The organism is Acidimicrobiales bacterium (genome assembly GCA_036399815.1).
Lineage (GTDB): Bacteria > Actinomycetota > Acidimicrobiia > Acidimicrobiales > DASWMK01 > DASWMK01.
This window is the reverse complement of the sequence record DASWMK010000202.1, coordinates 1-52,360: the sequence shown is the minus strand read 5'-3', so window position 1 is coordinate 52,360 and position 52,360 is coordinate 1. Positions and strand designations below refer to the sequence as shown.

At 75.1% G+C, this 52,360-nt stretch carries 56 protein-coding genes and 1 tRNA gene; 19 read left to right on the top strand and 38 right to left on the bottom strand.

Annotation, left to right across the window (positions count from 1 at the left end):
* Positions 1–200: 200 nt before the first annotated feature.
* From VGB14_15285 to VGB14_15275, 3 genes are read right to left on the bottom strand one after another with little or no spacing between them, the layout of a single operon-like run.
* Positions 201–623 (bottom strand): GNAT family N-acetyltransferase, encoded by a 423-nt coding sequence (locus VGB14_15285; GenBank protein ID HEX9994291.1) that lies wholly within the window; start codon positions 621–623, stop codon positions 201–203.
* Between the two features lie 20 nt (positions 624–643).
* Positions 644–2,170 carry a citrate synthase gene (locus VGB14_15280; GenBank protein HEX9994290.1) on the bottom strand — a complete coding sequence of 509 codons (1,527 nt, stop codon included), beginning with the start codon at positions 2,168–2,170 and terminating at the stop codon, positions 644–646.
* A 10-nt stretch (positions 2,171–2,180) separates the two neighbouring features.
* The gene (locus VGB14_15275) at positions 2,181–3,143 is read right to left on the bottom strand and encodes a hypothetical protein (protein HEX9994289.1); all 963 of its coding nucleotides are present in this window, start codon (positions 3,141–3,143) and stop codon (positions 2,181–2,183) included.
* A 57-nt stretch (positions 3,144–3,200) separates the two neighbouring features.
* Here VGB14_15275 and VGB14_15270 point away from each other — a divergent pair, with 57 nt between their 5' ends.
* Genes VGB14_15270 through VGB14_15260 form a run of 3 tightly spaced genes read left to right on the top strand, consistent with a single transcriptional unit; the run spans position 3,201 to position 5,096 of the window.
* Complete coding sequence (locus VGB14_15270) at positions 3,201–3,395, top strand: hypothetical protein (protein HEX9994288.1); 195 nt, start codon at positions 3,201–3,203, stop codon at positions 3,393–3,395.
* Positions 3,355–4,206, top strand: a complete 852-nt coding sequence (locus VGB14_15265) for a hypothetical protein (GenBank protein HEX9994287.1) — start codon at positions 3,355–3,357, stop codon at positions 4,204–4,206. Before VGB14_15270 ends, VGB14_15265 begins: the two co-directional genes overlap by 41 nt.
* 44 nt (positions 4,207–4,250) lie before the next feature.
* Positions 4,251–5,096: a PAC2 family protein gene (locus VGB14_15260; GenBank protein ID HEX9994286.1), complete on the top strand. Its 846-nt coding sequence runs from the start codon at positions 4,251–4,253 to the stop codon at positions 5,094–5,096.
* Between the two features lie 3 nt (positions 5,097–5,099).
* On the opposite strand, the gene VGB14_15255 is transcribed toward VGB14_15260, so the two are convergent.
* From VGB14_15255 to VGB14_15235, 5 genes are read right to left on the bottom strand one after another with little or no spacing between them, the layout of a single operon-like run.
* Positions 5,100–5,699, bottom strand: a complete 600-nt coding sequence (locus VGB14_15255; protein ID HEX9994285.1) for a TIGR00730 family Rossman fold protein — start codon at positions 5,697–5,699, stop codon at positions 5,100–5,102.
* Positions 5,696–7,105 carry an amidase family protein gene (locus tag VGB14_15250; GenBank protein ID HEX9994284.1) on the bottom strand — a complete coding sequence of 470 codons (1,410 nt, stop codon included), beginning with the start codon at positions 7,103–7,105 and terminating at the stop codon, positions 5,696–5,698. Before VGB14_15250 ends, VGB14_15255 begins: the two co-directional genes overlap by 4 nt.
* The gene (locus VGB14_15245) at positions 7,102–8,520 is read right to left on the bottom strand and encodes a wax ester/triacylglycerol synthase family O-acyltransferase (protein HEX9994283.1); all 1,419 of its coding nucleotides are present in this window, start codon (positions 8,518–8,520) and stop codon (positions 7,102–7,104) included. Before VGB14_15245 ends, VGB14_15250 begins: the two co-directional genes overlap by 4 nt.
* A 19-nt stretch (positions 8,521–8,539) precedes the next feature.
* Positions 8,540–9,973 (bottom strand): M1 family aminopeptidase, encoded by a 1,434-nt coding sequence (locus tag VGB14_15240; GenBank protein HEX9994282.1) that lies wholly within the window; start codon positions 9,971–9,973, stop codon positions 8,540–8,542.
* Entirely contained in the window at positions 9,973–11,199 is a 1,227-nt protein-coding gene (locus VGB14_15235) for a PQQ-dependent sugar dehydrogenase (protein HEX9994281.1), read from the bottom strand. Before VGB14_15235 ends, VGB14_15240 begins: the two co-directional genes overlap by 1 nt.
* Before the next feature lie 91 nt (positions 11,200–11,290).
* On the opposite strand from VGB14_15235, the gene VGB14_15230 reads away from it, so the two are divergent.
* Positions 11,291–11,770: a hypothetical protein gene (locus tag VGB14_15230; protein ID HEX9994280.1), complete on the top strand. Its 480-nt coding sequence runs from the start codon at positions 11,291–11,293 to the stop codon at positions 11,768–11,770.
* On the opposite strand, the gene VGB14_15225 is transcribed toward VGB14_15230, so the two are convergent.
* Positions 11,767–12,450, bottom strand: coding sequence for an NUDIX hydrolase N-terminal domain-containing protein (locus VGB14_15225; GenBank protein HEX9994279.1), 684 nt, complete (start codon positions 12,448–12,450; stop codon positions 11,767–11,769). The two genes, VGB14_15230 and VGB14_15225, sit on opposite strands and share 4 nt — an antisense overlap.
* A 10-nt stretch (positions 12,451–12,460) precedes the next feature.
* Positions 12,461–13,813 (bottom strand): FAD-dependent oxidoreductase, encoded by a 1,353-nt coding sequence (locus VGB14_15220; protein ID HEX9994278.1) that lies wholly within the window; start codon positions 13,811–13,813, stop codon positions 12,461–12,463.
* A 42-nt stretch (positions 13,814–13,855) separates the two neighbouring features.
* On the opposite strand from VGB14_15220, the gene VGB14_15215 reads away from it, so the two are divergent.
* Both VGB14_15215 and VGB14_15210 read left to right on the top strand, forming a co-directional pair.
* The gene (locus VGB14_15215; protein ID HEX9994277.1) at positions 13,856–14,032 is read left to right on the top strand and encodes a hypothetical protein; all 177 of its coding nucleotides are present in this window, start codon (positions 13,856–13,858) and stop codon (positions 14,030–14,032) included.
* The gene (locus VGB14_15210; GenBank protein ID HEX9994276.1) at positions 14,019–14,792 is read left to right on the top strand and encodes an HAD family hydrolase; all 774 of its coding nucleotides are present in this window, start codon (positions 14,019–14,021) and stop codon (positions 14,790–14,792) included. Before VGB14_15215 ends, VGB14_15210 begins: the two co-directional genes overlap by 14 nt.
* Here the strand turns inward: VGB14_15210 and VGB14_15205 are convergent.
* Entirely contained in the window at positions 14,713–15,054 is a 342-nt protein-coding gene (locus tag VGB14_15205) for a hypothetical protein (protein HEX9994275.1), read from the bottom strand. The two genes, VGB14_15210 and VGB14_15205, sit on opposite strands and share 80 nt — an antisense overlap.
* Positions 15,051–15,527: a hypothetical protein gene (locus VGB14_15200; protein ID HEX9994274.1), complete on the bottom strand. Its 477-nt coding sequence runs from the start codon at positions 15,525–15,527 to the stop codon at positions 15,051–15,053. Before VGB14_15200 ends, VGB14_15205 begins: the two co-directional genes overlap by 4 nt.
* A gap of 26 nt (positions 15,528–15,553) precedes the next feature.
* On the opposite strand from VGB14_15200, the gene VGB14_15195 reads away from it, so the two are divergent.
* The gene (locus VGB14_15195) at positions 15,554–16,048 is read left to right on the top strand and encodes a DUF427 domain-containing protein (GenBank protein ID HEX9994273.1); all 495 of its coding nucleotides are present in this window, start codon (positions 15,554–15,556) and stop codon (positions 16,046–16,048) included.
* Between the two features lie 21 nt (positions 16,049–16,069).
* Here VGB14_15195 and VGB14_15190 read toward each other — a convergent pair whose 3' ends face one another.
* Positions 16,070–16,999 (bottom strand): sulfurtransferase, encoded by a 930-nt coding sequence (locus tag VGB14_15190; protein HEX9994272.1) that lies wholly within the window; start codon positions 16,997–16,999, stop codon positions 16,070–16,072.
* Between the two features lie 55 nt (positions 17,000–17,054).
* Between VGB14_15190 and VGB14_15185 the strand changes: the two genes are divergently transcribed.
* Together VGB14_15185 and VGB14_15180 are read left to right on the top strand one after the other, a co-directional pair.
* Positions 17,055–17,489, top strand: coding sequence for a SufE family protein (locus tag VGB14_15185; GenBank protein ID HEX9994271.1), 435 nt, complete (start codon positions 17,055–17,057; stop codon positions 17,487–17,489).
* A gap of 63 nt (positions 17,490–17,552) precedes the next feature.
* A complete protein-coding gene (locus VGB14_15180; GenBank protein HEX9994270.1) occupies positions 17,553–19,250 on the top strand; it encodes a Rieske 2Fe-2S domain-containing protein in 1,698 nt (565 codons plus the stop codon).
* A gap of 9 nt (positions 19,251–19,259) precedes the next feature.
* Here VGB14_15180 and VGB14_15175 read toward each other — a convergent pair whose 3' ends face one another.
* From VGB14_15175 to VGB14_15165, 3 genes are read right to left on the bottom strand one after another with little or no spacing between them, the layout of a single operon-like run.
* Positions 19,260–19,910 carry an LmeA family phospholipid-binding protein gene (locus VGB14_15175; protein ID HEX9994269.1) on the bottom strand — a complete coding sequence of 217 codons (651 nt, stop codon included), beginning with the start codon at positions 19,908–19,910 and terminating at the stop codon, positions 19,260–19,262.
* A gap of 9 nt (positions 19,911–19,919) precedes the next feature.
* Entirely contained in the window at positions 19,920–20,714 is a 795-nt protein-coding gene (larE, locus tag VGB14_15170) for an ATP-dependent sacrificial sulfur transferase LarE (protein ID HEX9994268.1), read from the bottom strand.
* The gene (locus VGB14_15165) at positions 20,707–21,411 is read right to left on the bottom strand and encodes an alanyl-tRNA editing protein (GenBank protein ID HEX9994267.1); all 705 of its coding nucleotides are present in this window, start codon (positions 21,409–21,411) and stop codon (positions 20,707–20,709) included. The genes larE and VGB14_15165 overlap by 8 nt, the downstream gene beginning before the upstream one ends.
* An 86-nt stretch (positions 21,412–21,497) precedes the next feature.
* Here VGB14_15165 and VGB14_15160 point away from each other — a divergent pair, with 86 nt between their 5' ends.
* Both VGB14_15160 and VGB14_15155 read left to right on the top strand, forming a co-directional pair.
* Complete coding sequence (locus VGB14_15160; GenBank protein HEX9994266.1) at positions 21,498–22,847, top strand: ABC transporter substrate-binding protein; 1,350 nt, start codon at positions 21,498–21,500, stop codon at positions 22,845–22,847.
* A gap of 550 nt (positions 22,848–23,397) precedes the next feature.
* Positions 23,398–23,853, top strand: coding sequence for a hypothetical protein (locus tag VGB14_15155; protein ID HEX9994265.1), 456 nt, complete (start codon positions 23,398–23,400; stop codon positions 23,851–23,853).
* 40 nt (positions 23,854–23,893) lie between these two features.
* Here the strand turns inward: VGB14_15155 and VGB14_15150 are convergent, their stop codons facing one another.
* The 5 genes from VGB14_15150 to VGB14_15130 are packed head-to-tail and all read right to left on the bottom strand — an operon-like array spanning position 23,894 to position 28,987.
* Positions 23,894–24,772, bottom strand: a complete 879-nt coding sequence (locus VGB14_15150) for an ABC transporter ATP-binding protein (protein ID HEX9994264.1) — start codon at positions 24,770–24,772, stop codon at positions 23,894–23,896.
* Positions 24,769–25,791, bottom strand: coding sequence for an ABC transporter ATP-binding protein (locus VGB14_15145; protein ID HEX9994263.1), 1,023 nt, complete (start codon positions 25,789–25,791; stop codon positions 24,769–24,771). Before VGB14_15145 ends, VGB14_15150 begins: the two co-directional genes overlap by 4 nt.
* The gene (locus VGB14_15140; protein ID HEX9994262.1) at positions 25,781–26,773 is read right to left on the bottom strand and encodes a branched-chain amino acid ABC transporter permease; all 993 of its coding nucleotides are present in this window, start codon (positions 26,771–26,773) and stop codon (positions 25,781–25,783) included. Before VGB14_15140 ends, VGB14_15145 begins: the two co-directional genes overlap by 11 nt.
* A gap of 24 nt (positions 26,774–26,797) precedes the next feature.
* Entirely contained in the window at positions 26,798–28,126 is a 1,329-nt protein-coding gene (locus tag VGB14_15135) for a branched-chain amino acid ABC transporter permease (protein ID HEX9994261.1), read from the bottom strand.
* 60 nt (positions 28,127–28,186) lie between these two features.
* Positions 28,187–28,987 carry a dienelactone hydrolase family protein gene (locus VGB14_15130; GenBank protein ID HEX9994260.1) on the bottom strand — a complete coding sequence of 267 codons (801 nt, stop codon included), beginning with the start codon at positions 28,985–28,987 and terminating at the stop codon, positions 28,187–28,189.
* Positions 28,988–29,010: 23 nt separating this feature from the next.
* On the opposite strand from VGB14_15130, the gene VGB14_15125 reads away from it, so the two are divergent.
* Entirely contained in the window at positions 29,011–29,388 is a 378-nt protein-coding gene (locus tag VGB14_15125) for an FKBP-type peptidyl-prolyl cis-trans isomerase (GenBank protein ID HEX9994259.1), read from the top strand.
* Positions 29,389–29,392: 4 nt separating this feature from the next.
* On the opposite strand, the gene VGB14_15120 is transcribed toward VGB14_15125, so the two are convergent.
* From VGB14_15120 to fdhD, 4 genes are all read right to left on the bottom strand, one after another.
* A complete protein-coding gene (locus VGB14_15120) occupies positions 29,393–30,088 on the bottom strand; it encodes a chlorite dismutase family protein (GenBank protein ID HEX9994258.1) in 696 nt (231 codons plus the stop codon).
* 9 nt (positions 30,089–30,097) lie between these two features.
* Positions 30,098–32,572 (bottom strand): AAA family ATPase, encoded by a 2,475-nt coding sequence (locus VGB14_15115; GenBank protein HEX9994257.1) that lies wholly within the window; start codon positions 32,570–32,572, stop codon positions 30,098–30,100.
* Positions 32,573–32,582: 10 nt separating this feature from the next.
* The gene (locus tag VGB14_15110) at positions 32,583–33,182 is read right to left on the bottom strand and encodes a hypothetical protein (protein HEX9994256.1); all 600 of its coding nucleotides are present in this window, start codon (positions 33,180–33,182) and stop codon (positions 32,583–32,585) included.
* Between the two features lie 100 nt (positions 33,183–33,282).
* Entirely contained in the window at positions 33,283–34,086 is an 804-nt protein-coding gene (fdhD, locus tag VGB14_15105; protein HEX9994255.1) for a formate dehydrogenase accessory sulfurtransferase FdhD, read from the bottom strand.
* 19 nt (positions 34,087–34,105) lie between these two features.
* On the opposite strand from fdhD, the gene VGB14_15100 reads away from it, so the two are divergent.
* Complete coding sequence (locus VGB14_15100) at positions 34,106–35,344, top strand: MFS transporter (protein HEX9994254.1); 1,239 nt, start codon at positions 34,106–34,108, stop codon at positions 35,342–35,344.
* Entirely contained in the window at positions 35,341–36,438 is a 1,098-nt protein-coding gene (gene nagA / locus VGB14_15095) for an N-acetylglucosamine-6-phosphate deacetylase (GenBank protein ID HEX9994253.1), read from the top strand. Before VGB14_15100 ends, nagA begins: the two co-directional genes overlap by 4 nt.
* 73 nt (positions 36,439–36,511) lie before the next feature.
* Here nagA and groL read toward each other — a convergent pair whose 3' ends face one another.
* Positions 36,512–38,134 carry a chaperonin GroEL gene (gene groL, locus VGB14_15090; protein ID HEX9994252.1) on the bottom strand — a complete coding sequence of 541 codons (1,623 nt, stop codon included), beginning with the start codon at positions 38,132–38,134 and terminating at the stop codon, positions 36,512–36,514.
* Between the two features lie 133 nt (positions 38,135–38,267).
* Here groL and VGB14_15085 point away from each other — a divergent pair, with 133 nt between their 5' ends.
* Together VGB14_15085 and VGB14_15080 are read left to right on the top strand one after the other, a co-directional pair.
* The gene (locus VGB14_15085) at positions 38,268–39,725 is read left to right on the top strand and encodes an NAD-binding protein (protein ID HEX9994251.1); all 1,458 of its coding nucleotides are present in this window, start codon (positions 38,268–38,270) and stop codon (positions 39,723–39,725) included.
* A 30-nt stretch (positions 39,726–39,755) separates the two neighbouring features.
* Positions 39,756–40,652 carry a glucosyl-3-phosphoglycerate synthase gene (locus VGB14_15080; GenBank protein ID HEX9994250.1) on the top strand — a complete coding sequence of 299 codons (897 nt, stop codon included), beginning with the start codon at positions 39,756–39,758 and terminating at the stop codon, positions 40,650–40,652.
* Between the two features lie 137 nt (positions 40,653–40,789).
* On the opposite strand, the gene VGB14_15075 is transcribed toward VGB14_15080, so the two are convergent.
* From VGB14_15075 to VGB14_15065, 3 genes are all read right to left on the bottom strand, one after another.
* Entirely contained in the window at positions 40,790–41,698 is a 909-nt protein-coding gene (locus VGB14_15075) for a sulfite exporter TauE/SafE family protein (GenBank protein ID HEX9994249.1), read from the bottom strand.
* A gap of 57 nt (positions 41,699–41,755) precedes the next feature.
* Positions 41,756–43,039 carry an AI-2E family transporter gene (locus VGB14_15070; protein HEX9994248.1) on the bottom strand — a complete coding sequence of 428 codons (1,284 nt, stop codon included), beginning with the start codon at positions 43,037–43,039 and terminating at the stop codon, positions 41,756–41,758.
* A gap of 63 nt (positions 43,040–43,102) precedes the next feature.
* Positions 43,103–44,542 carry an amidase family protein gene (locus VGB14_15065; protein HEX9994247.1) on the bottom strand — a complete coding sequence of 480 codons (1,440 nt, stop codon included), beginning with the start codon at positions 44,540–44,542 and terminating at the stop codon, positions 43,103–43,105.
* Positions 44,543–44,572: 30 nt separating this feature from the next.
* On the opposite strand from VGB14_15065, the gene VGB14_15060 reads away from it, so the two are divergent.
* The gene (locus VGB14_15060) at positions 44,573–44,770 is read left to right on the top strand and encodes a hypothetical protein (GenBank protein HEX9994246.1); all 198 of its coding nucleotides are present in this window, start codon (positions 44,573–44,575) and stop codon (positions 44,768–44,770) included.
* Here VGB14_15060 and VGB14_15055 read toward each other — a convergent pair.
* Positions 44,767–45,759, bottom strand: a complete 993-nt coding sequence (locus tag VGB14_15055) for a glycerate kinase (protein HEX9994245.1) — start codon at positions 45,757–45,759, stop codon at positions 44,767–44,769. The genes VGB14_15060 and VGB14_15055 overlap by 4 nt on opposite strands.
* A 37-nt stretch (positions 45,760–45,796) precedes the next feature.
* Here VGB14_15055 and VGB14_15050 point away from each other — a divergent pair, with 37 nt between their 5' ends.
* Complete coding sequence (locus VGB14_15050) at positions 45,797–47,167, top strand: trehalose-6-phosphate synthase (protein HEX9994244.1); 1,371 nt, start codon at positions 45,797–45,799, stop codon at positions 47,165–47,167.
* 223 nt (positions 47,168–47,390) lie between these two features.
* On the opposite strand, the gene otsB is transcribed toward VGB14_15050, so the two are convergent.
* Together otsB and VGB14_15040 are read right to left on the bottom strand one after the other, a co-directional pair.
* The gene (gene otsB, locus VGB14_15045) at positions 47,391–48,182 is read right to left on the bottom strand and encodes a trehalose-phosphatase (protein HEX9994243.1); all 792 of its coding nucleotides are present in this window, start codon (positions 48,180–48,182) and stop codon (positions 47,391–47,393) included.
* A 62-nt stretch (positions 48,183–48,244) separates the two neighbouring features.
* Positions 48,245–48,793 (bottom strand): LytR C-terminal domain-containing protein, encoded by a 549-nt coding sequence (locus VGB14_15040; protein ID HEX9994242.1) that lies wholly within the window; start codon positions 48,791–48,793, stop codon positions 48,245–48,247.
* Between the two features lie 144 nt (positions 48,794–48,937).
* On the opposite strand from VGB14_15040, the gene VGB14_15035 reads away from it, so the two are divergent.
* A tRNA-Thr gene (locus VGB14_15035) sits at positions 48,938–49,011 on the top strand.
* Here the strand turns inward: VGB14_15035 and VGB14_15030 are convergent.
* From VGB14_15030 to VGB14_15005, 6 genes are all read right to left on the bottom strand, one after another.
* Complete coding sequence (locus VGB14_15030; GenBank protein HEX9994241.1) at positions 48,980–49,126, bottom strand: hypothetical protein; 147 nt, start codon at positions 49,124–49,126, stop codon at positions 48,980–48,982. The genes VGB14_15035 and VGB14_15030 overlap by 32 nt on opposite strands.
* Positions 49,127–49,180: 54 nt before the next feature.
* Positions 49,181–49,654, bottom strand: a complete 474-nt coding sequence (locus tag VGB14_15025; protein ID HEX9994240.1) for an SRPBCC family protein — start codon at positions 49,652–49,654, stop codon at positions 49,181–49,183.
* 42 nt (positions 49,655–49,696) lie between these two features.
* Positions 49,697–50,359 carry an RNA polymerase sporulation sigma factor SigH gene (gene sigH, locus VGB14_15020; protein HEX9994239.1) on the bottom strand — a complete coding sequence of 221 codons (663 nt, stop codon included), beginning with the start codon at positions 50,357–50,359 and terminating at the stop codon, positions 49,697–49,699.
* A gap of 124 nt (positions 50,360–50,483) precedes the next feature.
* Positions 50,484–51,260 carry a 23S rRNA (guanosine(2251)-2'-O)-methyltransferase RlmB gene (gene rlmB / locus VGB14_15015; protein ID HEX9994238.1) on the bottom strand — a complete coding sequence of 259 codons (777 nt, stop codon included), beginning with the start codon at positions 51,258–51,260 and terminating at the stop codon, positions 50,484–50,486.
* A 242-nt stretch (positions 51,261–51,502) separates the two neighbouring features.
* Positions 51,503–51,979: a 2-C-methyl-D-erythritol 2,4-cyclodiphosphate synthase gene (gene ispF, locus VGB14_15010; protein ID HEX9994237.1), complete on the bottom strand. Its 477-nt coding sequence runs from the start codon at positions 51,977–51,979 to the stop codon at positions 51,503–51,505.
* Positions 51,976–52,360: 2-C-methyl-D-erythritol 4-phosphate cytidylyltransferase (locus VGB14_15005; GenBank protein ID HEX9994236.1), on the bottom strand; the 385-nt coding region annotated here is incomplete at its 5' end. The genes ispF and VGB14_15005, both read right to left, overlap by 4 nt.

Sequence of the window (52,360 nt, the reverse complement as noted above, 5' to 3'; positions counted from 1 at the left end):
TCAGGGCCGAGCACCTCCTCCAACCGCTGGTGCAACCGGTACCTCGACGCCTCGGTGACCGCCACCGCCCCGCACCTCCGTCCACACGACCGACCGATGAGGGGCTCCCACGAGCCACCGAGCGACCCCGTTGAAGGGCGAAGTGATGCTACCCCAGACGAGCAGCAACGGATGACCAGCCCAGCTCCGGCGAGCGCGGGCTACCGGTCCTCGGGAGTCGTCAGGTCGTAGCGGTAGACGTTGGTGTCGCGCTGGTGGAAGCCGATGCGGCGGTAGAGGCGGTTGGCGGCCTCGCGGCTGGGGCGGCTCGTGAGGTCGACGGTCTTCGCCCCTGCCTCCCTCGCCCGCTCCAGGGCGGCCCGGTTGAGCGCCTCGCCGACCCCTTGCCCGCGGGCCGACTCGTCGACCACGACGTCCTCGATCCAGGCCCGCATGGCCGTCGGGATGCGGAACAGGGCGAGGGTCAGCGACCCGAGGATGGTGCCGTCGTCGTCCTCGGCGACGAACAGCACCGTCGCCGGCGAGCGGACGATCTCGTCGAGCTCGGCCTCCGTCGGGGGCGGGTTGGAGCGGGACAGCTGGGGCACCAGCCGGTCCATCGCCGCGACCAGCGCCGGCGTCACCTCCGTCGCCTCGCGCACCCTCATGCCGGCGGCACCGGCTGGGGCGGCGGCGGGCCGACGTAGCGGGCGTTCGGCCGGAAGATGCGGTTGTCGGCGGCCTGCTCGAGGATGTTGGCGCACCAGCCGATCACCCGGCTGGTGGCGAACGTCGGCGTGAACAGCTCCCTCGGCAGGCCGCACCGGGACATCACGACGCCGGCGTAGAACTCGACGTTGGCGTACAGCTGGCGGCCGGGCTTGAGCTCGGCCAGCACGTCGACGACGGTCCGCTCGACCTGCACGGCGAAGTCGGCGAGGTCGCCGCCGAGGCGCTGGGCGACGCCGCGCAGCATGACCGAGCGGGGGTCGTCGGTCTTGTACACCCGGTGCCCGAACCCCATGATGCGGTCGCCCCGCTCGACGGCGTTGCGGACCCAGGCGTCGGCGTTGGCCGGCTCGCCGATGGCGTCGAGCATGTCGAGCGCCCGGCTCGGCGCGCCGCCGTGCAGCGGGCCCGACAGCGCGGACACCGCCCCGACGACGGCGGCCCCGAGGTCGGCGCCGGTCGACGCGATCACGCGCGCCGCGAACGTCGACGCGTTGAACCCGTGGTCGACGGTGGAGATCAGGTACTGCTCGAGCGCCCTCGCCTCCTCGGCCGGCGGCACCTCGCCGGTGAGCATGTAGAGGTAGTTCGCCGCGTAGCCGAGCTCGGGGTGGGGCTCGATCGGCTCCTGGCCCCGCTGGAGCCGGTACAGGGCCATCACCAGCGTGGGGACGACGGCGCACGTGCGCAGGGCGTCGCGCCGCAGGGTGGCGGCGTCGACGTCGAGCCAGGCCCGCATGCCGGCGCCGTAGGCGAACAGCGACAGCGCCGTGCGCAGGGCGTCGAGCGGGACGAACGGGTCGGCCGCCCTGGCGATGGCGGGGAGCAGCTCGGCGACGGCCGGCGGGACGGCCCGCAGCGGGCGGACCTCGTCGAGGAACCGGGCCCGCTCGTCCGCCGTGGGCAGCTCGCCCTCGAACATCAGGTGCCAGACGTCCTCGAGCGACCGCTGCTCCGCCAGCTCCACGGCCGAGTACTGGCGGTAGTGGTAGAAGCCCTCCTGGCCCCGCACGTCGCCCACCGACGTCTCGGCGACGACCACGCCGGCGAGGCCCTTCGGCGCCTCGAAGGCGCCGGGCGAGGTCACCGGCCGGATGCTGGCGATCCGCAGCAGGTCCCTGATGGAGACCACGCCGACGGCCCGCCCGTCCTCGCACACCGGGATGTGGCGGTAGCCCTTCTCGGCCAGCCGGTCGAAGGCGGCGTCGGCCGGCTCGCCGGGGCCGACCGTGTCCGGATCGGGGGTCATCCAGTCGCCCACGACCGTCGTCCCCGGGTCGGTGCCGGCGGCGGCGACCCGGAGCAGGTCCCGCTCGGTGAGGATCCCGGTGACGGCCTCGCCGTCGACCACGATCACCGAGCCGACCGTCCGCTCGGCCATCCGGGCGGCCGCGGCGGCGACCGTGTCGGACGGCGTGGCGGTGACGACGGGCGCGCTCATCAGCTCGCCGACGGTCTGCACGCGGCGGAGCTTACGGCCGGGCGTAGGGGGCGAGGCGCGGCTCGGTCGGCGTGATGCCCGGGTCGGGCGGCGGGTTGCCGTCGAGCAGCTCGCGCAGCCCGATCGGCGCCAGCGCCACCGGGTCGGCGCCGTCGAACACCGTGCGGAGGCAGTCCGACGGGGCGAAGAACCGGGACGGGACGGCGCCGCCGGGGTGGGTGAGCGCGTCGATCACCGCGTCGTGCACGACGGCGTCGGCCACGAGGCCGAGGTGCTCGACCGGGCGGCCGGGGCACAGCGACTGCACGGAGAGGTTGGTCCCGCCGTCGAGCCTGGCGGAGCGCTGGGGCTGCACGAGCTCGTCGAACTGCGTCGAGACCGAGGTGAAGGAGACGGCGCCTGGCGTCTCGTCGCCGTCGTTCAGGGCCCGCAGGAACCTCGAGCCGTGCTGCATCTGGAGGCACGACCCGGTGCAGCCGGCGACGCCCACGACGTCGGCGGCGGCCGCCCCGTGGTTGGGCGTGCCGAGCATGACGAGGTCGTCGACGGCGGCCCGCACGTCCGGCCACCACTTCACCGCCCACCGGGGCTCCAGCCCGCCCTGGGAGTGGCCGACGACGTCGACCGGGCGCCCGGTGACGGCGGCGACGACCCGCACCGCGTGCACCACGTACTCGGCCGACACCTGGATGTCGCCGAGCGTGCGGTTCGGCATCGTCACCGTGCACGTGTCGAAGCCGGCGGCCGGCAGCGCGCGCCCGTAGTTCCAGCCCCAGTTCTCCTCGGGCGTCGCCCCCGTGCCGTGCACGAGCAGGACCGGCTCGTGGGCGCGGGCGGCGTCGGCCCAGGTGCACGAGAGCGCGGCGTCGAGCACGTCCTCCGGGGTCCGCAGCGGCGGGCCCGACGACGCGGCCGCCGGACCGGCCGGACCGGCGGCGACGAGCGCGGCCGCCGTGACCGCCACCACACCAGCCAGGCGCCAGCAACTGTTCACGCGGCCGTCATACCCCGGTCGGGCACAGGACACGGCCGCTCCCTACCGTCGCCCCCCATGGCGCTCGACGGACTCCTCCGGCGGCTCGGCCGGCTCGGCCCGGCCGGCGCCACGGCGAACGCGGTCGACGCCGTCGCCCACGCCCGGCGCGTGGAGCGGGTGGTCGACGACCTCGCCGGGCGGCTCCCGGTGCCCCCGTATGCTCCGCCCGATGGAGCCCAGGGTGCGCGACGTGAGCCGCCGGCTGCGTGACGTCGCCGAGCCGCTCGCCGCCAACGTCTACTTCGCGGCGGAGGCGCAGGACGCGTACGCCGAGCTCGGCGTCACGTCCTACGGCGCCGGCTACTTCTGCTCCCGCTCGGCGTGCATGGGCCAGCTGCCCGGTGAGGTCGTGGCCGCCACGTTCGGCGTGTTCGACCCGGCGCTCGTCACCCGCTCGGTGCGCAAGGGCTGGTCGATCACCGACGCGCCCTCGATGCTCGAGGCCCGCCGGCGGGGCGCCACCGCCGCGCTCCGGCGGATCCTCGGCGACGAGCCGGCCGGCGCGGCGTGGGCCACCGGGGCGCTGCGCTCCGCCATGGAGGCGGCCCCGCTGGCCGGGCGGCCGATCTTCTCCGGCCTGCGCAGCCTGCCGTGGCCGGGCGACCCGCTCGGCGACCTGTGGCGGGCCGCCGACCTCGTCCGCGAGCACCGGGGCGACGGGCACGTCGCCGCCTGGGTGGCGGCCGGTGTCGACGCCGTCGAGATCACCCTGCTCACCGAGCGCTGGTGGGGCCTGCCGCCCGGCAGCTTCGCCCCGACGCGGGGGTGGAAGGCGGACGCCATCGAGGCGGGCACGGCCCGGCTGGTCGAGCGGGGCCTCGCCGAGGGCGACGGGCTCTCCGCCGACGGCCGGGCGCTGCGCGACGCCATCGAGGAGGCCACCGACCGGGCCGAGGCCGAGGTGGTCACCGCGCTGGGCGACGACGCCGACCGGGTGATCGACGCGCTCGGCCCGCTGGCCAGGGCCGTCCTCGACTCGGGCGGCTACCCGGCCCCGCAGCCGTCGACGGTCCCCCGCTGAGGGGGAACCGTCGTTCGCGGCCCGCCCCCCGGTAGGGTCGTGCCATGGAGCACCTCCGCTGGTCGTCCAGACCGGAGCTCCACCAGCCCGTGGTGGTGGCGGCCTTCGAAGGCTGGAACGACGCCGGCGACGCGGCGAGCACAGCGGTCGCCTGGCTGCGCGACCGGTGGCAGGCGCGGCGCTTCGCCTCGATCGACCCGGAGGACTTCTTCGACTTCACCTCCACCCGGCCCCACGTCGAGCTGGTGGACGGCGTCACCAGGGAGATCCGGTGGCCGGCCAACGAGTTCTCGGCGGCGAGGGTGGACGACCGCCTCGACGTCGTGCTGCTCGCCGGCACCGAGCCCCAGCTGCGGTGGCGGACGTTCTGCGAGCAGGTGACCGACCTCGCCCGCACCTACGACGCCCGCATGGTCGTCACGCTCGGCGCGCTGCTGGCCGAGGTGGCCCACTCCCGGCCGGTGTCGGTGGTGTGCACGTCGTCGGACCGCGAGCTGATGCGCCGGCTCGGCGTGTCGGCGTCGACCTACGAGGGGCCGACCGGCATCGTCGGCGTGCTCCACGACGCCTGCCGCAGGGCCGGCCTCCTGTCCGCGTCGCTGTGGGCGGCGGTACCGGCCTACGTGCCCGGCGCGCCGTCGCCGAAGGCCGCGCTGGCGCTCGTCGAGCGCACCGCCCAGCTGCTCGACGTGGGCGTGACGACCACCGACCTCGAGATCGCCTCGGCCGCCTACGAGCGCCAGGTGAGCGAGGTGGTGGCCGGCGACGAGGACATGGCGGGGTACGTGGCCCGGCTCGAGGCGAGGGACGACGAGGAGGACGGGGACGTCAGCCCCGGCTCGCTCGTCGAGGAGGTCGAGCGCTTCCTCCGCAACAGCTCGGAGGACTGAGGCTCAGGCCTCGTCGAGGTCGATCCACTTCCCGACCGCCGGGACGCGGTGGGTGCGGAGCACGGGCAGCAGGTCGTCCACCCGCAGGACGTCGGCCACCAGGCCGAGGCTGTCCTCGCGCAGGAAGGCGGCGTCGGCCATCGAGCGCAGCAGCGCGTGGAGGGGGCGCCAGTAGCCGGCGACGTCGAGGGTGGCCACCGGCTTGTCGGAGATCCCGAGCTGGGCCCACGTCGCCACCTCGACCAGCTCCTCGACCGTGCCGATGCCGCCGGGGAGGGCGACGAAGGCGTCCGACCGGTCGAACATGACCTGCTTGCGCTCGTGCATCGAGCGCACCTCGACCAGCTCGGTCAGCCCCGGGTGGGCGACCTCCCGCCGGAACAGGCCCCGCGGGATCACCCCGACCACCTCGCCGCCGGCGGCCAGCGCGGCGTCGGCCACCGTGCCCATCAGGCCGACGGCGCCGCCGCCGTAGACGAGCCGGATGCCCGCGCCGGCGAGGAGCGCGCCCACCTGCCCGGCGACGGCGGCGAAGGCGGGGTCGGCGCCCGGCGACGAGCCGCAGTAGACGCAGACCGACCGCAGGTCGCGCCCGGCGCTCACGCGGCCGGCGCGTGGCGGGGCCAGGGCCTGGCCTCCTCCAGCACGCGGGCGAGGCGCAGCACGACCTCGTCGGCGTGACGGCGGACCATCACCTGGAGGCCGACCGGCAGCCCGTCGGCGGTCAGGCCGGCGGGCACCGAGACGGCCGGGTTCCAGCACAGGTTGGCGAGCATGGTGAACGGCGTCGCCATGGCCCCGCTCGGGACGGCGCGGCCGCCGATCTCGGTCGGCGGCGGGCCCTCCGCGGCGAAGGCCGGCACCGCCGTGGTCGGGGTGAGCAGCACGTCGACGTCGTCGAACACGGCGCCGACCTCCTCCTCCAGCCGCCACCGGCGCCGGGCCACCCTGGCCAGCCGGGGCACCTCCATGTGCTCGGTCTGCTCCAGCGAGCGGCGGACCCACAGGGTGACGTCGTCGGCCATGGCCGGCCACTGGCCGTCCTCGACGTCGAGCCACAGGTCGAGCGCGCCGGCCGACAGCCACAGCCGCACCGGGTCGGTGAGCACGACGGGGCGGTCGACGGCGACCAGCCCGGCGGCGTCGACGAGGGCCGCGGCCGCCGCCGCGGCGACGGCCTCGACCTCGGGGTCGACGACGGCGAAGCCGAGGTCGGGCGACCAGGCGGCCCGCAGGCCGGCGACGTCGAGGGACTCGGCGGCCTCCTCGTAGCGCACGGCCGGCGGCGGCAGCGACGTGCGGTCCCGGTCGTCGGGGCCGGCGGTGACGTCGAGGTGGCGGGCCGCGTCGCGCACGGTCGTCGCCATCACGCCGTACACCGAGGTCTGCGACGCGTTGACGCGCGGGTGGGGGATGCGCCCGAAGCTCGGCTTCATGCCGACCAGCCCGCTGAACGCGGCCGGGATCCTCGTCGACCCGCCGCCGTCGCTGGCCGTGGCCATCGGCACGAGGCCGGCCGAGACCGCGGCCGCCGACCCGCCGCTCGACCCGCCCGGCGTGCGGGCCGGGTCCCACGGGTTGCGGGTCACGCCGAAGACCTTGGTCTTCGTGAAGTTGAGCGTGCCGAACTCGGGCGCCGCCGTCTTGCCGATCGGCACGGCACCGGCGGCCCGGAGGCGGGCGACGTGCACCGAGTCCAGCCCCACCGGGCCGCGGTCGGCGTAGAGCAGCGACCCGCGGGTGGTGGGCATGCCGGCGCAGTCCTCCAGGTCCTTCACCCCGAACGGCACGCCGGCGAACGGGCCGGGGTCCTGGCCCCGGCGGACGGCGGCGTCCACGCCCCGGGCGGCGGCGATCGCCAGGTCGGCGTCGACGTGGACGAACGCGTTCAGCCGGGGGTTGCCGGCCTCGACGGCGGCCAGCGCGGCCTCGACGGCGTCGACCGCGGAGCGCTCGCCGCGACGCACGGCGTCGGCCAGGTCGGTGGCCGACGGCGCCCGCCCCGTCACCGGTTGACGGCCTCGGCCAGCTCGGTGAACGCCTTCTCGACGCCCTCGCCGAGCACGGCGAGGTCGGGGAGCAGGTCGCGGTCGCCGGTCAGCCCGAAGGACAGCTGCCCGTCGTAGGAGACGATGCCGATGGTGAGGCCCTGCCCGTCCACGATCGGGACGTAGGGGAAGGCCTCGAGCATGCGGGCCCCGGCGCAGTAGAGCGGGAACTGGGGGCCGGGCACGTTCGTGATCGTGAGGTTCACCGCCCGCGACCGCACGGTGAGGCGCGACGCCATCGACACGAGGGTGGGCGGCGCGTAGTCGAGCATCGAGATGATCGTCTGGGCCCCGAGGGCCTGGCCGGACTCGCGGGCCGACCGGATGCTGGCATGCACGCCGCGCAGGCGCTCGGCCGGGTCGGGCTCGCCCACCGGCAGGTCGGCGACCATCATCGACACCCGGTTGCCCAGCGTGCCCCGCTCCGCCTCGCTGCGCACCGACACGGGGACCATGGCCCGCAGCACGAGGCCGTCGACGGGGACCTCGCGGCTCTGGAGGTAGGTGCGCAGCGCCCCGGCGCAGGCGGCGACGACCACGTCGTTGACCGTGATCCGCTCGCCCTCGACGGCCAGGCCGGCGGCCCGGTCCTTCAGCGAGCGCACGCCGTCGAAGGGGACCCTGGCCATCTCGAAGCGCCGGTGGGGCGTGATCGGCTCGTTCCACGGGGCCCTCGGCGCCGGCGCCGCCGTGGCCGTGGTGAGCGCCCGGCCGACGGCGGCGGCCCGGTCGGCCAGCTGCTTCGGCCCCCGCAGCGCGGCGCGCAGGGAGCGGGCCGCCTCGACCGGGTCGGTCACCCGCTCGACCACGCTCTCGACCAGCAGCTGGGCCGACGACGGCGGCGGCTCGGGGTCCCACGGCTCGGCCTCGATCACGGGCGGGGTCGGCTCCAGGTCGAGGAGCACGGTGGCGACGTCGACCCCGGAGATCCCGTCGACCAGGCAGTGGTGGGTCTTCTGGATGATCGCCACCCGGTCGCCGGCCACCCCCTCCACGAACCACAGCTCCCAGAGCGGGCGGCGGCGGTCGAGCTTCTGGGCCTGCACCCGGCCCATCAGCGCCTTCAGCTGCTCCTCGCTGCCCGGCCGGGGCAGGGCGGTGAGCCGCACGTGGTAGGCGAGGTCGAAGCCGTCGTCGTCCACCCACACCGGCCGGCCCTGGTCGAAGGGCACGGTCATCAGGCGCTTGCGGAAGCGGGGGACGAGGTGGAGGCGGCCGGCGATCAGCGCCCTCGCCTCGTCCAGCCGGAAGCGGCCCGACTCGTCGAAGAACGGCGCCCCGTCGAACATGGCCAGCGAGCCGACGTGCATCGGCTGGTGGTCGTCCTCGATGTGGAGGAACATCGCGTCCTGCGCGCTCAGGCGCTCGTAGCTCACGCCCGGGATCGTACGCGGGTCAGGGCGCGAGCCCGTAGGGCGCGAGCGTCGCCTCGGCGTCCGGGAACACGAGGCGGAGGGCGTCGAACAGGTCCGACGGGCGGGCGATGCCGTAGGCCCGGTCGGCCACGTAGTGGCGCAGGGCGCAGTCGACGAGGTCGTCGTCGCCGAGCTCGTGCAGGGCGAGGGCCGACTGCACGTAGACGCCGCGGTAGTAGCTGTCGAGGTGGCCCTCCCAGAACGTCATCGGGTCGCCGGCGTGGCCGGTCGCGTCCTCCGGGACGGGCTGGGGCAGGCCGTCGATCGGCGGCACGTCGACCCTCGTCTGGGCCCAGGTGGCCAGGCCCTCGTCGAGCCACGGGTCCCGGCCCTGGTCGTTGCCGACGAGGCCGTAGAACCACTGGTGGCCGACCTCGTGGGCCACGTGGTCGACGGTCTCGGGCCCGTGGAAGATCGTCGCCGGGTACTCGATGCCGCCGGGCAGGCCGGCGGTGACGGCGATCGACAGGTCGGGCCACGGGTAGGGCGCGTAGCGGGCGCCGAAGTCCTCCAGGGCCTCGACGGCGGCGGCCGCGTACGCCTCCGGGTCGTCCGCCAGGCCGTCGGCGACCCCGACGGTGACCGTCACCGGGTCGGGCGCGGCGGCCGTCGCCGTCGCCGTCGTGAACCGGCCGACGGACAGGCCGACGTCGCGCACCGCCTCCGCCGTCCACGTGCCGCCGTCGCCGGCCCGGCCGGTGCCGAGCACCGAGTAGCCGGCCGGCACCTCGACCTGCAGCTCGAAGTCGGCGCTCGGCGCCGTCGACGCCTCCGCGTACCCGGCCGTCGGCGGGTCGGTGGCCCAGCCCACCCCCGGCTCCCAGGCGAGCAGGGGCAGGAAGGAGCCGAGGCGCAGGCTGTCGCCGTCCTTCGAGACGCGGTCGGTGGTCGGGCCGGGCACGGTGAGGTTCCAGGGGAGGCCGACCTCGACCGGCTGGCCGGCGGCCAGCTCGCCGGGGAGCCGCACGACGAGCGTGGTCGGGTCGGGCCGCTCGGAGGCCAGCGCGCCGAGGTCGGGCGAGGTCACCGGCCCGACGTCGAGGACGACCCCGGCGCCGGCCGGCCGGGGCCCGTTCGGCCACAGCCGGAACACGAGCCGGTCGGTCGGCAGGTCGGGGGTGAAGCGGGCCCGCAGGGTGCCGCCGATGGTCCCGGCCTCGGGGTCGACGGTGGCCTCGACGGCGTAGGACGGGCGCTGCTGGTCGGGCACGGCGGGGGGCGGCACGGCCGGGCAGCCGTCCTCGTCCACCGTCGTGCCCGTCGACGCCGGGTCCGAGCCGGCCGAGGACGAGCCGGTGGTGGCCGCCGACGACGAGGGCCCCGCGGCGCGGTCGCCGTCGCCCCCGCCCGACGAGCAGGCGGCGGCCAGCAGCGCGGCGACGGCGACGGCGGCCAGCGCGGCGGGCGGCCGCACTACCCCGTGTACACCAGCCGCCGCACCTCGCCGCCGTTGGCGTAGGTCGTGTAGTACATCGACCGGCCGGTGCCCGGGCCGAACAGCAGGGTGGTCGGGCCGTCGGCCAGGACCCCGAGCTCGGTGGCCCCGCCGCCGGACAGGTCGAGGGCGAACAGGCGGTTGCAGCCGAAGTCGGCGAACAGGTAGTCGCCGTCGTACTGGGACGGCCAGGCGCCGGCCGGCACGAACGCCCCGCCGGTGATCGAGTGGCAGCCGGTCGCGTGCGAGTAGTCCCACACCGGGTTGGTGAGGCCGGCCGGGGGCGGGCCGCAGTTGGTGAACGACCCGGTGACGCAGTGGCCCTCGCGGATGTTCCACCCGTAGTCGGCGCCGGGCTGGGCCTCGTCGATCTCCTCCCACGCGCTGCCGCCCACGTCGTTGACGAAGAACCGGGTGGAGCGGCTGTCGGTGTCGAAGCCCATGCGGAACGGGTTGCGCAGGCCGGTGGCGAAGATCTCCTGGCACACGGTGCCGGGGGTGGTCCGCCCGGTCACGTTGCAGCGGGCCGTGCCGGGGCCGGTGAACGGGTTGCTCGCCGGGATGCCGCCCCTGCGGGTGATGCGCAGCACCTTGCCGACCAGCGTGTGGCGGTCGCGGGCGGCGTTGTTGGCGTCCTGGCAGCCGCTGTCGCCGGCGTAGTCGCACCCGCCGTCGCCGATCGTCACGTACAGGTTCCCGTCCCGACCGACCTTGACGTCGCCGGCGTTGTGGTTGCCGCCGTACGACGGCATGCCGTCGATGAGCACCCGCTCGCTCGCCGGGTCGACGACGTCGTCGTTGCCGAGCGTGAACCGGGAGACCCGGTTGACGGGGTGGCGGGGGTCGTTGAACGGGCACGCGTCGCCGGCGCCGTACGTGTAGAAGACGTAGATCCAGTGGTTGGACGCGAACGCCGGGTCCACGGCGATGCCGAGCAGGCCCCGCTCCGACTGGTCGCAGGTCTTCGCCGTGATGTCGAGCGCCGGCTGGGACACGAGCGTGCCGTTCCTGATGACGCGGATGCGGCCGGGCTGGGTGGTGACGAGGAGGCGCCCGTCGGGCGTGAAGGCGAGGGCCGTCGGCTCGGGCACGGCGCTCACGAGCCGGTCGGCGAACCCGGGCGGGAACGCCGTCGCCGCGCCCGAGACAGGGGCCGGCGCGCCGGCCACGACCAGCATCGACGCCACGAGCGCGACCGCCGCCACCACTGCCGCTCGACGACCCATCCCCCACCTCCCGGCTCGACGGCTGAGGCCGGCATCTTCCCACGGTCGGCGGCAGGTACGGTCACGGCCCGTGCCCGACCTCGTGCCGACCTGCGTCTGGCGGGCCACGCCGGCCCTGGTCGTGGCCCTGGACGACCGGTTCGGCGAGCCGGTCGACGCCTACGTGAACGGCGCGCAGACGTGGCTGCGCGACGACGGCCCCGGCGGCATCACGATCGAGTGGCGGCTCCACCCGGTCGCCGGGTACCGCCGGCCGCCGGGGACGACGACCGAGGAGGTGTTCCCGGCGACGGCGCTCGCTCTGGCCACCGGCGGCGAGCCGCCGGCCCCGCTCGACCGGCTGTGGGACGGGCTCGAGGCGTTCCCCGCCTACGACGACGAGGTGGAGCCGGCCCCACTGGCGGCGGCGCTCGCCGAGGCCGTCGGCACCCCGCCCGACGCCACCGGCCTCGTCGACCACCAGGCCATCGGCGACGCCTGGGAGGCGGCCGGCGGCCGGCTGTCGATCGTCGACGCCCTCCTCGCCCAGCTGTCCGGGGGCGACGGCTAGTCCCGCCGCCAGGCCGGCGAGCGGGGGCTGTCGAACAGCACGTCGAGGGGCTGGCCCCGGATGGCGGCGAACGCGTGGGGGCCCCACCGCTCCGCCCCGGCGAGCGGCGACGGGAGCCGGTCCTCGGCGAACCAGCCGACGTCGGCCGTCTCGAGCGGGTGGGCGGCCAGCTCGCCGCCGAGGGCCCGGCAGTGGAACACGAGCGAGTACAGCGGGATGCTGGTGAACCCGAGGCGGAGGCCGTCGAGCACGGCGATCAGGCGGACCGGCTCGCAGTCGATCCCGGTCTCCTCCCGCACCTCCTTCACCGCCACCTCGGACGGCGAGTAGCCGACGTCCGCCCACCCCGTCGGGTACAGCCACACGCCGGAGTCGGCCCGCTGCACGAGCAGGATCTCGCCCTGGTCGTTGCCGACGACGGCGCCCACCGCCACCTTGGGGGTCACGTAGCCGGCCACCCCCCGGCCCACGCCCTTCATCCACTCGGCCACCAGGTGGCCGGCGTCGAACGGGGAGCCGGCCGCGACCCGGATGTCGGCCGCGACGGCCAGCACCTCCTCGAAGCGCTCCCGCTCGTAGAGGCTCTCGGTGAACCCCAGGCCCGTCCTCGCGATGCCGGCCAGCGCCTCGCTCCACCGCAGCAGGTCGCCGGTGGTCGGGCCCGGTCGCTCTCCTGGCACGCGGCGGAGGCTACCGGCGGTCGGCGTCCACGGCGGCGGCGGCCGAGCGGGCGGCGACCAGCACCGGGTCCCACACCGGGGCGAACGGCGGCGCGTAGGACAGGTCGAGGTCGACCAGGTCGTGCACGGTCATGCGGCCCGACAGGGCGGTCGCGAGCACGTCGATGCGCTTGGCCGCCCCCTCCTCGCCGACGATCTGGCCGCCGAGGAGCCGGCCCGTCTCCCGCTCGGCCACCAGCTTGACGGTGATCGGCGCCGCGCCGGGGAAGTAGCCGGCCCGCGTGGTGCTCTCGATCCGGGACGTGACGAACCGGAACCCGTCGACGGCCGCCTCACGCTCGGTGAGCCCCGTGCGGGCGACCTCGGTGCTGCACACCTTGGTGACGGCGGTGCCGACCACCCCGGGGAACGTGGCGTAGCCGCCGCCGATGTTGACCCCCGCCACCCGCCCCTGCTTGTTGGCCACCGTCCCGAGGGCGATGTGGAGGTTGCGCTGGGAGACGAGGTGGAACGACTCGGCGCAGTCGCCGGCGGCCCACACCCCGTCGGCCGACGCCTGCTGGCGGCGGTTGACGACGATGGCGCCCCGCACGCCGGTGGCCAGCCCGGCGTCGGCGGCGAGCTCGGAGTTGGGCCGCACGCCGAGGCCGAGGACGACGAGGTCGGCGTCGAAGCGGCCGTCCGCGGTCAGCACGGCGCCCGGCTCGAAGGCGATCACCGGGGTGCCGAGGTGGAGGTCGATGCCGTGCTTGCGGACGGCCGCGGCGACCAGGTCGGCCATGTCCTCGTCGAGGGTGCGCATCACCTGGCGCTCGCCCTCGACGACCGTGACCTCGGCGCCCCGCTCGACGAACGCCTCGGCCATCTCGAGCCCGATGTAGCCGGCGCCGACCACGACGACCCGCTCGCACCGGGACCGCCTGGCCGCCTCGAGCAGCCGCTCGCCGTCCTCCAGGGTCTGCACGCCGTGGATGGTCGGGAGGTCGATGCCGGGCAGGGCGGGCCGGATGGGCCGGGCGCCGGTGCCCACCATGAGCTGGTCGAAGCCGATCGTGATCGTGCGGTCGCGGGCGAGGTCGCGCACCTCGACGGTCCTCGCGTCGAGGTCGATGCCGACGGCCTCGTGGCGGAGGCGGACGTCGATGCGGAACCGGTCGCGGAACTCCTGGGGCGTGCGGGCGACGAGCGACTCGACGTCGTCGACGGCGCCGCTCACCAGGTACGGGATCCCGCAGGCCGAGTAGCTGGTGCGGCCGCCCTTCTCCAGGGCGACGATCTGGAGGTCGGGGCGCAGGCGGCGGGCCTGGGACGCCGCCGACATCCCGGCCGCGTCGCCCCCGATGACCACGAGCCGCTCGCCCATGGGCCGGGAGGCTACCGGGGGGCCTGTGGGAACATGGGGGCGATGGCCGTGCGCGAGGACTGCCGCCACTACGCCAGCCGGACGATGCCGGCCGGCGACCTGGTGCAGCGGTGCCGGCTGGGCGTCAACGAGGAGGCGCCGTTCGCCTGCCCCGCGGACTGCCTCTTCTTCGAGCCCCGCCACCTGTCCGACGCCGGCTGGGAGCGTGGCGACCGCTGACCCCCCGCCCGTCCGGGCGGTCCTGCTCGACTTCTACGGCACGCTCGGCGAGTCCGACTGGGTGGAGCACTGGTTCCACCAGGTCGTCGCCGAGCGGGGCTACGAGCTCGACCGCGACGCCGACCGGCGCTGGGCCATCGAGGCGTGGGACGGGCGGGAGCACGGCGAGCACTCGGCCGACGAGGCCGCCTACAACCGCTGGGAGCGGGAGCGCTGGCGGGAGGTGCTCGTGGCGTCGGACGTGGCCGAGGCCGACCTGGTCGCCCTGCTCGCCGACGTCGACGAGCGCCGGCGCCGGTTCCGCATGCGGGTCTACGACGAGGTGCCGGGCGTGCTGGCCGAGCTGCGGGCGAGGGGGCTGCGCCTCGGCATCTGCTCGAACTGGGACTGGGACCTCGACCGCCACCTCGAGGACGCCGGCATCGCCCACCTGGTCGACGCCCGGGTGTCGTCGGCCTGGGTGGGGTGCCGCAAGCCCCACCCCCGCATCTACCGGGCCGCCCTGGAGGCGCTCGGGGCGACCGCGGCCGAGACGGTGTTCGTGGGCGACAACTGGGCCTCCGACGTCCAGGGGCCGCTCGCCCACGGCATGCGGGCCGTGCACGTGTGGCGCCACGAGCGGGCGCCGTCCTGGGTCATGGAGCCGCCCCCGGCCGGCGACGTCCCGAGGATCGACGACCTCACGGGCCTGCTGGACCTGCTCCCGGCTCCCCGCCGAGGAGCCCAGGGAGGCGGCGGAAGAACTCGCTCCTCGCCATGACCTCGCCGACGCCGGCGGCCCTGGCGGCGTCGAGCGTGGCCCGGTCGACGTGGGAGCCGAACCCGATCGTCCTCGCCCCGGCGGCGGCCGCGGCGGCCAGGCCCTCGACGGCGCCGGGCCGGCTCAGGTCGGCCACCACGACGTCGCCCGGCCCCGTGCCGTCGGCCAGCGCGCCGCCGTCGCGGGCCCAGCGGGCGCCGGGCGCGGCGGCCCGCACCTTCGACCGGTCCATCAGGTCGGGGACGTAGGCGACGACCGTCACCGCTTGCCCTCCGCCCGCCGCCGGGCCAGGACGACCCACGCCTTCGCCGCGCCCCACGTCATCCCGAGGTCGTGGAGCGCGGGGTCGAGGTCGGCCCACGTGGCCGGGGACAGGTCGTACACGTCGTCGGGGAAGGAGCGCTCGGCGAACTCGTCGCGCACCACGGGCGGCACGCCGGCCCGGCGCAGCACCTCGGTCGGGTAGCGCACGGCGCCGCGGATCACCGCCAGCGGCCCGGTCGGCTGGGCGTCGACGTCGGTGGCGAGCAGGCGGCGCACGGCCCCGCCCACGTCGTCCCTCGCCCGCCGGCCGGCCTCGGCCGCCTCCTCCAGCACGGCGGGGTCGCCGTCCCGGCCGGCGGCGGCCAGCAGGCGGCGGACCGACCGGCCGACCCAGGCGGGCAGGGCGGCGTCGACGGCGTCGGCGAGGGCGGCCGCGTGCGCGGCGAGCGCGGCCTCCTCCTCGTCTCCCATCGGCCCGATGTTGGCATCCTGGCGGGATGGAGCCGCAGCGGGTCGAGCCCGGGCCCGGTCAGGAGTCGGTGTGGGACTACCCCCGCCCGCCCCGCTTGGAGCCGGTCGCCGCCCACCTCGTCGTCGTGCTGGCCGACACGGTCGTGGCCGAGACCCGGCGCGGCGCCCGCGTGCTGGAGACGAGCCAGCCGCCCGCCTACTACTTCCCGCCCGAGGACGTCCGCACCGACCTGCTCGTGGCGTCCACCGCCCGCACGTTCTGCGAGTGGAAGGGCCAGGCGACCTACGCCACCCTCGTGGTCGGCGAGCGGCGGTCGCCCGACGCGGCCTGGTGCTACCCGGCGCCGACGCCGCCCTTCGCCGCCATCCGGGGCTGGTGGTCCTTCTACCCGCAACGGGTCGACGCCTGCCTCGTCGACGGCGAGCAGGCGGCGTCCAACGAGGGCGCGTACTACGGCGGCTGGGTGACGAGCCGGGTCGTCGGACCGTTCAAGGGCGGGCCGGGCACCGCGCACTGGTAGCGCGGCGCCCGGCCCCTCCCGCTACTCGATGGGCGGCCGGACGGGCAGGCCGGGCCGCTCGATCGGGGCCCGCACGAGGTTGCCCCACTCGGTCCACGACCCGTCGTAGTTGCGCACCCGCGGGTACCCGAGCAGGTGGGTGAGCACGAACCAGGTGTGGCTGGAGCGCTCGCCGATCCGGCAGTAGGCGATCACGTCGTCGTCCCGGGACAGCCCCTGCTCGACCGTGTAGATGGCGGCCAGCTCGTCGGCCGTCTTGAACGTGCCGTCCTCGTTGGCCGCCCGCTTCCACGGCACGCTGCGGGCGCCGGGGATGTGGCCGCCGCGGAGGGCGCCCTCCTGCGGGTAGTCGGGCATGTGCAGCTTCTCGCCCGAGTACTCCTCGGGGGACCGGACGTCGACCAGCGGGGCCTTGGCCCGCACGTGGTCCTCGACGTGCATGCGGTAGGCGCGGATGCCGGTGTCGTCGCGGGGCACGACCGGGTAGTCGGTGGCCTTCACCGTCGGCGTCTCGGTGGTGAGGGGCCGGCCCTCGGCGATCCACTTGGCCCGGCCGCCGTCGACCAGGCGGGTGTCCGGGTGGTCGAACAGCGAGAACACCCAGAGCGCGTAGGCGGCCCACCAGTTGAAGTTGTCGCCGTAGAACACGACCGTCGTGCTGCGGCTGATGCCCTTGGCCCGCATGAGCGCGGCGAAGCCCTCGCCGTCCACATAGTCCCGCGTCACGGGGTCGTTCAGGTCGGTGTGCCAGTCGATCTTCACGGCGCCGGGGATGTGGCCGGTGTCGTAGAGCAGGACGTCCTCGTCGGACTCGACGACCACGACGTGGGGGTCCTGGAGGTGCTCGGCCAGCCACTCGGTGCTCACCAGGCGCTCGGGGTGGGCGTAGGCCTGGAACTTCGGGTTGTGGTCGACCTCGACGGCGGGTGCGGTCGGCTCGGCGGTGGTCATCGATGCCCTCCGGCTCGGCGGTTGAATTCCTGAGTTACTCGGTCACAATATCGGGGTGCCGACGCCCGCCAAGCTCGAACGCATCGTGACCCTCTTCGGCGGGGCGCCGAAGGACCTGCGCCTCCAGGCCCTCCTCGAGTACGCGAGGAAGGTCCCGCCCCTGCCGCCCGACCTCGCCGCCCACAAGGAGGCCATGGAGCGGGTGCCGGAGTGCCAGACGGCCTTCTTCCTCTGCGCGCAGGTCGACGGCGAGGACCGGGTCCACCTGCACTTCGACTGCCCGCCCGAGGCGCCCACCACGCGAGGCTTCGCCGGGATCCTGGCCGAGGGCCTCGACGGGGCGACCCGGGACGAGGTGCTCGGCGTGCCCGACGACTTCTACGACCGGATGGGGCTCGGGGAGGTCATCTCGCACCAGCGGCTGCGGGGCATGGGGGCGATCCTCGCCCGGCTGAAGCGCCAGGTGCGGGAGGCGCGGCCGGCCGCCTAGGGCGACGGCGGCTTTCGACAGTCGACGCTTGTTTTTCTCGGCCGTCGGCGCGACAGTGCCGCCATGGCGCTCGTCCCCGTCACGACCGTCGACCGGCTGCCCGTCGGCGGCATCCGCATGCTGAGGGCCGCCGGGCGGCGCCTGGCCCTGGTCCGCACCGCCGACGGCGTGTTCGCGCTGGACAACGCCTGCCCGCACGAGGGGTACGCGCTCACCCAGGGCGAGGTGAAGGGCGGCGAGCTCACCTGCGCCTGGCACAACTGGAAGTTCCGCCTCGCCGACGGGCGCTGCGTGCTCGGCGAGGAGGACGTGCGCAGCTACCCGGTGACGATCGCCGGCGGCGAGGTGCTGGTGGACGTCACCGACCCCGACCCGGCCGAGCTGCGCCCGAAGCTGCTCGCCAGCCTGCGCTCGGCCATCGACAACGGCTACGTGGGGCAGACGGCCCGCGACGTCGTCCGCCTGCTGCGGGCCGAGGCCGACCCCGGCGAGCTCGTGTGGGAGGCGGTGGCGTGGGGCGCCCCGAGGGCCGAGTTCGGCTGGGGCCACGCGCTCGCCTCGGCCACCGACTGCCTCGCCATCCTCGCCCGCTACGACGGCGACGCGCGCGCCCTGCCGATCGTCCAGGCCATCGCCGGGGTGGCCGAGGTCGAGCGGCGCCGGCCCCTACGCCCGGCGCCCGAACCGGCCCGGACGCTGCCGGCCGACCCGGCGAGCGAGTTCCGCCGCCTCGTGGAGGACGAGCGGGGCGACGAGGCCGAGGCGCTGCTGCGGGGCGGCATCGAGGCGGGGGCCGGGGCCGGCGAGCTGCGCCGCTGGCTGCTCGGCGCGGTGAGCGACCACCACCTCGGCTTCGGCCACGCCGCCATCTACACGCAGAAGGCGTTCGCACTGCTCGACGCGCTGGGCGAGGACCGGGCGGCCACCGTGCTGCCCCACCTCGTGCCGGCCGTGGTCGTGGCCACGAGGGAGGACAAGCTCCCGCCGATGCGCCCGTTCCTGCGGGCCCTGGCCGGCGCCGACCTGGGCGCGCTGGCCGAGGCGCCGCCGGCCGACGAGTGGGGGGACGACGGGCGCCTGCGGGGCGCCCTGCTCGGCCGGGACAAGGCCGCGCCGGCCGTCGAGGCGCTCCGGGCGCTGCGGGAGGGCGCCGGGGTGGAGCGGCTGCTCGACACCGTCGTGCTCGCCGCTTCCGAGCGGCTGCTGCGCTACGACCCGTCCGTCGACTTCGACCCGGCGACGGACTTCGGCTGGCTCGACATCACCCACTCGCTCACCTACGCCGACGCCGCCCGGTGGGCGTGGCGGGCCGAGCCCGGCCCCGACACGCTCCGCCTGGCGCTCTACACCGTCTTCCACGTGCACGACTCGGGGCGCTCCGAGTGGCGCCGCGGCGCGCCGGTCGAGACGCCCGAGGTCGAGCCGGCGACCGGCGACCTCCGGGCCGAGGTCGAGGCCGGCCGGCCCGACGCGGCGGTGGCGGTCGCCATGGGCACGCCGGTCGACGAGGCGGCGGCCGCGCTGGAGCGGGCGTCGCTCGCCGACCGGGCCGGGTCGTTCATCATCACCGCCCACCTGATCAAGACGGCGCACGCGGCGGCGAGGGAGGCGGCCCTCACCGGCTCGCCGCTCCCCGTGGCCGGGACGGCCCGGTTCATGGCCAGCCCCCGCCTCGAGCGCTTCGTGTCGTCGAGCACGTGGCGGGCCATCGACTTCCTCTCCGGCCGCGGCCCCGCCGACCTCGACGGCGAGGCCGGCTGAGGCGAGCGGTCAGCCGACCCGCTCGGACAGGTCGCCGATGGCCTGGACGAGCGCGGGCGGGAGGTCGTCGACGTCGCAGGCGAGGAGCACGGCGCCATCCACGATCTCGGCCGCCGGGTCGCAGGGCAGCAGGTCGGTGCTGGGCAGCGGGATCGAGACGGCCGGCAGGGGCTCGACGGCGAGCACGAGGGCCCGGTCCCGGATGGCCACCTGCGCCGTGATGGACACCTCGCCCGCCGTCACCGTCGCCTGGCCGGGCGTGAGGACGATCGTCGCCGCCGGCAGCAGCGCCTGGATGGCCGCCTCCTCCACCCTGGCCTCGAGCCGGGCGCCGTCGAGGTCGACCACCTCCACCCGCCGGTCGCCGAACAGCGCGCCCCGGTCGAGCACGAGGCCCGTCACCCTCGCCGTCAGGCGGGCGACCGCCACCCCCTCCTCCCGGACGTCGACCAGCTCGACGTCCATGTCGCCGACCTCGCCGGACAGCAGCAGGCGGGCGACCACCGGGAACGAGCGGAGGGTGACGTCGACCTCGCCGACGGCGTCGAGGTTTGCCTCCGCCTCCCGCTCGGCCTCGGCGTCCACCCACAGCCGCACGCCGACCTCGACGCCGACGAGCACGATGGCGAGGAGCAGCACGAGGACGACGAGCTTGCGCACGCCGGCCGCTCAGCGCCCGAGCGCGGCGTTGAGGTTGCCGGACCGCAGCCCCTCGAGGTCGAGGGTGACGTAGCGGTAGCCGGCGCTCCGGACGGCGGCGACGACCTCGTCGCGTCGGGCGAGGGCGGCCGGCAGGTCGTCGAGGGGCAGCTCGACGCGGGCCGTGTCGCCGAGGTGGCGGACCCGCAGGTCGCGGAAGCCGAGGCGGCGCAGCCCGGCCTCGGCCCGCTCGACCCGGCCGAGCAGGGCGACGGTCACCTCCGTCCCGTACGGGAGGCGGGAGGCGAGGCAGGGGGCGGCGGGCTTGTCCCAGGTGCGCAGCCCGAGTCGCCGGGAGGCCTCGCGCACGTCGGCCTTGGTGAAGCCGGCGTCGACGAGCGGGAAGGCCGCGCCCCGCCCGGCGGCGGCCCGCTGGCCGGGACGGTGGTCGCCGAGGTCGTCGACGTTCACGCCGAGCACGACCGTGCCGCCGCGCTCGGCCGCCATCGGGGCGAGCGCGTCCATCAGCGCGTCCTTGCACCAGAAGCAGCGGTCGCCGTCGTTGCGGCGGTACGCGGCGCGCTCCATCTCGGCCGTCTCGACCTCGGACCAGCGCAGCCCCCACTCGGCGGCCAGCGCCGCGCACCCCCGGCGCTCGTCGCCGGCGAGCGACGGCGACACCGCGGTGACCGCCGGCGCCGCCTCCGGGCCGAGCTCGTCGGCCGCCACCCAGGCGAGGAACGACGAGTCGGCGCCGCCCGAGAAGGCGACGACCACCCGGCCGAGGTCGCGGAGGCCCGACCGCAGCGCGGCGAGGTCACCCATCCACGACCTCGATGCGGATGCGCTTGTTGGCCTTGCCCTTGGACTCCGTCTTCACCACCCTGACCCTGCCCACCTCGCCGGTGGAGCGCACGTGGGTGCCGCCGTCGGCCTGCTTGTCGAGCCCGACGATGTCGACGACCCTGATCTCCTCGACGGTCTCGGGGATCAGGTTGACCTTCGTGCGGATGAGGTCGGGGTCGGCGAGCGCCGCCCCCCGCGGCAGGAACGACACCTCGATCGGGCGGTCGGCCGCGACCTCCTCGTTGACGAGCTCCTCGACCGTCGCGCCGAAGCCCTCGGGCAGCGGGTCGAACTCGAAGTCCATCCTGGCCGACAGCGGCTCCATGTTCCCGCCGGTGACGGCCTTGCCCCACCGGTGCCAGATCACGCCGCAGAGGACGTGGAGCGCGGTGTGGGTGCGCATCAGCGCGTGCCGGCGGTCCCAGTCGACCTCGCCGTGCACCGCGTCGCCGACGGCCGGCACGGCCCCTTCGAGGCGGTGCCAGACGTCCGGGCCGGCGGCGCGGACCTCGACGACGCGCGCCTCGCCGAGCGTCCCCGTGTCGTGCGGCTGGCCCCCGGAGGTGGCGTAGAACGCCGTCCGGTCGAGGGCGACGCGGTCGCCGTCGACGGCCGTCACGGTGGCGTCGAAGGCCCTCAGGTAGGCGTCACGGAGGAACAACCGTTCTGTCGCCATGTTGCGATTCTGCCCCCTACCGGCGCCCCCACATGATCGGCCCTACAATCCGGCGGCACGTATCGGACCAGCGGAGGGAACGAACCTTGATCCAACGGAGTCGCGCATGGCGCCTGCTGGCGCTCCTGTTCGCACTCACCCTCATCGCCGCGGCGTGCGGCGGCGATGACGATGACGACGACGGCACGGCGGCGGGCGACAGCACGAGCACCACGGCCGCCGACGACGAAGGGGGCGAGGACAGCTCCACGAGCAGCAGCACGGAGACGTCGATCGCCCCGAACGAGGGCGACGGCGTCCTGAAGTTCGGGACCCTGCTCCCGGAGACCGGCTCGCTGGCGTTCCTCGGCCCACCCGAGATCGCCGGTGTCAACCTGGCCATCCAGGAGATCAACGACGCGGGCGGCGTGCTGGGCCAGGACGTCGAGCTGGTCGAGGGTGACTCGGGCGACACCTCGACCGACATCGCCAACCAGACCGTGGACCGCGAGCTCGCCGAGGGGGTCGACGCCATCATCGGCGCCGCATCGTCCGGCGTCAGCCTGACGGTCATCGACAAGATCGTGGGCGCCGGGGTGATCCAGTTCTCGCCGGCCAACACGGCGAAGGAGCTGTCGACCTACGAGGACGACGGCCTCTACTTCCGGACCGCCCCGTCCGACATCCTCCAGGGCCAGGTGCTCGGCGAGATCATCGTCGAGGACGGCTTCAGCAACGTCGGCCTGTTCGCCCTGGACGACCCGTACGGCACGGGCCTCCTCGAGGACACCACGGCGTCGATCGAGGCCTCGGGCGGCCAGGTCGTCGAGTCCATCGTCTACGACCCGCAGGCCCAGACCTTCGACTCCGAGGTCGACGACATGGTGCGGGCCAACCCCGACGCCGTCGTCGTCATCGGCTTCGACGAGTCGGCCCGCCTGATCGCCACGATGATCGAGAAGGGCGTCGGCCCGGCCGACGTCCAGGTCTACGGCGTGGACGGCAACATGGGCAACGCCCTGGGCGAGCAGTTCACCGAGCCGGGCGCCCTCGAGGGCATGAAGGGCACCACCCCGCTCACCCAGCTCTCCGACGAGTTCAAGAACCGCCTGCTCGAGGTCGACCCCGAGCTCGTGGACTTCAACTACGCCGGCGAGTCCTACGACGCGGTGATCGTCACGGCCCTGGCGGCGGTGGTCGCCAACACCGATGTCCCGACCGACGTGGCCACCGAGATCAACGGGGTCACCAAGGACGGCGAGAAGTGCACGTCGTTCCAGGAGTGCCTGGACCTGATCAACGGCGGCACGACCGACATCGACTACGACGGCGTCACCGGCCCGCTGACGTTCACCGACGCCGGCGAGCCCGGCGAGGCGAGCTACGGCGTCCTGCAGTTCGGCCCGGAGAACGCCATCGACGACTCCCTCACGGAGTTCCGCACCGCCCAGCTGTAAGCACCACCGAGCACCAGCAAGGGGGCCCGGCCGCGAGGCCGGGCCCCTTTCGCGTCCGGGGCCTACGCCGGGCGGTGCCTCGCATCGAAGCGCGGCGGCAGGCACGGGGCAAAAGGACGCGAGCAGTACAGTCCCGCCGGCGGAAAGAGGGCCGGAACTGGTCAACGGGCTCGGCGTCCGGAGGACAGGTTGCGAAGGGCGAACCCGGAAGAGCTCGACGACGATCAGGTGTTGACGCAGTACGGCACCGCCTCGGACGGGTTCCGATGTCAGCCGCGTTGGTCCAAGGAGGACGCACTCTCGCTGATTCGCGGTCGACTGAGCGGCGAGGAGGCGTCGAGGGTCGTACGTCGAGGACGGCTCCTCGGAGAAGGGCGCGACCTCGCCCGCTACACGAGTGCCGGTACGCTGCGGCGAGCAGGCTTCGAGGTTCTGCACACTCCTACCCGACTCAACCCGGACCACGTATCCGTGAGGTTCAAGGATGACTGGGACGAGGAAGTGTGCGACGCTTTCGATGACGCCTTTTCCTCAGACGGAGACGACCCTCGTGGCTGACGCCATCCTCGTGCAACCAGGCTCGAAGCCATGGCAACCGGGCGACGGCTCGTCCACGAAGCTCGTCGAAGTTCTCCACGAGTACGATGTGCCACTTGTCGGCGTCGTGAGCCAGTGCGGCGTCGACTACGTCTTCTCGTGCCTCGCTGGAGAGGCCGAACCGTTCAGCCTGTGGTGTTACGCCTTGCTCTCGGATGACGACCGCGAGCGCCTCGACGCCGCCTCGACACAGGACGAACTGAACGAGCTCGTCGATGAGCTGATGGAGCCGCCCTGCGTGCTCGCCGCCGCCGGCGAGGGCTACGGCATCATCGCCTCACGCGCCGTGCAGGCACGGGGCGCCGTGGAGCAGTCGATCCAAGAGCTCGTCGGGGCCGTCGGCGAGTGGACGAGCCGTGTGCGGCGTGGCGCCGAGGAGTACGCGAGCAGTCACCTCTGTTCCGCCTGAACGATCACGCACCTGCTGCGAGCGACCGTCGAGCGACTAGCTAGCGGACCTTGGCGAGGGTGCCGAGGTAGAGCTCGATGACCTTCGGGTCGTTGAGGAGCTGGTCGCCCGTGTCGGTGTAGGCGTTGCGGCCCTGGTCGAGGACGTAGCCGCGGTGGCAGATCTGGAGGCAGCGGCGGGCGTTCTGCTCGACCATCACGATCGACACGCCGGCGGCGTTGATCTGGCGGCAGCGGATGAAGACCTCGTCCTGGTACGCGGGCGACAGGCCGGCCGAGGGCTCGTCGAGGAGCAGCACGGACGGGTCCATCATCAGCGCCCGGCCCATGGCGAGCATCTGGCGCTCGCCGCCCGACATCGAGCCGGCCCGCTGCTTGCGCCGGTCCTTCAGCAGGGGGAACAGCTCGGCCACGAACGCGAACCGCTGGTCGAACTGCTTGGGCCGCAGGAACAGGCCCATCTCCAGGTTCTCCTCGACGGTGAGCCGGGGGAACACGTTCTTGTTCTGCGGCACGTAGCCGATGCCCTGCCCGACGAGCTTGTGGGCCGACTGGCCGGTCACGTCGTCGCCCCGCAGGAACACGTTGCCCTCGCGGATCGGGATCAGCCCGAACAGGGCCTTCAGCAGGGTCGACTTGCCGGCCCCGTTGGGCCCGATCACGCCGACCAGCTCGCCCTCGGCCAGGGTGAGGTCGACGCCGTTCAGGATGTTCACGCCGGGCACGTACCCGGCGACCACCTGGCGGACCTCGACGAGGTGCTCGCTGCCGTTCGCCGACCGCGTGCCGGTGCCCGACCCCGTGGCGGTGGCGGTGGCGGTGGCCGACGAGGCACCGTCGTTCCCCCTCGCGCCGTCCTCCTGCACCTGCGGGGTCCCGCCGGCGTCGGCGGGCGGCCGGAAGGCCTGGTCGTCGCTCACGTTCGCTCCGGGGGCTCAGCGGTCTCGGGCGTCGTCTGGCGGCCGTGCGGGTCGGCGCCGGGCAGGTCGGCGACCGGCGTGGTCACCTCGCCGTCGGCGCTCTCGGCCACCGCCTCCTCGGCGGCGATCGCCGCCTCGGCCTGGGCGAGGATGGCCTGCTCCTCCTCGGCCGTCATCGGCGCGTCGTGATGGGCGCCGAGGTAGGCGTCGATGACGGCCTGGTTCTCGCCCATCGACTCGGGCGGGCCCTCGGCGATGATCGACCCCTGCGCCATCACGACGACCCACTGGCTGATGTCCTGCACGACGTCCATGTCGTGCTCGACGAACAGCACGGTCATCCCCTCGTTGCGCAGGTCCTTGATGTGACCGAGCAGCGACTGGGTGAGCGCGGGGTTCACGCCGGCCATGGGCTCGTCGAGCATGACGAGCTTCGGGTCGCTCATCAGCGCGCGCGCCATCTCGAGGAGCTTGCGCTGGCCTCCCGACAGGGTCCCGGCGAACTCGTCGCGCATGTGCGCGAGCTTGAACCGCTCCAGCAGCTCGTCCGCCTTGGCCTCGATCTCCCTCTCCTGCGCCCGCCAGGTGCCGGGCAGGAGGGCCCGCACGAAGTTCTCGCCCCGCTGGCCGGTGGCCCCGAGCTTCATGTTGTCGAGCACGCTCATCTTGGCCAGCGCCTTGGTCAGCTGGAACGTGCGGACCATGCCGACCCTCGCCACCTTGTGGGCCGGCATCCCGGCCATCTTCGCCCCCTGGAACACCCACTGGCCGTTGTCGGGCTTGTCGAACCCGGTGAGCAGGTTGAACAGGGTCGTCTTGCCGGCCCCGTTGGGGCCGATCAGCGCGGTGATGGCGCCGGTCTGGATCTCGAGGTGGTCGACGTCGACGGCCTTGAGCCCGCCGAAGCGGCGCTGGACGCCGTCGGCCACGAGGATCGGGTCGGGCTTGGCCGCGCCGGGCTCGGCGGCGACGCCGGCGAGCGGGTTCACCGCCAGCCGGCCGGGTGCGTCAGCGGGCATCGAGCGCGATCTCCCTCCGGTCGCCGAAGATCCCCTGCGGCCGGAACACCATCAGCACGGCGAGGCCGACCCCGACGAGCATGAAGCGGACCTGGCCGACCTGGGTGCTGTCCATCAGCCAGGTCGGGATGTAGTCGGCCGAGATGGCCTGGCGCAGGAGGTTGTCGGTCAGCGCCAGCAGGCCCCAGAACAGCATGGAGCCGAGGATGGGCCCGCCGATCCGGGCGGTGCCGCCGAGGATGAGCGCCGTGTAGGCGAAGAACGTCACCGGCGTGGAGTACGAGTCGGGCTGGACGGACTGGGTGCCGATGGCCAGCAGCAGCCCGCCGAAGGCGCCGATGATCCCGCCGAGCACGAGGCTCTGCATCTTGTACGAGTAGACGTTCTTGCCGAGGCTCCTGGCCGCGTCCTCGTCCTCCCTGATGGCCTTCAGCACCCGGCCCCACGGGCTGCGGATGAGGAGGAACACGAGGACCGACAGGAGGATGACGAGGAGCCACCCGACGGTGAGGACCCAGGCCCTGCGCTCGTCGAACTTCACGAACCACAGCCCGTAGGTGCCGTTGCCGTAGGGGTTGAGGTCGTAGAAGGCCTGGGCGAAGCGGCTGAGGCCCGACGATCCGCCGGTGATCTCCTCGAACTCCACGGACCGGGCGATGAGGCGGATGATCTCGCCGGCCGCGATCGTGACGATGGCCAGGTAGTCGGCCCGTAGCCGCAGGGTCGGCAGGCCGAGCAGCAGGGCGAGCACGAGCGCGAGGACGAGGCTCGCCACCACCCCGGCCCACAGCGACAGGTCGTAGTAGTTGACGGTGACGGCGGCGCCGTAGGCACCGACGGCCATGAACCCGACCTGGCCGAAGTTCAGCAGCCCGGTGTAGCCGAAGTGCATGTTGAGGCCGACGGCGGCGAGCGCGAACACCACCGCCTCCAGGCCGAACATGGCCGTCACCGAGTTGTCGATGATCGATCCCCAGTCCACCGGCCCTCCCCCGCGCCCGGCTCGCTACCCGATCCGCTCCGCCCGGCCCAGGATCCCCTGGGGCCGCACGAGGAGGACGAGGATCAGGATGAGCAGGGCGCCGACGTTCTTGAGCTCGTCCGCGATCCAGATGGTCGAGACGCTGATGAACACCCCGACGACGAGGCTGCCGACGAGCGCGCCGTAGGCCGTGCCGAGCCCGCCGAGCGTGACGCCGGCGAACATCAGGAGCAGGAGCTGGAACCCGACCTGCCAGCTCACCTGCTGGTTGAGGCCCTGGAGGACGCCGCCGAGGGCGGCGAGCGCGCCGCCGAAGACCCACACGAGCAGCACCACCCGCTGGGTGTCGATCCCGGAGGCGGCGGCGAGGTCGCCGTTGTCGGCCACGGCCCGCATGGCCTTGCCCAGCCGGGTGCGCTGGAGGCCGAGGCCGACGAGGAACAGCACGAGCAGCGAGACGAGGATCGAGTAGAAGGTCTTCGGGGCGATGTCGACCGGGCCCCACTGCCAGGCCCGCTGCACGGCGTACTGGGCGTAGGGCCGGGTGCGGCCGCCGAACTGGTACAGGAACACGTACCGGAACAGCAGCGACAGGCCGATCGAGATGACCAGCATGGCGATCAGGCCGGTGCCGCGGTTGCGCAGCGGCCGCCAGATGACGCGGTCCTGGAGCGCGCCGGCCAGGCCGCCGACGATCACCGCGATCACCGTCGCCGGGAAGAAGTGGATGTCGAGGTTGACGTTGACGTACCAGGCGACCAGCGCGCCGAACGTCACGATCTCGCCGTGCGCGAAGTTCGTCAGCCCGGTGGTGCCGAAGATCAGCGAGAGGCCGACGGCGGCCATGGCGATGATCAGGCCCAGCTCGATGCCGTCGACGAGGCGCTGGAGGGCGCGGTCGATCTCGCTGTTCCCGCCGCCGACCGTGCCCCGCGCCTCCTCGCTGGCCGCGAACCGGAACAGCAGGGGGCGGGCCTGGTTGGTGCGGATCGGGAAGCGCAGCGGGTTGGGCGCCCCCTCGGCCAGCTCGACCCCCTCCGGCAGGGTGTCGACGTCGAGGGTCGCCGTGTACTCGCCCGGCCCGGGGAGCTCCAGCTCGAAGGTCCCGTCGTCGGCCGTCGTGGCCGTGCCGACCTCCTGGCCGTCGGCCGTGGCGACGACGATGTCGACGCCGGCGACGGGGTCCTCGCCGCTCTTCAGCGTGCCCCTGACCCGTTCCCCCTGCGGCGCCTGCGCGGACGCGGGCGCGGCGAGGCCGGCCAGTGCGCCGAACGCGAGCATCACCGCCATCGCCCCCGCCAGCAGGGCGAGGAGCGGGTGCCGCCGCCTCCCTACCTCAGTGACCTCCGACACGATCGCCGGAGTGTAGGTCGCGTCGCGACGCCAGGTGGCACCGCTTCGGTCGCCGGATCGTCACGATCCGCCGACGAGGCGGTCGCGGAACAGGGCGAGCACGCGGTCGAGCGCGTCCCGCGTCGGGTGGCCCTCGCGGTCGACGAGGTGCTCGGTGAGCACCGAGTGGGCCTGGCTCGGCAGGTCCCACGGGTTCCCCGGCGACGAGTCGATCTCGACGGCGACGAACCCGTCGCCGAGCGCCTCGCGCAGGTGGGCGAACCGCTCGGGCGGCGACAGCCGGTCCCCGGTGAAGCGGAGGCCGAGCACGCACAGCCCCTCGTCGCGCACCCGGCCGCGCACGACGGCGAGGTCCTCGTCGGACACGTGCAGCTGCCGCCGGCGCGCCCGGGTGACCGGCAGCGGGAGGCTCGGCTGGCTGAGGACGGGCGCCAGCACGGCCGGCTCGACGGCCATGGCCAGCGCAAAGTTGCCGGTGAGGCACATGCCGACGGCGCCCACCCCGGGACCGCCGCAGCGCTCGTGCTCGGCGACGGCGAGGGCGCGCAGCCACGAGGTCACCGGCGACGACCGCCGGCCGGCGAGCAGCGCGAACTCCCGCGACACGCACACCCGGCCGAACGTGCGCAGCCCGTAGGCGGGCGACGGCGGGCGCCCCGGCTCGCCGAACAGGTGGGGGACGACGGCGGTGCACCCGATGGCGGCGACCCGCCGGGCGAAGGCGGCGACGAGCGGGGTGATGCCGGGGATCTCGGCGACGACGACGACGGCCGGGCCCGACCCGGCCCGGTACACGGGCCGCTCCCGGCCGCCGGCGGCGAACGTCGTGCGCTCGAACCCGGCCAGGTCGTCGTCGGCCACGACCGCAGCGTAGGGTCGGCGCCATGGCGCCCACGAAGCCCGAGGTGACCGTCCCCGGCGGCCCGCCGCCCGGCAAGGCCCTCCAGGTCGAGGACCTCGAGGTCGGCACCGGCGACGAGGCGGTGCCCGGCAAGCGGGTCGAGGTCCACTACGTCGGCGTGTCCTGGTCGACCGGGCAGCAGTTCGACGCGTCGTGGGACCGGGGCGAGACGTTCCGGTTCAAGCTCGGCGGCGGCCAGGTGATCCCCGGCTGGGACCAGGGCGTCGCCGGCATGCGGGTCGGCGGCCGGCGGCGGCTGACGATCCCGCCCGCCCTCGGCTACGGCGCGCGCGGCGCCGGCGGGGTGATCGCGCCGAACGAGACGCTGGTGTTCGTGGTCGACCTCGTGTCGATGGGCTGAGCGCTCAGCGGCGCACGAGCCGGTCGACCAGCTCCTCGACCGGCGCCACGATCCCCGTCACGAACGGCCCGAACTCGGCGTACAGGGCCGAGGCCTCGTCGAAGCGCATGGTGTAGACGACCTCCTTCAGGTCGTCGTGGGTCACTGCGAAGAGCGTGACCCCCCACTCCCAGTCGTCGAGGCCGGTCGACCCGGTGACGAGCTGCACGACCCGGCCGGCGAAGTTGCGGCCCGACCGGCCGTGCTCGTACATCAGCTCGAGGCGCTGCTCGTACGGCAGCCGGTACCAGTTCTGGCCGGGCTGGCGGCGCTTGGACATCGGGTAGAAGCAGAACGCCGTCCTGCCCTCCGGCGGGAGGGTCGGGCGGAGCCGCTCCCGCTTGGCCCGCTCCGGCACGTTGGCGGCGTACTCGGACAGCTCGGTCCGCGACACGTAGGAGTCGACGAGGTCGAGCCCGGCGGCGGCGAGGTCGCCCTGGAGCTCGCGCAGGCGCCACAGGTCGGGGCCGACGGCCATCACGCAGAGGTCGGCCTTGTGCCCGAGCACGCCGACGGTGACGACCTGGTGATCGCCGCCCTCGGCCCGCTTCACGGCGGCCACGACGGCCTCGGGGTCGGTCGCCGGGGTGACCTTCCAGAACAGGTGGACGACCCCCCTGGTGTCGAGGGGGGCCGGCTCCGGCGAGGTCGCGTCGCTCACGACCCGAGGCTACCGACCGTTGCCGCGGCTCCCGTTGCCGCCGTGGTGGGGCACCTCGTAGACGTAGGGGCCCGGGCCGGGCGAGCCGCCGTTGCCGGCCACCGCGCCGACCGGCACGGCCGCCGGCGGCGTGTAGACGGGGAGGGGCACGTCGATCGCGCTGTGGCGCCGGTGGGCCTCCAGGGCCCGCTCGTGGTAGCGCTCGGCCAGCTCGATGAACTCCGGCAGCTTGTAGGGGCGGCCGTCGATCATCGGGCCCTGCCGGCCCTCCAGCACGGCGATGACGTCCTCGCCCGAGAGCGTCTTGTACGTCTCCAGGGCGTGGGCGAGGGCCAGCACGTCGGACCGCGAGTCCCGCAGCAGCTGCTCGGTGGCGTTGAACAGCCGGCGCAGGTTGCCCTCGATGCGCTCGCCCAGCGGGCCGGAGATCAGGTCCTCCTGCTCGTCCTCGGGCTTGTCCGGCCGGGGGCCGCCGCCCCCGCCGACGCCGAGCTCGCGCTTGACCCGGTGGGAGGCGATCGTCGACCCCATCCCCCAGTAGCCCTCCATCATCGTGGCCAGCCGGGTGGACTTGGCGAGGTCGCCGCCGACGCCGTTGGTGTTGTCGCCCTCGAAGAACAGCCGCTCGCCGGCGAGGGAGGCGAGCGCCGACATCAGGTCGGCCTCGTACTCGGAGCGCCAGTTGAACATCTGGTCCTCGGGCGGGATCCAGGCGACGAAGCCGCCGGTGTCGCCCCGCCGCTCGATGGTCGCCATGTCGATCACGACGTGGCGGCGGGTGCGGTAGGTGACGACGGCGTGGCACGCCTCGTGGATGGCGGTGGCGTGGCGCTCCCGCTCGATGTACTCGGCGTCGTCGGGCGGGCCGTGCTCCTTCAGCTGCTTGGCCCGGACGATGTCGGGCCAGGTGATCGTGGAGCGACCGTCGCGGATGGCGATGATCAGCGCCTCGTTCACCATGTCCTTGATCGTGGCGCCCGTGCCGTAGGGCGTCATGACCGCGAGCTTGTCGATCTCCTCGTCGGACAGGTTGTGGGCGACCTTGGCCAGGTAGCCCTCGTAGGTCCGCTTCCGTCCCTGCTTGGAGGGGTAGCCGACCTTGTAGATGCGGTCGATGCGGCCGGGGCGGAGCAGGGCCTCGTCGAGGGCCTGGGGCATGTTCGTCGCCATCATGACGAGGATCCGGTACTTGGGCGGCGGCTTGGGCCGCATGCCGAGCACCCGGCGGACGACCCGGTTCATGAAGCCCCTCGGCTTCTTCAGGCCGGACAGCTCGGTGAGGAGGGCCTGGAGCGTCCCCATGCCGCCGCCGCCCATCCCCCCCATGCCGGCGATGATGCGGTCGGACAGGCCCGAGGGCGGCGCGGTGGCCGGCAGCTCGGCCTGGTGGAGGGCCCACTGGGCCTGGGGCGACAGCCAGGCGTCGCCGTTGCAGGCCGGCGCCGGGTCCCAGGCCGCCTTCGGGGCGATGGCCCCGAACCCGGGCTGGGTCTGGAGGCCGCGGTTGCCGAGGGCGTCGGCCTCGTCGAAGAACACGATCACCCCGCCGTAGCGGACGGCGAGCTTCCGCAGCTTGCGGAACAGGCCCTTGACCTTGAGGATGCCGACGCCCATGAACATGTTGATGAACGCGCCGGGGTCGACGAACACGAACGGCTTGCCGGTCTCGCCGGCCACCGCCTCGGCCATCAGCGTCTTGCCCGTGCCGGGCGGGCCCCAGAGGAGGATGCCGCCGGGCACGTAGCCGCCCTTGGCCTCGATGGTCTCCGGGTCCTCCAGGAAGACCATGTTCTCCTTCACCCGGTCGACGACCGCGTCCTGGCCCCACACGTCGGAGAACCGGGTCTTGATGTCGTCGGGGAAGTAGACGTCCACCCCGCCGCGGGACAGGAACCAGAACAGGCCGACGAACTGGAAGATGACGAAGAAGAAGCCGAAGGCCAGCTGGAGGACGAAGGGCAGGATCGTGTAGAGCCGGGCCGGCAGCTCGAACAGCGCGGTGGCCGGGTGGACGTCGAACAGGACGCCCATCACGACGCTGAGCAGCGCCAGCGCGGCGAGGACCTTCAGCGCCCTCGCGATCCGGTAGCGGTTCCAGTCGTTCAGGCGCCCGGCCCGCCGCTCGAAGCGGCCGAACACCGACTCGCTCCAGAACCGGTGGTAGCCGGGCGAGCGCTCGGCCACGAGGAAGTGGAGCTGGCGGACGACCTCCAGCCCGAACAGGGCGAACAGCCACCACTTCGACGAGACGGTGTCCCGGAAGGCGTCCCCCGTGGTGATGATCGGGTTGTCGGACAGGTTCGACCAGACGAAGAACCAGAACAGGAGGACGAACAGCAGGAGGAACTTCACCCGGTCCCAGAAGGCGAGGGGCTTGCGGGTGGGGCGCTCGTCCCGGCCGGCCGCGACGTGGTCGGGCGGCGGGACGGGCCCGCTGTCGTGGTCGGGCCAGGCCAGCCCGGCGTGACCCCCTTGGTCGGTCATCGGTGCTCCCTCAGTCCTTCGGGTCGATCGTCCAGGAGTCGAGCAGGCGGTCGATCTCGGTGCGGTAGCGGTCGAAGCAGGACGACAGGCAGGCCACCTGGAGCTGGTACAGCTTCGTGGTGGCCGGGTCGAGCATGGCGATCTGGGCGACGGTGGCGAAGTCGCCGCCCGTGGTCTTCACGTTCAGCACGATCCGGTTGCCGTGGTAGCCGTCGTCGGTGACGACGTCCTGGTAGTCGACCAGCTCGATGCTGTCGTTGCCGTCGGCGATCAGGGCCAGCGGATCGCCCTGGCCGTTGATGGCGAGGCCCCGCAAGGTGGACAGCGACACCGTCGAGCGGTCGCTCTCGCTCGTGTAGGTGACGATCTTGGCGAACCCGACGGGATGGTCGCCCAGCTCGCCGAGGTGCTCGAGCGACGGGTCGGGCGAGGCGTCGAACACCACCTGCCACGGCCGGTCGGGGGCGACGGCCTCGGGCCGGTCCTCGACGGTGACCTCGAACAGCTCCCAGTCGTCGGGGATCTTGAAGTAGGTGCCGGCGGAGCGGTTCGTCACGTACTGGTAGCCCGACCCGCTGCAGGCGCCCGCGAGCGCGGCGACGGCGAGCACCACCGCCAGCGCACCGGCGCGCCTCCCCCGACGACCCCTCCCCGCGGCCATACCCGATTCTCTCAGGCCGGGGGGCCGGTTCGCACCGCGGGGGGCATGGTCATCTGCGCACGTCCTCCGGCGCGTAGACGTTCAGGCGGCCCTCCCTGGCGAACCCGGCCAGCATGAGGCCGGCCACCCTCGCCGTCTCCACCGCGAGCGACGACGGCGCGCTCACGGCCACGACGGCCGGGAAGCCGGCGGCCCACGCCTTCTGGACGATCTCGAACGACGCCCGCCCGCTGACGACGAGGCCGAGGTCGCGGGCGTCGTCCATCCGGTGGGCGAGCAGCAGGCGGCCGACCACCTTGTCGACGGCGTTGTGGCGGCCCACGTCCTCCCGGACGACGACGAGGTCGCCGCCGGCCGTGAACGCCCCGGCGGCGTGGACCCCGCCCGTCGAGGAGAACAGGTCCTGGGCCGACCGGAGGGCGGCGGGCGCGGCGGCCAGCACGTCGAGGTCGAACCGGCGGGGGGCGGGCAGCGGGTGCAGGCGCCGGCGGACGGCGTCGAGCGAGGCCGCCCCGCACAGGCCGCAGGACGACGTGGTCGTGGTCAGGCGGGCCTCCGGCACCGGGGCCCGGCCGCCGGTCTCGACGTGGACGACGTTCCAGCGGCGGTCCTCGGGCGGCCCGACGGCGCAGCTGCGGCACCGCTGCACGGCCGCCCCGCCGAGCAGCCCCTCGGTCCAGCAGAAGCCGGCGGCCAGCTCGTGGTCGTGCCCCGGCGTGCGCATCGTGGTGGTCACGAGGTGGCCGTCGAGGCGGATCTCGAGCGGCTCCTCGACGACGACCTCGTCCGGCGCCCGGCCCAGCCGTCCGCCGGCGAGCCTGTGGACCAGCACCTTCGCCGTGCGACCGGCCATCGCTGCGAGGCTACCCGGCGTGACCGACGAGCCTCCCGGCGAGCCGCTCCGCCGCAACCGGGACTTCACCCTGTTCTGGTGCGGCCAGCTCGTGTCGACGCTCGGGTCGAGGATCACCTCGATCGGCTACCCGCTCCTCGTGCTGGCCGAGACGGGCTCGGGCGGCGACGTGGGCGCCGTCGCCTTCGCCCAGGGCCTCCCGTTCCTGCTGTGGTTCCTGCCCGCAGGGGCGCTGGTCGACCGGGGCGACCGCAAGCGGATCATGCTCGCCTGCGACGTCGTCCGGCTGGCCGGCCTGTCCGTGCTGGTCGGGGCCATCGCCGCCGACCGCCTGTCGGTCCCGCTCGTCGCCGCCGTCGCCTTCGTGGAGGGCACCGCGTTCGTGTTCTTCGAGCTCTCCGAGGCGGCGGCCCTCCCCCAGATCGTGCCCCGCCGGCACCTCGCGTCCGCGCTGGCCGGCAACCAGGCGAGGGTCCAGGGCGCCGACCTGCTCGGCCAGCCGGCCGGCGGCCTGCTGTTCTCCGTCGGCCGGGCCGTGCCGTTCGTGGCCGACGCCGCGTCCTACCTCGTCTCGTTCGTCACCCTGCTGTTCGTGCGGCCGGCCTTCCAGGGCGAGCGGGCGCCGAGCCCGGGGCTCGCCCGGCTGGGCGCCGAGATGCGGGAGGGGATCGCCTGGCTGGCCCGCCAGCCCGTCCTGCGGGCCATCGTGGTGCTCGTGGCCGGCAGCAACCTGGCCTTCAACGCGCTGACGATCGTGCTGATCCTCCGGGCCGAGTCGCTCGGGGCCTCGCCGGGCGTGATCGGCGTGATGCTCGCCTTCTTCGGGGCCGGGGCCATCGTCGGGTCGGCGGTCGCCCCGCGCCTCACCCGCCGGCTGTCGCTGCGGGCCGTCGTCGTGGGGTCGATGTGGGCCTGGGCGGCGTCGATGGTCGCCCTCGCGCCGCTGCGCTCGGCGCTCGCCCTCGGCGCGGTCGCCGGGCTCGGCGCCGTCGTCGGCCCGGTGTTCAACGTCGCCGTGGCCGCGTACCGCTACGCGGCGACCCCCGACGAGCTCCAGGGGCGCGCGCTCAGCGCCGCCCGGGCCGTCGCCTGGGGCACGATCCCGCTCGGGGGCCTCGCCGCCGGCCTGCTGGTCGAGTCGGTGGGGGCGGCGCCGGCGCTCGCCGTGCTCGGCGGCTACATGGTCGCCGTCGCCGCCGTCGCGTCGGTCCTCCCGAGCCTGCGCCGGGCCGCCGAGCCGCACCTGGTGGCGCGGTGAGCGACCTCGCCGTGCTCGGCGGGCCGGTCGACGTGGTCGTCCGCGGCGGCCGCGTCGTGCCCGGCCCGGCCGGCGGCCTGCCGACCCTCGACGCCACCGGGCTCGTCGTCGCGCCCGGCTTCGTGGACCTCCAGTGCAACGGCGCGGGCGGCATCGACCTGACGGCCGAGCCCGAGCGCCTCTGGGAGGTCGGCGCCCTGCTCCCCCGCTGGGGGGTGACGGCCTGGCTGCCGACGATCGTCACCTCGCCGGCGGCGGCCCGGGAGCGGGCGCTCGCCGCCCTACGGGCCGGTCCGCCGCCCGGCTGGGTCGGCGCCACCCCGCTCGGGCTGCACGTGGAGGGCCCGTTCCTCGCCCCCGACCACCGGGGGGCGCACCCGCGGGCGCTGCTGGCCCCGCCGTCCCGGGAGGTGGCCGCCGGCTGGTCGCGGTCGGCCGGCGTCCGGGTCGTCACCCTGGCCCCCGAGCTCCCCGGCGCCCTCGACCTCGTCCACGACCTCACCGGCCGGGGGGTGGTCGTTTCCGCCGGCCACACCGGCGCGTCGCTGGAGGAGGCGACGGCCGCCGTCGACGCCGGCGCCCGCTGGGTGACCCACCTGTTCAACGGCATGGCGCCGCTCCACCACCGCCGGCCCGGCATCGTCGGCGCCGCGCTGACCGACCGCCGCCTGCGGGTCGGGCTCATCGCCGACGGCCTCCACGTCCACCCGGCCACCGTCGCCGCCGTGTGGCCGGCCCTCCGGGGCCGGCTGACCCTCGTCACCGACGCCGTGGCCGCCCTCGGGGCCCCGCCCGGCCCGGTCCCGCTCGGCGACCGGACGGTGACCGCAGGGCCCGACGGCGTCCGCCTGCCCGACGGCACCCTGGCCGGGAGCGACCTGTCGATGGACCGGGCCGTGCGCAACCTGGCCGCGTTCACCGGCTGCCCCCTGGAGGAGGCGGTCGCCGCGGCCACGGCCGTGCCGTGCGCGCTGCTCGGCGAGGCCGACCGGGGCACCCTGGCCCCGGGCGCCGCCGGCGACCTCGTCCTGCTCACCCCCGAGGGCGAGGTGGCGGCGACGATCGTCGCCGGGACGGTGGCCTGGCCGACCTGACCCTGGCCGGGACGCGGAACGGCCGCCCCGAGGGGCGGCCGTCCTGGTGTGCTGCGGCGGAGTGGTGCGACGCCTAGAAGTCCTCCATGCCCCCGCCGGGCATCGCCGGGGCCTTCTCCTCCGGCTTCTCGGCGATGACCGCCTCGGTGGTGAGGAACAGGGCGGCGATCGAGGCGGCGTTCTGCAGCGCCGACCGGGTCACCTTGGTGGCGTCCGGCACGCCGGCCTTCAGCAGGTCCTCGTACTCGCCGGTGGCGGCGTTGAGGCCGTTGGCGCCCTCGAGGTTGCGGACCCGCTCGACCACGACGCCGCCCTCCATGCCGGCGTTCAGGGCGATCTGCTTGAGCGGCTCCTCGACGGCCCGGGCCACGATGCGGGCCCCGGTCGACTCGTCACCCTCGAGCTTCTGGGCGAGGTCGAGGATGGCGGCCTGCGAGCGCAGCAGGGCCACGCCACCGCCGGGCACGACGCCCTCCTCGATGGCGGCCTTGGTGGTGCTGACCGCGTCCTCGATGCGGTGCTTCTTCTCCTTGAGCTCCACCTCGGTGGCGGCGCCGACCTTCAGGACGGCGACCCCGCCCGACAGCTTGGCCAGGCGCTCCTGGAGCTTCTCCCGGTCGTAGTCCGAGTCGGTGTTCTCGATCTCGTTCTTGATCTGCTGGATCCGGCCCTTGATGTCGGCCTCGGAGCCGCCACCCTCGACGACGGTGGTCTCGTCCTTGGTCACGACGACCTTGCGGGCCGTGCCGAGCAGGTCGAGGGTCGTGTTCTCGAGCTTGAGGCCGACCTCCTCGGAGATGACCTGGCCGCCGGTCAGGATGGCCATGTCCTGGAGCATCGCCTTGCGGCGCTCGCCGAAGCCGGGGGCCTTGACGGCGACCGACCGGAACGTGCCCCTGATCTTGTTCACGACCAGGGTGGCGAGGGCCTCGCCCTCGACGTCCTCGGCGATGATGGCCAGCGGCTTGCCCGACTGCATGACCTTCTCGAGCACCGGCAGCAGGTCGCGCACCGAGGAGATCTTCGAGCTCACGAGGAGGACGTAGGGGTCCTCGAGCACGGCCTCCATGCGGTCCGGGTCGGTGACGAAGTACGGCGAGATGAAGCCCTTGTCGAAGCGCATGCCCTCGACCAGGTCCATCTCCATGCCGAAGGTGTTGGACTCCTCGACGGTGATGACGCCGTCCTTGCCCACCTTGTCGATGGCCTCGGCGATCATCTGGCCGATCTCCTGGTCGTTGTTGGCCGAGATGGCCGCGACCTGGGCGATCTGCTCGCGCGCCTCGATCTCCTTGGACAGGCTCCTGAGGCTCGACACGGCGGTCTCGACGGCCTCCTCGATGCCCCGCTTGAGGCCCATCGGGTTGGCGCCGGCGGCGACGTTGCGCAGGCCCTCGCGCACCATGGCCCACGCCAGCACGGTGGCGGTGGTGGTCCCGTCACCGGCGACGTCGTCGGTCTTCTTGGCGACCTCCTTGACCAGCTCGGCCCCGATCTTCTCGTAGGGGTCCTCGAGCTCGATCTCCTTGGCGACCGACACACCGTCCTTGGTGATGGTCGGGGCGCCCCACTTCTTCTCCAGCACGACGTTCCGGCCCTTGGGGCCGAGGGTGACCCGCACGGCGTCGGCCAGCTGGTTCATCCCCCGCTCGAGCGCACGCCGGGCGTGCTCCTCGAAGGCGATCGTCTTCGGCATCCTCGCTCCTTCAGCCGTTTCGTGGCTAGCACTCTCGAAAGGCGAGTGCTAACGCTAGTCAGCGGGAGGCCCGGTCGCAACCGAGCGGGGCCGCGAGTCGCCGGTCCGGGAGGGCCGGCCGTACGGTGGCGGGGTGGCTCGGGTGGTGGTCGTCGGTGCCGGCGTCGGGGGGCTCGGAGCCGCCCTCGCCCTCGGCCGCGCCGGCCACGAGGTGACCGTCCTCGAGCGCGACGCCACCCCCCTGCCGGGCAGCGCCGACGAGGCGTTCGCCTGGGACCGCAGGGGCGCGCCGCAGGTCCGCCACTCCCACGCCTTCCTCGCCCGGCTGCGCAACCTGCTGCGGGACCGGTTCCCCGACGTGCTCGCCGCCCTCCTCGACGCCGGCGCCAGCGAGCTGCGCTTCGCCGAGCTCCTGCCGCCGGCGATGGAGGACCGCTCGCCTCGCCCGGGCGACGATGACCTCGTGGCGCTGGCCTGCCGGCGGACGACGTTCGAGTGGGTGCTGCGCCGGTCGGTGCTCGCCGCGCCGGCCGTGCGGCTGCTCGACGGGGTCGCCGTCGACGGCCTGGTCGCCGGGGGCGGCGACGGCCTCCCGCTGGTGGCCGGCGTGACCGCCACGGCGGGCGGCGCCCCGGCGACGTTCCCGGCCGACCTCGTCGTCGTGGCCACCGGGCGCCGGTCGGGCCTGCCCGCCTGGCTCGACGCCGCCGGCCTCGGCCCCCTCGAGGAGGACGAGGAGGACACCGGGATCGTCTACTTCTCCCGCTTCTACCGGCTGGCCCCCGGCGCCGAGCCGCCGGCCGGGGACGCGCTGGTGGCCGTCGACCTCGGCTACCTGAAGTTCGCCGTGTTCGCCGGCGACAACCGCACGTTCTCGGTGACGCTCGCGACCGCTTCCGACGACGCCGCCCTCCGCGGCCTGCTCCTCGACCCGGCCGCCTTCGACGCCACCGTGCTCGCCCTGCCGCCGGCGCGCGCCTGGCTGGAGCCCGGCCGGGCGGAGGCGACCACGCCGGTGCAGGCCATGGCCCGGCTCGTCAACCGGCGCCGCCGCTTCCTGCGCGCCGACGGCCGGCCGGTGGCCGCCGGCGTGGCCGCCGTGGGCGACGCCCACACCTGCACCAACCCGCTCTACGGCCGGGGCTGCTCGCGCGCCATGGTGCAGGCCGTGCTCCTCGCCGACACGGTGGCGGCGACGGCCGGCGACCCGGTGGCCACCGCCCTCGCCTACGAGGAGGCCAGCGAGCGGGAGGTCGGCCCCTGGTACCGGGCGGCCGTCGCCCAGGACCGGGCCAACCGCCTCGCCGGCGCCGGTGCCTCGGGCGGCGCGGACGCCGACGGCGACGGGCTGTCGTTCCGGTCGCTCGTCCGCGACGGCCTGCTGCCCGCCGCCCGCACCGACCCCGACGTGTTCCGGGCCTTCGTCCGGGCCTTCAACCTGCTGTCGCTGCCCGACGACCTGATGGCCGACCCCGTCCTGGCCGGCCGCATCCTCGGGGCGTGGCAGGAGCGGCACGCCCGGCCGCCCGAGCCGCCGCTCGGCCCCGACCGGGAGACCCTGCTCGCCACCCTGGCCGGGCGGGCGGCCTGAGGGAGCCGGGGCGCCCGTAGATTGGCGCTCGTGACGACGGGCATCACCCGGACGTTCAGGGCGGACGAGTTCGACGCGGCCACCCTGGCCCGGGCCAAGCGCGGCCAGCGGGTGTCGGTCTGCATCCCGGCGAGGGACGAGGCCGCGACCGTCGGCCCGATCGTCGCCGCCGTCGTCGCCGGCCTCGTCGAGTCCTGCGGCCTCGTGGACGAGGTGCTGGTCGTCGACGACCACTCGGTCGACACCACCGCCGCCGTCGCCGCCGCGGCCGGCGCCACCGTCGTCGCCGCCCCCGACGTGCTGCCCGGCCACGCCGACGGGCCGGGCAAGGGCGAGGCGCTCTGGAAGTCGCTGTTCGTGTCGACCGGCGACCTCGTCGTCTGGTGCGACGCCGACGTGACGAACTTCGACCCGGCGTTCGTGGTCGGCCTGCTCGGGCCCCTGCTGACCCGGCCCGACGTCGCCCTCGTCAAGGCGTTCTACGAGCGGCCGTTCGAGGGGCGGCCGGGCGGCGGCGGCCGGGTGACCGAGCTCGTGGCCCGGCCCGTGCTCAGCCTGCTCTTCCCGCACCTCGCCGGCATCCTCCAGCCGCTCGGCGGCGAGTACGCGGGACGGCGGGAGGTGCTCGAGCAGGTGCCGTTCGAGCGGGGCTACGGCGTCGAGATCGGCCTGCTGGTCGACGTGGCCGCCCGGTTCGGCGTGGAGGCCGTCGCCCAGGTCGACCTCGGCGTCCGCGAGCACCGCAACCGCCCGCTCGACCAGCTGGCCGTCGCCGCCGTGGCCGTGCTGCGGGCCGCCCTCGAGCGGGCCCCCGTGCCCGTCCCCGACGTCGTCACCCTGGCCCGCCCGACCGGCCCGCCGGTCGAGGTGGTCGGCGGCTCCCTCCCGGCGCTCGCCGACCTCCCCGACTACCGCCGCTCCGCCTGAGCGGGCCGCCCGGCCCCCTCCCGAGGCGGGCGCCCGGCCCCCTCCCGAGGCGGACGCCCGGCCCCCTCCCGGGGCGGGCGGAGCGCGACCCCTCCCGGGCGCGCCGCGGACCGTGCCGGCGAGGCGCCGGCCGACCGTCAGGCCGCGGCGGGCTCGGCCGGCGGCTCGAGGGCGGCGACGACGGGATCGGCCGTGAACCGGGGGCGGGCGATGGCCGCCGTCCAGATGGCGGCGACGGCGGCGTAGGCCAGCCACCGGACCGCACCCAGCCCGGCGAGGCCGGACAGCTCCCGGACGTTCGTGAACACCAGCAGCCCGCCGGCGCCGACGCCGAGGAGGCGCGGAGCGAGGTGGCGGACGGCCCAGGCGGCCACCGGCGCCGCGACCACCCCGCCGAGGAGCATCGCCGCCAGCTTCCCGGGGTCGACGCCGGAACTGCCGAGCGAGGCCAGCAGCGACCCGGACGCGGTGAGGGCGACGGCGATCTCGGCCGTGTTGACCGACCCGATGGCCACCCGCGGCTCCAACCCCTCCCGGTGGAGCAGCGCAGGCGTGACCACCGGGCCCCAGGCCCCGATGAGGCCGTTGGTGATGCCGCCGGCCAGCGCAGCGAGGCCGACGCCCCGGTAGGGGGAGCGGGCCGGCGCGCCCGCCCGCCGGGGCCCCGACGGCGCGGCCGGCGTCTCCCGGCTGAACCGGACGAGGATGCGCAGGCCGACGACGAGCAGCAGGACGGCCAGGTAGGGCCGCAGCTGGTCGCCGTCCACGTTGGCCAGCACGGTCACGCCGACGAAGGCGCCGACGCAGCCCGGGACGGCCAGGCGCACGACCAGCGCACGGTCGACGTTGCCGAACCGCCAGTGGGCCAGGCCTCCGGCGGCGCCGGTCGCCACCTTGGCCAGGTTCACCGTCGTGGAGACGGCGGCGGGGGCGAGGCCGGCGGCCAGCAGGATCGTGGAGGAGGTCGGCCCGAAGCCCATGCCGAGGGCGCCGTCGACCAACGAGGCGCCGAACCCGGCGAGCGCGACCAGCAGGAGGAGTGCCATCCCCCCTTTCTCTACTAGAAATGTGGGGAAGCGTCCAGTGGCAGGGCGCGATTTCTCCTAAGCGTCGGCCGCCGGCCGCGCCGCGACGCCCGCGGCCGTCGCCCCGGACGGCACGTCCGCCGGCGGCGCCCGGCCCCCGCCCGCGCGCCCGTCCCCGCCGTCGTCGTCGTCCTCGCCCTCGTCGGGGTCCACCCCGCCCCGCGTGGACGGCGCCGTGCCCACGGGGGTGACCACGCCCCCGCCGTCGCCCTCGTCGGCCGCCCGCCACTGGCCGGCAAGCGCCTCGACCGGCTCGCCGAGCACGTAGGTGCGCCACAGGTGGCCGACGACGATCTTGACGACGGCGGCGACCGGCACGGCCAGCAGCAGCCCGCCGATGCCGGCGATCGTGCCGCCGGCGAGCAGGGCCAGCATCACCGCCACCGGGTGCAGCTTCACCGCCCGCTGCATCACCTGGGGGGTGATGAAGTGGTTGTCCACCTGCTGGGCGACGCCCATGATCGCCACGACCCAGACCGCGGTGCCGACGTCCCTCGTCGTCAGGGCGACGACGACGCCGGGGATGGCGCCGATCCACGGGCCGATCAGCGGGACGATGTTGAACAGCCCCGCCACCATCCCGATGATCAGCCACAGCGGCAGGTCGAGCACGGCGAGCCCGGTGGACACCATCGCCCCGACGATGAGGGCGACCATCAACTGCCCGCGGAAGAACCCGCCGATGGCGCGGTTCAGGCGGTGGGCGACCACGTGGACTTCTGGTCGGGCCCGTTCGGGGACCAGCGACTCCGCGATGTCGCGCAGGTGGGGCAGGTCGACCAGCAGGTAGAAGGCGATGATCGGGCCGAGGACGGCGATCAGCAGGACGTGGAACACCCGCGACCCGATCTCCCTCGCCCGGTCGAGCTGGTCGCTCAGGTTCTGGTCCGTGCTGTCCAGCTGGTCCTGGAGCTCGTCCCACGTCGGCAGCTGGACGGCCCAGTCCTCCGACTGCTCGGCCCGGTCGTCCACCCAGCGCTCGAGCTTGGCCCGGATCTGGGGCCACTCCTCGGACAGCTGGTCCGCCTGGTCGGCGACCAGCGGCGACACCAGGAACCCGGCGCCGACGAGGACCCCGGCGATGCCGAGGTAGGCGATCGCCGCGCCGCCCACCCTCGGGATGCCGCGGCGCTGGAGCAGGGTGACGATCGGGTTGAGGAGGAAGACGATGGCGCCGGCCAGGACGAGCGGCGGGAAGATGACCCGGAGCCACCAGCCGACCAGCCCGATGACCGTGAGCAGGGCGACCACCCCGACGACGGCCCAGGCCACGGCCCCGGCCTGGCGGATCCGATCACCCATGCGCGAGAGGCTACCGAGGGGGTGTGACACCGTCCGGGGCCGGGCGCCGCACGGCCCCGGCGATCAGGCGCGCAGCGGCGGGCGGCGGTCCGCCCACGGTGCCGCCTCCTCGAGCTGGGCGGCCACCCGCAGCAGCACGTCCTCCCGCCCGGCCGCGGCCACCAGCTGGACGCCGATCGGCAGCCCGTCGGCGTTCCAGTGCAGGGGCAGGGAGATGGCCGGCTGGCCGGTGACGTTGAGCGGCGGCGTGAACGGCACCACCGAGGCGGCCCGGAAGATGCCCTGGAGCGGGTTCTCGGGCGGGGCGTCGAACTCGCCGAGGGGCGGGGGCGGCTCGGCGATCGTCGGCGTCAGCCACAGGTCGTGGTCGAGCCAGAACCGGGCCATCCGCCGGGAGTGGGCCTGGAGCCACCCGATGGCCGTGAGCAGGGCGGGGCCCGTGAAGGACCGGCCCATCTCGGCGAGCGCCCAGGTCAGGGGCTCGACGTCGTCGGGCCCGATGGGGCGCCCACCGGCCGCGCCCCAGGCGTCGAGCCCGGCGGCGACGTTCGAGCTCCACAGGGCGAGGAACTGGGGGATGTAGTCGGGGTCGTCGAGGCCCTCGGGCCCCGCCTCCTCGACCTCGTGGCCGAGCGAGCCGAGCAGCCGGGCGGCCGACTCGGCGGCCTCGACGCAGTCGGCGTGCGTGGTGACCATGCCGCCAGGCGCGGCCGTCGTGAGGCCGATGCGGAGACGGCCGGGGTCGGCGCCGACCTCGTCGAGGAACGGGCGCGCCGGCGGCGCCGCCCAGTACGGGTCGCCTGGGCCGGGGCCGGCGACCGCATCGAGCACGGCGGCGGTGTCCCGCACCGACCGGGTGACCACGTGCTCGACGGCCAGCCCGCCGATGGCGTCGCCCTGGTCGGGCCCGAGCGTGGTGCGGCCCCGGCTCGGCTTCAGCCCGACCAGGCCGCACTCGCTCGCGGGGATGCGGATCGACCCGCCGCCGTCGTTGGCGTGGGCGACGGGGACGAGCCCCGCGGCGACGGCCGCCGCGGACCCTCCGCTCGACCCGCCCGGGCTGCGGCCGGTGTCCCACGGGTTGCGGGTGGGGCCGTAGGCGAGCGGCTCGGTCGTCGGCAGGATCCCGAGCTCCGGGGTGTTCGTGCGGCCGACGGTGACGAGGCCGGCGGCCCGGAACCGCTCGGCCAGCCACGTGTCGGCCTGGGCCGTCCACCCGAGCTCCTTCAGGTAGCGCATGCCCTCGTGCCACGGCTCGCCGGCCTGGTGGCACACCAGGTCCTTCACCAGGAAGGGCACGCCCCGGAACGGCCCGTCGGGCAGGTCGCCGGCCGCCTCGGCCCGCGCCCGCTCGAACCGCTCGTGGATCACGGCGTTCAGCTCGGGGTTCAGCTTCTCGATGCGCTCGATGGCGGCGTCCACCAGCTCCGCCGGGGTGGCCTCGCCGGAGCGGACCAGCTCGGCCTGGGCGGTGGCGTCGAGGGAGGCGAGGTCGTCGGCCACGGACGGCACCGTAGCCCTAGGCTCGTCCCCGTGGCCCGCCCCGCGCCCGAGCGCCCGACCTTCCCGTGGCTCGGCCTCGTCGTCGTCGCGCTCGCCGTGCTCGGCGTCGTGTCGCTCCTGCGGATGGTCGTCGGGCTGGTGCTCGCGCTCGTGCAGTTCGCCGTCGTGGTCGCGCTCGTGGCCCTCGCCGGCTGGGTGCTGCTCGGCCGGCGCCGGCGCTCGACCTAGCGCCCGCCGCCGGCCAGCCGCTCGGCGACCACCGTCCGCACGCAGCCGAGCGGGTCCTCCCAGGCCGGCTCCTCGCCGAAGCGGGCGACGAGGGAGACGGCGTCCACCCGCTCGTCCACGCCGTCGTACACCTCGCCGGCCACCACGAGCGCCGGCACGCCGAGGTCCTCGGCCAGCGCGACCACCCCGCCGACCACCTTGCCGTCGAAGGACTGCTCGTCGACGAAGCCCTCGCCGGTGACGACGAGGTCCGCGCCCTCCACGACCTCGTCGAGGCCGAGCTCGTCGGCCACGAGGTCGAAGCCGGCCACGAGCGTGGCGCCGACGGCCGCCAGCCCCCCGGCCAGGCCGCCCGCCGCGCCGCCCCCGTCGAGCCCGGTGACGTCGACGCCGTGCTCCTCCCGGTACACCTGGGCGAGGCGCTCGAGGCGCCGGCCGAGGAGGTTGACCTGGGCCGGCGTGGCGCCCTTCTGCGGGGCGAACACCTCGGCGGCGTCGAGGAAGCGGGTGCGCACGTCGCAGGCGACGACGAGGTCGACCCCCCGCAGCCGCTGGAGGGGGTAGAGGGCCCGGAGGGCGCCGAGGCCGCCGTCGGTCGTGGCCGACCCGCCGACGGCCACGACCACGCGGGTGGCCCCCGCCTCCACGGCGGCGGCGATCAGCTCGCCGGTGCCCCACGTCGACGCCGCCACCGGGTCGTTGCCCTCGGGCCCGCCGACCAGCGCGAGGCCCGACGCCCTGGCCATCTCGACCACGGCCTGCCGGCGGTCGAGGCGCCAGCCGGCGTCGACCGGGTCGCCGAGCGGGCCGGTGACCGTCGTCGTCCGGTTCGGGCCGCCGAGCACGTCGAGCGTGCCCTCGCCGCCGTCGGCCATCGGCACGGCCGTGCACGTCCACCCGGCGGCGGCCGCCGCCCGCGCCACCGCCCCGGCGACCTCGGCGGCCGTCGCGGTGCCGCGGAACTTGTCGGGGGCGGCGACGACCCGCACGGCCCCATGCTGCCCGATGCCGTCCTAGTGTCCGGCCGTGGCCGACCGACCCGTCGTCCTCGTCTCCAACCGGGGCCCCGTCACCTTCACGCGCGCCGACGGCCGGCTGACGGCCAAGCGGGGCGCCGGCGGGCTGGTGTCGGGCCTGGCGCCGCTCGTGGTCGGGACCGACACGACCTGGATCGCCGCGGCGATGACCGAGGGCGACCGGGAGGCGGCGTCGGGGGGCGCCGTCGAGGCCGAGGGGTTCCGGGTCCGCCTGCTCGGGCTCGACCCGGCCGACTACCGGATGGCCTACGACGTCGTCTGCAACGAGACCCTCTGGTTCCTCTACCACAACCTCTTCGACCTGGCCCGGCTGCCCCGCTTCGACCAGCGGTGGCGGGAGGCGTGGTCGGCCTACCGGCGGGTGAACGCGGCGTTCGCCGAGGCTGTCGCGGCCGAGGCCCCCGAGGGGGCGGCCGTCCTCGTGCAGGACTACCACCTCGCGCTCGTCGGCGAGCAGCTGGCCGAGCAGCGGCGCGACGTCGCCATCGTCCACTTCAGCCACACGCCGTTCTGCACGCCGGACATGGTGCGGGTGCTGCCGGGGAACGTCGGCGGCGAGCTGCTGGCCGGCATGGTCAGCGCCCGGGCATGCGGGTTCCACACCCGGCGCTGGGCGGGCCGCTTCGACGCGTGCTGCCGGTCGGTCCTCGGCACGCCACCCCGCACGTTCGTCGCGCCGCTCGCCTCGGACCCCGACGACATCCGCTCCGTCGCCGCCTCCGACGCCTGCGCCGCCGAGCTCGAAGCGCTGGACGAGCGGCTGGCCGGGCGCCGGCTCGTCCTCCGGGTCGAGCGGGTCGAGCTGTCGAAGAACCTGCTGCGCGGGTTCCACGCCTACGACAACCTCCTCGCCCGGCACCCCGAGCTGCGGGGCGAGGTCGTCTTCGCCGCCTTCGTCTACCCGTCGCGGGAGGGCCTGCCGGCCTACCTGGCCTACCGGCAGGAGGTCGAGTCGCTCGTGCGGCGGGTGAACGAGCGGTGGGGGACGCCCGACTGGGAGCCGATCGTCCTCGACATGACCGACAACTTCCCCCGCTCGGTCGCCGGCCTGCGCCGCTACGACGTGCTGCTCGTGAACGCCGTGTCCGACGGGCTGAACCTGGTGGCCATGGAGGGCGCCCTCGTCAACGAGCGGGGCGGGGTGCTCGCGCTCAGCCGGGAGGCCGGGGCCTGGGAGGAGCTCGGTGAGCTGGCCATCGGGCTGAACCCGTACGACCTGGTGGAGACGGCCGACGCCCTGCACGCCGCGCTGACCATGCCGGAGGACGAGCGCCGGCGGCGGGCGGACGCGCTGGCGTTGAAGGCGGCGGCGAGGACCCCCGCCGACTGGCTGGACGACCTCATGGCGGCGGCCGGCTAGGGACGACGGCGGGCGGTCGGGCGGCGGGCGGTCGGGCGGGCGGGCGGCGGGGCGGTCGGGTGGCACGACGGCGGCCGGCCCGGAGGGTCGCAGGGTCGGGCGGCGAGACGGCGGGCAGCCCGGTCGGCGGTCGGCCCCGTCAGCGGGCTGCGGCCCGGCGCCCCGCAGCGGCGGTTCGGTCAGGCGGAAGCGGTCGGCCCGGTAGCGGGCCGCCGCCGGCCGGTCAGCGGGCGGCGGCGGGGACGAGCAGGCGGCGGAGCAGGTCGGCCGCGCCCTCCGGGCCGTCGACGACGAGGTCGGCCCGGTCGATGAGGACCCGGGGGGCCTCGCTCGAGCGCACGGCCACCTTCACGACGCCGACGCCGGCGGCGCCGAGCTCGTCGAGCGCGTCGAAGGCCGGCAGGTCGCCCACGTCGTCGCCGAGGAAGATCGCCGCCTCGAGCCCGGCGCACAGCTGGCGCACGGCGGTGCCCTTGTCGGCCCGGATCGGCGGGTGCAGCTCGTAGGACTTCCTGGCCGGCCGGCTGACCAGCCCGGAGCGGGCCGCCTGGCGCTCGGCCCACGCCCTGACCTCGGGCTCCGCCTCGGGCCTCGACCTGAAGTGGAGGGTGAGGCTCAGCCCCTTGCGCTCGACCAGCATCCCGGCCGGGCCCCTCGCCTCGGAGAGCGAGGCGACGTCGTCCACCACCTCCCGCCACGACCCGGCCTGGGGGTGGTCGCGGCGCTCGCCCCGGTCGACGACCTCCAGGCCGTAGAGCCCGGAGAGCAGGATGGTCGGCGGCAGCAGCTTCTCGAGGAAGGCCACCGGCCGGCCGGACAGGACGGCGACGCGGCGGTACCGGCGGGCGAGCGCGTCGAGGGTGGCGGGGACGCCGTCCAGCGGGGCGGCGGCGGCAGGGTCCTCGACGATCGGCGACAGGGTGCCGTCGAAGTCCGACAGGATGCCCGCCCGGTCAGGGGCGGCGAGGAACGGCCCGAGGAGGTCGTCGACGAGTCTGGCTGGTGGACGGCCCACGTTCGGCACCCTACCGCCGCCCTCCGGCGCCGCTCCACCGAGCGGGCCGCGGGCGGGCCGGGTCAGGCGGCCTCGGTGTCCTGCCCGAGGACGACGACGACACTGGCGTCGAGCGGGTCGACCGGCGGGGGGTCGGGGAGGGGCTGGACGGCCGTCGGCGGGAAGCCGAGCGCGGTCGCCACGGCCGCCGCCTCGGCCTGGAACCCCTCGGCGAAGAGCACCTGGGTGGTGGGGGTCGGCGCGGCGTTGGCCGGCTCGAGGGTCTGGTAGCCGGCGGTGGCGAGCGTGTCGGTCCGCTGCCCGGCGACGCCGGGCACGCCGGACCCGTTGGCCACGAGCACGCGCACCTCGGTCGGCGGCCGGACGGCGGCGGCGGCCGTCGTGCTCGTCGTGCTCGTCGCCGGGTCGCCCGCGGTGGTGCCGTCGGTCGTCTCGCCGCCGTCGTCACCGCCGCCCGCGCTGACGAGGTCGCCGCTGTCGAGGCCGCGGGCGAGGAGCAGGACGCCGATGAGCACGGCGACGGCGACGAGCAGGCCGCCGCGGGCGATGGCGCCGCCCGCCGACCTGACGAAGGACCCGTCCTCCGACGAGTGCCGCCCCGCCGACGTCACCGCTCGGCGCCCGTCGCGCGGGAGCGGTGTGCGGTCGCGATCACAAGGGCCGACCCAGACGGCACCATCGTTGCGAACACTGCCTTGCCACGCCCCCGGATGCAAGGACCCTCCGGCGCCGAAGGGCCATGATGGCGCCGCACCGCCCGAGTAGCTCAGCCGGTCAGAGCAGGCGCCTTGTAAGCGTCAGGCCGTGGGTTCGAGTCCCACCTCGGGCTCGGCGGAGCGCCGCAGCCCCGTGGCCGCCAGCAGCGCGATCGCTGCCATCGCCGCGACGACGAGCACGATGGCGAGCACCACGAACAGGTCGTCCTCGAGCCGGTCCACCGCCATGCGCACGACCGTACCGCGGGCCGCACCGCTCGGTGACGACCCGCCGCCAAACGGTCAGCGGCCCTCGGCGAGGGACTTCAGGGCGGCGAGGGTGCGCTCCATGCCGTGGACGAGGTCGGCCTCGCGGTCGGCGACCTTGATGCTCGAGCGGGTCACGAAGCGGCGGAAGGCGCTGAGCGGCCTCGGGAGCTCGAAGGACTCGGTGACCCTGGTGGACCGGCCGCCGCGGCGGGGCTCGAGCTCGTAGCGCCACGTGCACGACGGGCGGGCGGCGCCGCCGACGGCGAACGCGAACACCCGGTTGGGCTCGACCTCGACGACCTCGCAGGTCGTCGACCACCTCACCTCGCCCCTGCGGTTGTGGCCCCGGAAGCGGGCACCGACCTCGGGGGCCGTCGCCCCGTCGAGCCACTCGCCGCCGACGCACTCGGGGCTGAGCTGGCCCATGTGCTCGACGTCGGTGACGAGCGCCCACACGCGCCGGGGTGGGGCGTCGACGTCGATCGTCACCGAGTGGCGGGGCGGCACGGCGGCCGATGTACCACGCCGGGGCGGGCCCCGGCACGCGGGTCAGCCGACGAGCACGGCCTCCCGCTCGGCGGCGGCCTCGGCCCGCAGGTGGTGGTCGAGCTTGCGCTTGATGCGCTGGAGGGCGTTGTCGATCGACTTGGCGTGCCGCCCGAGGGCGACGCCGATCTCCTGGTAGCTCTTGCCCTCGACGTACAGGCGGAGCACGTCGACCTCGAGCTCGGACAGCAGGGCGGCCATCGACGTGCGCACCGACGCCAGCCGCTCGGCGGCGACGACGGCCTCGGCCGGGTCGGACGAGCGGACGTCCTCGAGGAGGTCGTCGACGCAGCGCTCGTCGGCGTCGTCACGGGCCGGCGCGCTCAGCGAGACGTACTGGTTGAGCGGCTGGTGCTTCTGGCGCGTCGCCGTCTTGATCGCCGTGATGATCTGGCGGGTGATGCAGAGCTCGGCGAAGGCCCGGAACGACGACTGGTGCTCCGGCCGGAAGTCGCGGATGGCCTTGTAGAGGCCGATGAGCGCTTCCTGCTCGAGGTCCTCGCCGTCCCCGCCGACGAGGAAGTAGCCCCGGCTGCGGGCCCGGGCGAACCGGCGGTAGCGGTCGAGCAGGACCTGGAGCGCGTGCTCGTCGCCGCCCTGGGCGCGGGCGGCGAGGTCCGGGTCGGACAGGTCGACGAGTGGGGCGACGGTGCGGTGAGCGGCCACGACGGACTCCTGCGATCGGCTGTGACGATGGTGCGGCTGGGGGATGACGAGTAGCCCACTCGGTCTAGCCCGTGAGGACTAGTTACTTTGAACCATACCGCGTGGTCACTTGTCAAGGAATCCGTCAGCCTCGTCGGCGCCGGGCCACCTCGAAGCAGGCGAGCGCGCCGGCGGCGGCCACGTTCAGCGACGCCAGCCGGCCGAGCAGGGGGATGGCGACGACCTCGTCGCAGCGGGCCCTCGTCAGCCGGGCCAGCCCGCGGCCCTCGGCGCCGAGGACGAGGCAGACCGGCTCGGTCCCGAGGTCGAGGTCCCAGAGCGGGCGGTTGCCGGCGGCGTCGAGGCCGACGACCCACACCCCCTGCTCCCGCAGGCGGGCGAGGGCGGCGGGGAGGCCGCCGACCACGGCCATCGGGAGGTGCTCGACGGCGCCGGCGGCCGCCTTCGTCACCGCCGGCGTGACGTGCACGGCCCGGTGGCGGGGCAGGACCACGCCGCTCACCCCGGCCCCCTCGGCGCTGCGCAGCAGGGCGCCCAGGTTGCCGGGGTCGGTCACGCCGTCGAGGGCCACGAGGAACGGCGCCGGCCCGCCCTTCGGCCGTCGGGCCAGGTCGTCGAGGTCGGCCTCGGGCAGGGCCGCGGCCCGGGCCAGGACGCCCTGGGGCGCGTCGGTCCTCGCCTCGGCCTCCAACCGGCGCCGGCTGACCCGCCGCACGGGCACCCGGGCCTCCTCGGCCAGCTCGACGATGTCGTCGAGGACGGGCGCGTCGTCGAGGTCGTCGGCCAACCAGATCTCGAGGGCGCGGCGCCGGCCGGCGAGGAGCAGCTCGCGGACGGCCTGGCGGCCCTCGACCTGCTCGCCACCGAGCGCCCGGGGCGCCGACGGCCGCGGCCGCCCCACCCCCCGCGGCGCGCCCGAACGGGCCGGCGGCGACGACCGGGACTGCCCCGCCGAGGGCGCCCGCCCCTGGCCCCGCGGCGCGCCCGAGCGGGCCGGCGGCGAGGACCGGGAGCTCCCGGCGGCGGGCGCCCGCCCCTGCGCGCGCCCCGCCCCGGACCGGCCGGCCGGCGAGGGGCCGCCCCGGCCGGCGGCCGGACCGCTCCTGCCCCGCTGCGGTCGCCCGCCACCGCCGCCCCGGGGGCTCACGGCCGCACCACCAGCGCCACGGCCCAGCAGGCGACGCCCTCGCGCCGGCCGATGGCCCCGAGGCCCTCGGCCCGCTTGGCCTTGACCGTGACCGGCCCGCCGGCGGCGTCGGACAGCCGGCGCTCCATCTCCGCCCGGTGCGGCGCCAGGCGGGGGGCCTCGAGGACGACGGCGCAGTCCACGTTGCCGGGCGCCCAGCCCTCGCCCCGCACCCGGCCGGCGACGTCGGCGAGCAGGGCCAGGCTGTCGGCCCCCGCCCAGGCGGGGTCGGTGTCGGGGAACAGGGTGCCGAGGTCGCCCAGCCCGGCGGCGGCGAGGAGGGCGTCGGCGCAGGCGTGGGCGACGACGTCGGCGTCGCTGTGGCCGGCCAGGCCCCGCTCGCCGTCGAAGGCGACGCCGCCGAGGACGAGGCGCCGGCCGGGGTCGTCGGTGAAGGCGTGGGCGTCGAAGCCGAGGCCGACCCGCACGGTCACCGCCCGAGCAGGGCGGCCGCGGCGACGAGGTCGTCGGGCGTGGTGATCTTGCGGTTGGCGGGCAGCCCGGGCACGACGACCACCTTGCCACCGATGGCCTCGACCAGCGAGGCGTCGTCGGTGGCGTCGGGCTCGCCCCGATGGGCCCGGCGCAGGGCCTCGGCCCGGAAGGCCTGTGGCGTCTGCACGGCGACGAGCCCGTCCCGCTCGACCACGCCGCCGCCGAGGCGCCGCACGGTGTCGGCCACCGGGACGCCGGGCACGGCGCCGTCGGCCCCGTCGGCGACGGCGGCGACGACGGCGGCGAACAGGGCCGGCGGGGCGAGCGGCCGGGCCGCGTCGTGGACGACCACGACGTCGGCGTCGTCCGGCACGGCGGCC

Bases quoted from the DNA above. Each gene is read 5' to 3' on its own strand.
- larE (HEX9994268.1), bottom strand. From the start codon at position 20,714: ATGGGTGACCTCGCCGCGCTGCGGTCGGGCCTCCGCGACCTCGGCCGG.
- VGB14_15200 (HEX9994274.1), bottom strand. From the start codon at position 15,527: ATGGGAGACGAGGAGGAGGCCGCGCTCGCCGCGCACGCGGCCGCCCTC.
- VGB14_15165 (HEX9994267.1), bottom strand. From the start codon at position 21,411: ATGGCGACAGAACGGTTGTTCCTCCGTGACGCCTACCTGAGGGCCTTC.
- VGB14_15270 (HEX9994288.1), top strand. From the start codon at position 3,201: ATGGCGCTCGACGGACTCCTCCGGCGGCTCGGCCGGCTCGGCCCGGCC.
- VGB14_15075 (HEX9994249.1), bottom strand. From the start codon at position 41,698: ATGGCACTCCTCCTGCTGGTCGCGCTCGCCGGGTTCGGCGCCTCGTTG.
- VGB14_15030 (HEX9994241.1), bottom strand. From the start codon at position 49,126: ATGGCGGTGGACCGGCTCGAGGACGACCTGTTCGTGGTGCTCGCCATC.
- VGB14_15195 (HEX9994273.1), top strand. From the start codon at position 15,554: ATGGAGCCGCAGCGGGTCGAGCCCGGGCCCGGTCAGGAGTCGGTGTGG.
- VGB14_15145 (HEX9994263.1), bottom strand. From the start codon at position 25,791: ATGCCCGCTGACGCACCCGGCCGGCTGGCGGTGAACCCGCTCGCCGGC.
- VGB14_15265 (HEX9994287.1), top strand. From the start codon at position 3,355: ATGGAGCCCAGGGTGCGCGACGTGAGCCGCCGGCTGCGTGACGTCGCC.
- VGB14_15190 (HEX9994272.1), bottom strand. From the start codon at position 16,999: ATGACCACCGCCGAGCCGACCGCACCCGCCGTCGAGGTCGACCACAAC.
- VGB14_15125 (HEX9994259.1), top strand. From the start codon at position 29,011: ATGGCGCCCACGAAGCCCGAGGTGACCGTCCCCGGCGGCCCGCCGCCC.
- VGB14_15070 (HEX9994248.1), bottom strand. From the start codon at position 43,039: ATGGGTGATCGGATCCGCCAGGCCGGGGCCGTGGCCTGGGCCGTCGTC.
- fdhD (HEX9994255.1), bottom strand. From the start codon at position 34,086: ATGGCCGGTCGCACGGCGAAGGTGCTGGTCCACAGGCTCGCCGGCGGA.
- VGB14_15260 (HEX9994286.1), top strand. From the start codon at position 4,251: ATGGAGCACCTCCGCTGGTCGTCCAGACCGGAGCTCCACCAGCCCGTG.
- VGB14_15180 (HEX9994270.1), top strand. From the start codon at position 17,553: ATGGCGCTCGTCCCCGTCACGACCGTCGACCGGCTGCCCGTCGGCGGC.
- VGB14_15220 (HEX9994278.1), bottom strand. From the start codon at position 13,813: ATGGGCGAGCGGCTCGTGGTCATCGGGGGCGACGCGGCCGGGATGTCG.
- VGB14_15215 (HEX9994277.1), top strand. From the start codon at position 13,856: ATGGCCGTGCGCGAGGACTGCCGCCACTACGCCAGCCGGACGATGCCG.
- groL (HEX9994252.1), bottom strand. From the start codon at position 38,134: ATGCCGAAGACGATCGCCTTCGAGGAGCACGCCCGGCGTGCGCTCGAG.
- VGB14_15115 (HEX9994257.1), bottom strand. From the start codon at position 32,572: ATGACCGACCAAGGGGGTCACGCCGGGCTGGCCTGGCCCGACCACGAC.